This window comes from Oceanobacillus indicireducens (genome assembly GCF_014647195.1).
GTDB lineage: Bacteria > Bacillota > Bacilli > Bacillales > Amphibacillaceae > Oceanobacillus > Oceanobacillus indicireducens.
In genome coordinates this window covers 1-42,841 of sequence record NZ_BMOS01000028.1, presented here as the reverse complement: position 1 = coordinate 42,841, position 42,841 = coordinate 1, and the positions used below count along the sequence as shown (strand labels likewise).

At 40.1% G+C, this 42,841-nt stretch carries 37 protein-coding genes, 1 pseudogene and 3 riboswitches; of the genes and pseudogenes, 8 read left to right on the top strand and 30 right to left on the bottom strand.

Going from position 1 to position 42,841, the window contains the following annotated elements; genetic code table 11:
* Positions 1–309: 309 nt before the first annotated feature.
* Both uvrA and uvrB read right to left on the bottom strand, forming a co-directional pair.
* Positions 310–3,192, bottom strand: coding sequence for an excinuclease ABC subunit UvrA (uvrA, locus tag IEX94_RS15375; protein WP_156855721.1), 2,883 nt, complete (start codon positions 3,190–3,192; stop codon positions 310–312).
* An 8-nt stretch (positions 3,193–3,200) separates the two neighbouring features.
* Entirely contained in the window at positions 3,201–5,183 is a 1,983-nt protein-coding gene (gene uvrB / locus IEX94_RS15370; protein WP_188858687.1) for an excinuclease ABC subunit UvrB, read from the bottom strand.
* A gap of 333 nt (positions 5,184–5,516) precedes the next feature.
* Between uvrB and moaC the strand changes: the two genes are divergently transcribed.
* Positions 5,517–6,005 carry a cyclic pyranopterin monophosphate synthase MoaC gene (gene moaC / locus IEX94_RS15365; protein ID WP_188858685.1) on the top strand — a complete coding sequence of 163 codons (489 nt, stop codon included), beginning with the start codon at positions 5,517–5,519 and terminating at the stop codon, positions 6,003–6,005.
* 16 nt (positions 6,006–6,021) lie between these two features.
* Here moaC and IEX94_RS15360 read toward each other — a convergent pair whose 3' ends face one another.
* The 6 genes from IEX94_RS15360 to IEX94_RS15335 form a co-directional block, all read right to left on the bottom strand.
* Positions 6,022–6,534: a MogA/MoaB family molybdenum cofactor biosynthesis protein gene (locus IEX94_RS15360; RefSeq protein WP_373290846.1), complete on the bottom strand. Its 513-nt coding sequence runs from the start codon at positions 6,532–6,534 to the stop codon at positions 6,022–6,024.
* A gap of 18 nt (positions 6,535–6,552) precedes the next feature.
* Positions 6,553–7,131 (bottom strand): molybdenum cofactor guanylyltransferase, encoded by a 579-nt coding sequence (locus IEX94_RS15355; RefSeq protein ID WP_188858680.1) that lies wholly within the window; start codon positions 7,129–7,131, stop codon positions 6,553–6,555.
* A 6-nt stretch (positions 7,132–7,137) separates the two neighbouring features.
* Complete coding sequence (moaD, locus tag IEX94_RS15350) at positions 7,138–7,371, bottom strand: molybdopterin converting factor subunit 1 (protein ID WP_188858678.1); 234 nt, start codon at positions 7,369–7,371, stop codon at positions 7,138–7,140.
* A 50-nt stretch (positions 7,372–7,421) separates the two neighbouring features.
* On the bottom strand, positions 7,422–8,234 hold the full coding sequence (gene fdhD / locus IEX94_RS15345) for a formate dehydrogenase accessory sulfurtransferase FdhD (protein ID WP_188858676.1): 813 nt from the start codon (positions 8,232–8,234) through the stop codon (positions 7,422–7,424).
* A gap of 12 nt (positions 8,235–8,246) precedes the next feature.
* Positions 8,247–10,598: an FdhF/YdeP family oxidoreductase gene (locus IEX94_RS15340; protein WP_188858674.1), complete on the bottom strand. Its 2,352-nt coding sequence runs from the start codon at positions 10,596–10,598 to the stop codon at positions 8,247–8,249.
* Positions 10,599–10,858: 260 nt separating this feature from the next.
* A complete protein-coding gene (locus IEX94_RS15335; RefSeq protein WP_188858672.1) occupies positions 10,859–11,332 on the bottom strand; it encodes a hypothetical protein in 474 nt (157 codons plus the stop codon).
* A gap of 158 nt (positions 11,333–11,490) precedes the next feature.
* Here IEX94_RS15335 and IEX94_RS15330 point away from each other — a divergent pair, with 158 nt between their 5' ends.
* A complete protein-coding gene (locus IEX94_RS15330) occupies positions 11,491–11,781 on the top strand; it encodes a HesB/YadR/YfhF family protein (protein WP_156855712.1) in 291 nt (96 codons plus the stop codon).
* Between the two features lie 29 nt (positions 11,782–11,810).
* On the opposite strand, the gene IEX94_RS15325 is transcribed toward IEX94_RS15330, so the two are convergent.
* The 5 genes from IEX94_RS15325 to IEX94_RS15305 form a co-directional block, all read right to left on the bottom strand.
* Positions 11,811–12,983: a hydroxymethylglutaryl-CoA synthase gene (locus IEX94_RS15325; RefSeq protein ID WP_188858670.1), complete on the bottom strand. Its 1,173-nt coding sequence runs from the start codon at positions 12,981–12,983 to the stop codon at positions 11,811–11,813.
* A gap of 254 nt (positions 12,984–13,237) precedes the next feature.
* Positions 13,238–13,804: an NADPH-dependent FMN reductase gene (locus IEX94_RS15320; RefSeq protein WP_188858668.1), complete on the bottom strand. Its 567-nt coding sequence runs from the start codon at positions 13,802–13,804 to the stop codon at positions 13,238–13,240.
* A 172-nt stretch (positions 13,805–13,976) separates the two neighbouring features.
* The gene (locus IEX94_RS15315) at positions 13,977–14,417 is read right to left on the bottom strand and encodes a hypothetical protein (RefSeq protein WP_188858667.1); all 441 of its coding nucleotides are present in this window, start codon (positions 14,415–14,417) and stop codon (positions 13,977–13,979) included.
* On the bottom strand, positions 14,410–15,192 hold the full coding sequence (locus IEX94_RS15310) for a hypothetical protein (protein WP_156855708.1): 783 nt from the start codon (positions 15,190–15,192) through the stop codon (positions 14,410–14,412). Before IEX94_RS15310 ends, IEX94_RS15315 begins: the two co-directional genes overlap by 8 nt.
* Before the next feature lie 17 nt (positions 15,193–15,209).
* Positions 15,210–15,632 (bottom strand): hypothetical protein, encoded by a 423-nt coding sequence (locus IEX94_RS15305; RefSeq protein WP_156855707.1) that lies wholly within the window; start codon positions 15,630–15,632, stop codon positions 15,210–15,212.
* Between the two features lie 466 nt (positions 15,633–16,098).
* Between IEX94_RS15305 and IEX94_RS15300 the strand changes: the two genes are divergently transcribed.
* Both IEX94_RS15300 and IEX94_RS15295 read left to right on the top strand, forming a co-directional pair.
* Positions 16,099–16,497 (top strand): RDD family protein, encoded by a 399-nt coding sequence (locus IEX94_RS15300; protein ID WP_308425615.1) that lies wholly within the window; start codon positions 16,099–16,101, stop codon positions 16,495–16,497.
* A 205-nt stretch (positions 16,498–16,702) separates the two neighbouring features.
* Positions 16,703–17,740 carry a PTS sugar transporter subunit IIC gene (locus tag IEX94_RS15295; protein ID WP_188858665.1) on the top strand — a complete coding sequence of 346 codons (1,038 nt, stop codon included), beginning with the start codon at positions 16,703–16,705 and terminating at the stop codon, positions 17,738–17,740.
* 51 nt (positions 17,741–17,791) lie between these two features.
* Here the strand turns inward: IEX94_RS15295 and IEX94_RS15290 are convergent, their stop codons facing one another.
* The 3 genes from IEX94_RS15290 to IEX94_RS15280 all read right to left on the bottom strand — a co-directional run bounded on the left by IEX94_RS15290 (position 17,792) and on the right by IEX94_RS15280 (position 19,744).
* Positions 17,792–18,346, bottom strand: coding sequence for a hypothetical protein (locus IEX94_RS15290; protein WP_156855705.1), 555 nt, complete (start codon positions 18,344–18,346; stop codon positions 17,792–17,794).
* A 67-nt stretch (positions 18,347–18,413) separates the two neighbouring features.
* Positions 18,414–19,106, bottom strand: a complete 693-nt coding sequence (locus tag IEX94_RS15285; RefSeq protein WP_156855704.1) for a deoxynucleoside kinase — start codon at positions 19,104–19,106, stop codon at positions 18,414–18,416.
* Positions 19,103–19,744 carry a deoxynucleoside kinase gene (locus tag IEX94_RS15280; RefSeq protein ID WP_188858664.1) on the bottom strand — a complete coding sequence of 214 codons (642 nt, stop codon included), beginning with the start codon at positions 19,742–19,744 and terminating at the stop codon, positions 19,103–19,105. Before IEX94_RS15280 ends, IEX94_RS15285 begins: the two co-directional genes overlap by 4 nt.
* A gap of 519 nt (positions 19,745–20,263) precedes the next feature.
* Here IEX94_RS15280 and IEX94_RS15275 point away from each other — a divergent pair.
* Entirely contained in the window at positions 20,264–21,808 is a 1,545-nt protein-coding gene (locus IEX94_RS15275) for a multicopper oxidase family protein (RefSeq protein WP_188858663.1), read from the top strand.
* A gap of 169 nt (positions 21,809–21,977) precedes the next feature.
* Here the strand turns inward: IEX94_RS15275 and IEX94_RS15270 are convergent, their stop codons facing one another.
* Complete coding sequence (locus tag IEX94_RS15270; protein ID WP_188858662.1) at positions 21,978–23,177, bottom strand: phosphoglycerate dehydrogenase; 1,200 nt, start codon at positions 23,175–23,177, stop codon at positions 21,978–21,980.
* 127 nt (positions 23,178–23,304) lie between these two features.
* Positions 23,305–23,380, bottom strand: a riboswitch (glycine riboswitch).
* Positions 23,381–23,476: 96 nt separating this feature from the next.
* Positions 23,477–23,559, bottom strand: a riboswitch (ZMP/ZTP riboswitch).
* A gap of 331 nt (positions 23,560–23,890) precedes the next feature.
* Positions 23,891–25,351, bottom strand: coding sequence for a protein adenylyltransferase SelO (locus IEX94_RS15265; protein ID WP_156855700.1), 1,461 nt, complete (start codon positions 25,349–25,351; stop codon positions 23,891–23,893).
* A gap of 147 nt (positions 25,352–25,498) precedes the next feature.
* A riboswitch (guanidine-I (ykkC/yxkD leader) is annotated at positions 25,499–25,594 on the top strand.
* Positions 25,595–25,664: 70 nt separating this feature from the next.
* Here IEX94_RS15265 and IEX94_RS15260 point away from each other — a divergent pair.
* Both IEX94_RS15260 and IEX94_RS15255 read left to right on the top strand, forming a co-directional pair.
* The gene (locus tag IEX94_RS15260; RefSeq protein WP_156855699.1) at positions 25,665–26,006 is read left to right on the top strand and encodes a DMT family transporter; all 342 of its coding nucleotides are present in this window, start codon (positions 25,665–25,667) and stop codon (positions 26,004–26,006) included.
* Positions 26,006–26,320 carry a DMT family transporter gene (locus tag IEX94_RS15255; protein WP_156855698.1) on the top strand — a complete coding sequence of 105 codons (315 nt, stop codon included), beginning with the start codon at positions 26,006–26,008 and terminating at the stop codon, positions 26,318–26,320. Before IEX94_RS15260 ends, IEX94_RS15255 begins: the two co-directional genes overlap by 1 nt.
* Positions 26,321–27,048: 728 nt before the next feature.
* Here IEX94_RS15255 and IEX94_RS15250 read toward each other — a convergent pair.
* The 4 genes from IEX94_RS15250 to IEX94_RS15235 all read right to left on the bottom strand — a co-directional run bounded on the left by IEX94_RS15250 (position 27,049) and on the right by IEX94_RS15235 (position 30,888).
* The gene (locus tag IEX94_RS15250) at positions 27,049–27,519 is read right to left on the bottom strand and encodes a hypothetical protein (protein WP_156855697.1); all 471 of its coding nucleotides are present in this window, start codon (positions 27,517–27,519) and stop codon (positions 27,049–27,051) included.
* 37 nt (positions 27,520–27,556) lie between these two features.
* Positions 27,557–28,579, bottom strand: coding sequence for a DUF3231 family protein (locus IEX94_RS15245; protein WP_188858661.1), 1,023 nt, complete (start codon positions 28,577–28,579; stop codon positions 27,557–27,559).
* 120 nt (positions 28,580–28,699) lie between these two features.
* A complete protein-coding gene (locus tag IEX94_RS15240) occupies positions 28,700–28,969 on the bottom strand; it encodes a holin (RefSeq protein WP_156855695.1) in 270 nt (89 codons plus the stop codon).
* A gap of 452 nt (positions 28,970–29,421) precedes the next feature.
* The gene (locus IEX94_RS15235; protein WP_188858659.1) at positions 29,422–30,888 is read right to left on the bottom strand and encodes a sodium:solute symporter family protein; all 1,467 of its coding nucleotides are present in this window, start codon (positions 30,886–30,888) and stop codon (positions 29,422–29,424) included.
* A gap of 123 nt (positions 30,889–31,011) precedes the next feature.
* Here IEX94_RS15235 and IEX94_RS15230 point away from each other — a divergent pair, with 123 nt between their 5' ends.
* Positions 31,012–32,439, top strand: a complete 1,428-nt coding sequence (locus IEX94_RS15230; RefSeq protein WP_188858657.1) for an amidase — start codon at positions 31,012–31,014, stop codon at positions 32,437–32,439.
* A gap of 215 nt (positions 32,440–32,654) precedes the next feature.
* Here IEX94_RS15230 and IEX94_RS15225 read toward each other — a convergent pair whose 3' ends face one another.
* From IEX94_RS15225 to IEX94_RS15190, 8 genes and pseudogenes are all read right to left on the bottom strand, one after another.
* Complete coding sequence (locus tag IEX94_RS15225; RefSeq protein WP_188858655.1) at positions 32,655–33,257, bottom strand: DUF421 domain-containing protein; 603 nt, start codon at positions 33,255–33,257, stop codon at positions 32,655–32,657.
* 325 nt (positions 33,258–33,582) lie between these two features.
* Positions 33,583–34,998, bottom strand: coding sequence for a hypothetical protein (locus tag IEX94_RS15220; RefSeq protein WP_188858653.1), 1,416 nt, complete (start codon positions 34,996–34,998; stop codon positions 33,583–33,585).
* A 133-nt stretch (positions 34,999–35,131) separates the two neighbouring features.
* Complete coding sequence (locus IEX94_RS15215) at positions 35,132–35,803, bottom strand: YczE/YyaS/YitT family protein (RefSeq protein ID WP_188858651.1); 672 nt, start codon at positions 35,801–35,803, stop codon at positions 35,132–35,134.
* A 527-nt stretch (positions 35,804–36,330) separates the two neighbouring features.
* Positions 36,331–38,445, bottom strand: coding sequence for a tetratricopeptide repeat protein (locus IEX94_RS15210; protein ID WP_229782744.1), 2,115 nt, complete (start codon positions 38,443–38,445; stop codon positions 36,331–36,333).
* Positions 38,446–39,215: 770 nt separating this feature from the next.
* On the bottom strand, positions 39,216–39,629 hold the full coding sequence (locus IEX94_RS15205; protein WP_188858649.1) for a GlcG/HbpS family heme-binding protein: 414 nt from the start codon (positions 39,627–39,629) through the stop codon (positions 39,216–39,218).
* A 236-nt stretch (positions 39,630–39,865) separates the two neighbouring features.
* Positions 39,866–40,731 (bottom strand): annotated as a pseudogene (locus IEX94_RS15200) (LysR substrate-binding domain-containing protein).
* A gap of 271 nt (positions 40,732–41,002) precedes the next feature.
* Positions 41,003–41,857: a 3D domain-containing protein gene (locus tag IEX94_RS15195; protein ID WP_188858647.1), complete on the bottom strand. Its 855-nt coding sequence runs from the start codon at positions 41,855–41,857 to the stop codon at positions 41,003–41,005.
* Positions 41,858–42,336: 479 nt separating this feature from the next.
* Positions 42,337–42,771: a PH domain-containing protein gene (locus tag IEX94_RS15190; RefSeq protein ID WP_188858645.1), complete on the bottom strand. Its 435-nt coding sequence runs from the start codon at positions 42,769–42,771 to the stop codon at positions 42,337–42,339.
* Between the last annotated feature and the right edge of the window lie 70 nt (positions 42,772–42,841).

Sequence of the window (42,841 nt, the reverse complement as noted above, 5' to 3'; positions counted from 1 at the left end):
GTTTCCCGGAGGACGGTGACTCCTGCGGGAAAGCGGAGACGATGAGACCTCGCAGGAAGTGCTTTTCTTCCGAGACAGACTAAGAACGCTCTCGTATGTGGCAACGTCTGCATTAGCACATCCTGTGCGTCGAGGCTCAGCGCGGAGCCCTAGGATGCGCATCCGTCCTCCGGGAAACTGAACGGCGATTAGAGCGCCAAATTAAATGAATGCACAAAATACTTACGCTGAATGAAAGTGTGTAGTGTTTAGGATATAAAAACACCCCAAAACTGCTGAAAGCTAGGTGTCTGGGGTGTTTGTAATTGATTAATTGCTTAATGTTTCTTTTTCCTTCATTCTTTCATCCATCCGTTTCCGGTCACGCTCCAGGATGGGTTTCAAGTATTTTCCTGTGTAGGATTTATCCGATTTTCGGGCGATGTCCTCAGGTGTTCCAGTCGCAATAACCTTCCCGCCACCTGCTCCACCTTCAGGACCTAAGTCGATAATATGGTCGGCAGTTTTAATGACATCGAGATTATGTTCGATGATTAGTACAGTATCACCATTTTCAACAAGGCGATGAAGCACCGTCAATAATCGTTTAATGTCATCTGTGTGGAGACCTGTTGTCGGTTCGTCCAGAATATACAAGGATTTCCCGTTTGAACGTTTATGGAGTTCACTTGCAAGCTTCACGCGTTGAGCTTCCCCGCCAGATAAAGTCGTTGCAGGTTGACCCAGTCTTATATAACCAAGGCCGACGTCATAGATTGTCTCGATTTTACGCTTAATTTTAGGAATTGCGCTGAAGAATTCACGTGCTTCCTCTACTCGCATATCCAAAACATCAGCAATACTTTTACCTTTATATTTCACTTCTAGCGTCTCCCGGTTATAACGCTGTCCATGACAGACCTCGCACGGGACGTAAACATCCGGGAGAAAATGCATTTCAATTTTAATAATCCCGTCACCCTTACATGCTTCGCAACGGCCGCCTTTTACATTAAAGCTGAACCGTCCTTTTTTATAACCACGGATTTTCGCTTCGTTCGTCTGGGCAAATACATCACGGATATCATCGAATACACCCGTATAGGTTGCCGGATTTGAACGCGGGGTTCTACCAATCGGTGACTGATCGATTTCAATGATTTTATCTAGATATTCGATGCCTTTAATTTCTTTATGCTTACCCGGTTTCCGTAAACGAGCACGGTAAAGCTTTGTGGACAAGGCTTTATAGATTATTTCATTTACGAGGGTACTTTTGCCTGACCCTGAAACACCTGTCACTACATTGAATAATCCGATTGGAATTTTCGCGTTTACTTTTTTCAAGTTATTTTCTTCGGCCCCAATGACTTCTATATAACGATCATCCGGTTTCCGCCTTGTTGCCGGTAACGGAATGAATTCTTTACCAGCCAAATATCTGCCAGTTAGGGATTCATCATCATTCATCACATTTTCCGGAGTATCACTTGCGATAATCTTACCGCCATGTTCACCTGCACCTGGACCAATATCGATGAGCCAATCCGCTGCAAGCATTGTATCTTCATCATGCTCAACGACAATTAACGTATTATCAAGGTCACGCATTTTTTTCAATGATTCAATCAACTTATCATTATCACGCTGATGCAAGCCAATAGATGGTTCGTCCAACACATAAAGAACACCTGTTAAAGCGGAACCGATCTGAGTTGCGAGACGGATTCGCTGTGCTTCTCCGCCGGAAAGTGTTCCTGCTGAACGGGAAAGTGTTAAATAATCCAGCCCGACATTATTTAAAAAGCTTAGCCGATTCTCAATTTCTTTAAGGACGAGTTTAGCAATCTGTTGTTCTTTTTCAGAGAGCTTCAGATTTTTAATGAAATCCATTGCGTCCACAACAGAATACTCGGTGATCTTGCTAATATGTTTACCGTCAATGAGAACAGATAACGCTTCTTTTTTCAGGCGGTGTCCTTTACAAGTCTTACAATTGTTTACCGCCATATATTTCTCCAATGTCTCTCTTGTAAAGTCAGATGACGTTTCATGGTATCGGCGGTTGATGTTATTCATCACACCTTCAAAGATAATATCCACGTCACGGACTTTTCCGAAGTCATTTTTGAAATAAAAACGAATTTTCTCTTTGCCGCTCCCATATAAAATGATGTCCATTTGTTTTTTCGGGATATCTTTAACCGGAATATCCATTGGTATACCGTAATGGTCACACACACTCTTTAAAAGCTGAGGGTAGTATTGAGAGCTAATGGGCTTCCAAGGTACAATCGCATGCTCCTCAAGTGTTAAATCCCAGTCAGGGATCACAAGGTCTAGGTCAACTTCAAGTTTCGTACCAAGTCCATCACAAGTTGGACAAGCCCCGAACGGACTATTAAAAGAGAATAGCCTTGGCTCAATTTCTCCAATGGAAAATCCGCAAATCGGACACGAGTGATCCTCACTGAATATGAGTTCTTCCTCACCGATCACATCAACAATTATCCGCCCCTCACCTAACCGGAGCCCCGTTTCAATCGAGTCTGCAAGCCGGCCTTCAATGTCCGGTTTAACGACAATTCGGTCGATGACTACTTCAATCGAATGTTTCTTATTCTTCTCAAGACTAATATCTTCATGGATTTCCCGCATCTCGCCGTCAATTCGCAAGCGAACATAACCTTCTTGACGGAGCTTCTCTAATACCTTGACATGCTCCCCCTTTCTTCCAGAAACAACAGGAGCAAGAATCTGCATTCTCGTCCGTTCTGGATACTCCATCACGCGGTCGACCATCTGTTGAACCGTTTGTGAAGTGATTTCAATGCCGTGAATCGGACATGTTGGATGTCCTACTCGCGCATATAACAATCGTAAATAATCATAAATTTCCGTTACAGTTGCAACGGTTGATCTCGGGTTGTTACTTGTCGTTTTCTGGTCAATTGAAATCGCCGGTGATAAGCCTTCAATCACATCTACATCCGGTTTATTCGTTTGACCTAGAAACATTCTGGCATAGGCGGACAATGACTCAACATAACGTCTTTGTCCTTCTGCATAGATCGTATCAAAGGCGAGAGAGGATTTCCCTGAACCGGATAGACCTGTGACGACGACCAATTTATTTTTCGGTATCGTCACATCTATCCCTTTTAAGTTATGCTCTCTCGCTCCTTGTACTACAATTTGTTTTTTCTCTGGCATGTACATGCTCATCCTTCCGCTTTAAGTTCGAAAACAATATCACGAAGCTCTGCTGCTTTTTCAAAATCAAGCGCTTTTGCTGCTTCCCGCATTTCCTTCTCGAGTTGTTCGATAACTTGCGGGCGATTCTTCTTCGTAACTTGGGCAAAGCTAGTAATTTTCTTCTCTTCTGTTTCTTCGTCTGCTGCTTCAATCGTTGCTTTTATGACATCGCGAATATCTTTTTTGATTGTTTTTGGTGTAATTCCATGTTCTTCATTATAGGCAATCTGGATTTGCCGTCTACGATTTGTTTCATCTATTGCCTTCTGCATCGAATCCGTAATCTTGTCGGCATACATAATAACTTCCCCTTTTTCATTACGGGCAGCACGGCCGATCGTTTGAATAAGGGAACGTTCAGAGCGCAGGAAGCCCTCTTTATCCGCATCCAGAATAACGACAAGCGAAACTTCCGGTATATCTAATCCTTCCCGAAGTAGGTTGATTCCAATCAAAACATCATATTTTCCAACCCGTAAATCGCGAATAACTTCGATTCGTTCGAGGGTTTTAATTTCTGAATGTAAGTAGGCTACTTTTATACCAAGCTCCTTCAAATAGTCGGTCAAATCCTCTGACATTTTCTTCGTTAGTGTTGTGACCAGGACCCGTTCATTCCTTTCGGTCCGTTCATTGATTTCTTCAATCAGGTCATCAATTTGCCCTTCGATAGGACGTACTTCAATTTTCGGATCAAGTAATCCCGTCGGTCGGATAATTTGTTCCGTCATTTCCGGAGTATGCTCCAGTTCATAGGGACCTGGTGTTGCTGACACATAAATGAGCTGGTTCGTCTTCTCTTCGAATTCTTCAAAACGAAGTGGCCGGTTATCAAGTGCGGATGGCAGCCGGAAACCATGATCGACAAGCACTTGCTTTCTTGCCTGGTCTCCATTATACATCCCCCGAATTTGCGGTAATGTAACATGGGACTCATCAATAACGACTAAAAAGTCATCTGGGAAATAATCAAGCAATGTATACGGGGTCGCTCCAGCCTCTCTTAATGTAAGATGCCGGGAATAGTTCTCGATTCCGGAACAAAAGCCCATCTCACGCATCATCTCAAGATCATAATTCGTCCGCTGTTCAATCCGCTGCGCTTCCAGCAGTTTATTTTCTGAACGTAATACTTTCAAACGTTCTTCCAGCTCTTTTTCGATGTTCTGAATTGCTTTTTTCATAATATCTTCGCGGGTAACGAAGTGAGATGCCGGGAAAATTGCCACGTGTTCCCTATCACCGATAATTTCGCCGGTTAGGGCATCCACCTCACGAATTCGATCGATTTCATCACCAAAAAATTCAATCCGGATACAATGTTCTTCCCTGGATGCAGGGATAATTTCCACCGAATCACCACGAACGCGGAACGTCCCCCGCTGGAATTCGATATCATTTCTTGCATATTGTATATCTACTAGATCCCGTAATAACTGGTCACGGTCCTTCTCCATCCCCATTCGTAAGGAAAGGACTTGACTACCATACTCTTCTGGACTACCGAGACCGTAAATACAGGATACACTGGCAACAATAAGTACATCCTCGCGCTCAAACAGAGCCGAGGTTGCGGAGTGCCGGAGTTTATCTATTTCATCGTTAACACTTGCATCTTTTTCAATGAAAGTGTCTGTTGATGGTACATAAGCTTCTGGCTGATAATAGTCATAATAACTGACAAAATATTCTACTGCGTTATTTGGGAAAAACTCTTTAAACTCACTATATAGTTGACCCGCTAAGGTTTTATTATGAGCAATTACTAATGTCGGACGGTTGATTTCCTTTACCACGTTCGATACGGTAAATGTTTTCCCTGTTCCAGTTGCACCAAGTAGTGTTTGGTGTCTTTGACCTGCCAAAACCTTTTGCACAAGTTCGTCGATTGCTTGTGGCTGATCACCAGCCGGTTCGTAATTCGATACGAGTTCAAACTTATTATTCACGAGTTCTGCCTCCCTAAATATCTAGTAACTATTTTACCACAAACGGATGAAATAATTAAAGAAAAACGAACGTCTATTCGTTTGATATTTAAAAAACTAGTGACAAAAAGGCGTAATCACTTATTTTATTTGGGGTATAATTAAGAAACATGAACGGAAACCTTCTTTCCGGCTTTCACGACCGCGCCTTCCCACAGGCCGCTGGTGAGCCTTTTTTTAGAAATGGTTCAAGTATTTATTTAAAAGAAAGACTTTAGCACTGGGTTACGTTGATATTTGTCAACAAGAACGCAATTCATTAAACTGTAATAAACAGATATGAGGGGGATGAATATGCAGGAGTTTACGCATTTCGATGAGCAAGGACGGGCCAGGATGGTCGATATAACAGAAAAGCAGGCAACCAATCGTACAGCAACAGCAAGATCTAGTGTGAAGATGTCTCAGGAGATCTATAACAATATTGTGGAACAGAAGAATAAAAAAGGAGATGTCCTTGGGGTTGCAGAAGTTGCCGGCATCATGGGGACGAAGCAAACATCCAACTTGATTCCAATGTGTCATCCGATTCCAATCAGTGGTGTTTCTATTCAGTTTGAATGGAATCGATCGGATTCAGGAGACTATGAATTAATTATTCTAGCGGAAGTAAAAACAATCGGCAATACCGGCGTGGAAATGGAAGCACTAACTGCCGTTACGACAGCCGCCTTAACTATCTATGATATGTGTAAGGCAATTGATAAAGGAATTGTAATCGGAGAAACCTATCTGCTCCAAAAAAGCGGCGGAAAAAGCGGAGATTACAAGCGGAAGTCTTGATACTCCGCTTGTAATCTCAGCTTAAATCCTTTTTCAGTTCATGAACGCCATGAGCGATTTCTGGTAGGATAAGTTTCTCCATCGCTAGTCGGACGGCTCCTGTTGAACCAGGTATGATGAAGACGAGACGGTGATTAATGGATCCGCATGTCGCTCGGGACAACATACTTGCACTTCCAATATCCTCTTCGTAACTAATCATCCGGAACAATTCGCCAAATCCCGGCAATTCTTTTGCAAAAAGAGGCTGCACCGCTTCAATCGTCACATCCCTAGCAGCAATTCCAGTACCTCCATTTAGTATAATCGCATCTACCGACTGATTTTTAACTAGTAATTTCATTGTTGCTTTAATGACTTCCGCATCATCCGGGACAATTTCATAACAAGTAACCTCATGTTTATCGTTATTCAATAAATCAATAATCAGTTTTCCACTCTTGTCATTTTGCTTATTTCTTGTGTCACTAATCGTTAACACTGCGCAATTAATGAAATTTGGCGCAAGTGTTTTATGCTCCTCATGCATCACTAATCCCTCGATCCCTCATCGAATATGGCTGTTATAGTCCTCTAACCGATTTATGTTAATAAAAGGCAATTCATCAGAAAACGGCACATATTTCACGTCCGCTTCATCTAGCAGTGCACGCATATGCAATCTATCCGTTTCGAGCAATATCTTGATTCGTTGTTTAAGTGTATGATGATAAAGTCCAATCAATGGTTGCAGTCTTTCATTAACTACTGGAATTACCGCTTGTACTCCCTTTCTTTCCGTTAGTAATCGCTCGAAAACTTCCTTTGCCATAAACGGGACATCTGTTGGTATAACCGCATACCAACAAGCTTTTTTCTCTTGCATTGCAGTATATAGCCCAGCAAGCGGACCTTTCCCGGCAAACTTTTCCATATCGGTAACAATCTCCACTTCCAATTCTCGTGGAAACTTTCCTTCCAGGTCTTGATTTGTAATAAGAATCGTTTCATCAACAACTGGTGTAATCGCATCAAGCGACCACTGAAAAAATGCTTTGTTATCTTTCACCGCAAACGATTTGGGACTTCCGAATCTACGTGATTTCCCACCTGCTAGAATTACACCAACAATAGTTCCCATCACCATGCCAAATTAACCACCACTGACCGGAGGAATAAAAGCAACGGTATCACCTGACGTAATTGCGTCATCTTCTCTCGCATATTCTTCATTAATAGCTGTCATCACGTCATGTAAATTCAGCTGTGGATAATTTGTTTTAAGTTTTTCTTTCAATTGCTGGACAGTGATATTTTGTACTGGAATATCCAGATTCGACTTCCCAGTTGTTTCCTGTAATTCAGCAAATAGTAATACTTTAATCAAGTCACATCCTCCTTCACATCACAACTTATCACAAAAATGGTAGCACATGACTAATCGCGCTGCAAATAAGGGTCGATACCAAGCACACGGTCAGGACGTGTATAAATATTCATCCGGTCGCCCCGCAAAAATCCAATAACCGTTATTCCAAGTTCATCAGCTAGTTTCACAGCAAGATCTGTAACAGCGGATTTGGACAAAATAATCCCGATTCCCATTTTTGAAATTTTCAATAATACTTCTGACGAGACTCTCCCACTGAAGACAACAAGTTTTCCCCTTGCAGGAATGTTACCTTGGAGCATGGCCCCAAATACTTTATCAAGCGCATTATGCCTGCCAATATCTGTTCGGGTGAACAATAAATCAGTTGGTGTTGCAAGCGCCGCATTATGGACGCCTCCAGTCCGTTCAAATTCAGGTGAGCTATTCATCAACCTTTTCATCAATTGCATGCACTGATCAACCGTTACTTCAAGCTCGCTAGTTATCGTCTTCGCTACCCGGGCATCACTTTTAAAATAAAACTGGCGGCTTTTCCCGCAACAAGATCCAATCATACGGCTGGAGTGATCAAATTGATCCGGTTGCACTGGTTTATGGAGTGCGATATGGGAGAAACCTGTATACACATCAACTTGGATCTCTTTTATTTCAGCAGCTGTACGGATGACCCCTTCCGAAGCAAGAAATCCGACGACTAAATCTTCCAGTTGACCTGGAGAACAAACAATCGTCGCAAACTCATGACCATCCAGCATCAAGGTTAAGGGAAACTCTGCCGCTATTGCTTCCGACACATTTTCTTGATGGGTTCCCTTAATCTTAATCGTCTTCCACCCCGGTTCATCGACAATGCTCATCGGAATCCCTCCTTAGCTTGGCTCCATTTCCAGCTCCTCGATCCGCTTCTCTTTATATTTCATATCTTTATGCGCATAGAAACTATCAGCCTTTTCCACAATAACAAGGGTTGTATATTCCGGTATCCCCGCAAATTCTTCATATACGCCTTGCGGGATGACTACATTCCCCTCTGGCCAATGAAGTTCAATATTTCCGGCTTTAATATTTACGAACTTCGCTTGCCCTTTATACATGCCATATTGATTATAGACAACAATGGGATCTCCTTCCGCAACACCAAGTTCTGCTGCATCCAATTCATTCATCAGTACATCATCCCGGTCCGCTGCATTAAATGGATCTAGTTCGTCATATATCATTGAATTGAATTGTTTTCCTCTTCTCGTCGTTACATGGAAATGCCCTTCCGGCTTCCGGTGTTCGGGAATTTCCACCGCAATTAGATTACCTCTTCCGTCCGGTGTCGGGCATATTCCGTCTTCACAGAGCCAGGCTCCTCCCCACTGGAACAAATCGCCGCGATTCTTCAAATGCTGAATGCCGTCATAATTCGGCGCAGCTTTCGCAATTTCTTCTCGAATCTCAGCTGCGGATGTGAAATTGATTAAATCGCTCTCTTCCGGCTTAACGCGTTTCGCTAAGTCCACATAAACTTCCCACTCACATCTTGCTTCTTCAATCCGTGGTCCCTTAATCTCTGGTGAAAAATAAACCATCCGCTCTGTCGATGTTGAGGTTCCTCCCCCTTCTTGCTCATACCTTGTCATGGCTGGAAGAACAATGACCGCTTCTTTCGCATCGACTAAGGTAGATGTGTTGAAGATGATATCCTGATGCACTCGGAGATCGATATTCGCTAAGCAACGTTCCACAAAATCCGGATTCGGCATCGTTTCCAGGAAATTACCGCCAGATAAATAATAGAGAGAAAGATGACGTTCATGATTTTCAGGAAGCAAAGCATTTTCCAAGGATACGCCGACAATATCACCTTGCCATTTCGGAATCGGGAAACCCCAAATCTGTTCGACCCGTTCCCGGTTGTCCTTATCCATCCCGCCACCAGGCAAGACAAACGGATCTGCTCCCATTTCTCCAGACCCCTGTACACCGGAATGGCCACGAATTGGCATTAACCCACAATGTTCTCTCCCTAAAAAGCCACGAAGTAAAGCAAGATTCGCTACCTGGGACACATTATCCGTTCCAAAGCGGTGTTGAGTGAGACCCATCGACCAAACAAATACGGCGGATTTTGATTTGGCAAGCAGTTGGGCTAATTCTAGCATTCTTTCTTTCGTAATCCCGGAAGAAGCCTCCAATGTTTCCCAATCGTAAGCCACCACCTTTTGCTTGAGTTCTTCCAGACCGTTTACATGTTCCGCAATAAATTCATGGTCAAGCGCAGAACCAGGGACATTCTCTTCCATTTCAAACCAATGCTTCATAATGCCATGCATAAAGGCAATATCACCGCCAATATTCACTTGATACACGTCATCCGCAATTTTTGTCCCAAATAAAGCAGATTCCGGAATCGATGGCACCCAGTATTCATCCATTGCAGGTTCATAGTACGGATTGATGATAATGATTTTTGTCCCTTTTCGTTTAGCCGCATACATATATTTCGTTGATACCGGCTGATTGTTTGCTGCAACAGATCCCCAGAAGAGCAGGACATCTGTACCAATCCAGTCTTTATAGTTACAAGTCGATGCGCCGACACCAACTGATCTCGTAAGGGCTGTTTTGGAAGGTGAGTGGCAGATTCGTGATGCATTATCAATATTATTTGTACCGAGAAAACGGGAAACCTTTGCTAGTGTATAATACACTTCATTTGTAATCCCTCTCGAAGTCGTATAAAAACCATATCGTTTCGGATCAAGCGACCGCATTTTTTGCGCAATCCGGTCAAGCGCCGCGTCCCAGGATAATCTCCTGAAACGATCGTCTCCCGGTTCCCGAATGAGCGGATACGGAATCCGGCCCAGCTTCCTCAGTTCGGTGCTCGAAAGCTTCTTTAATTCTTCTATATCGGAATGCAAGATTTCCTCCTTAATTGCGGGCATCGTGTTCAGACGAAGCACATTGAGACGAGTCGTACAAAGGTGTGGGCCTTTCAGCGTCTGATCCTGCAGGCCGGAAACGCCGAGTGCGCAGCCATCACAGACACCCTGCGTAAGAATCCTTGTAGCATAAGGCAGATTATCTTTATTTTCCCAAACTACTTTCATCGTGTCGCGAATATGGTGCGGCTTCACCTTCCCAAGCCCAAAAGGCACTTTACTTACCCAGAGACTCGGATCTGGTCGCTTCGTTAATTTTACCGGACCAGTATGTTTCGTTTTCCCCAACTTAACCCCTCCTCATCAATAATAAACAGATTTTTGTTTTATTTTCCATATCACTTTTCAGTCTGAAACAGCTCGGTATCTCATTAAAAACTCGTAAATTGTTATATATTTCGTTGATTCTATGAGCTCAATATGATTAATCTGTTTCGATTTTTAGGTGCAATAATGTTGAGTTATAAATTAATTTACGAGTTTTCTATATTTTACAACAACAAAGCACATATGTAAACGCCTACAAACTCATGAAATCATACTGTATTTTAAAAAAGAACAGTATGAATGACGATAAAGTAAAATAATAAAAACCCGAAGATAATATGTGCCCGACGCTTCTTCACACTTGGAAAATATAATCGCAGCCATCCGGAAAGAACCATGCAGATAAGAATAATAATTGCACCAATTCCGCTCCACATTTTCATATTCGTCCATAAGAAACCAAACCGGTGTATAATGATGGTCGCATGGAGAATAATGAGAACAAGCGTCGTTGTACCAATCCAACGGTGAAACGGATAAATCCTTTTCGAGATAGTTGCAAGCTTAATTTTCTTCTTTCGATCAGAAGTATTCCGGATAGTTGAAAAAAATGCATGCCTTGTCCAATTGAATAAGATCAAAAATAGACCTGCTAGTCCGAGTATGATATGAATGGGGAGATGCGCGTAATTATAATCCAGTGTAAGAAGAACAATGATGAATAGTAGCAGATTTAGGTATAGCCATATACTCATTCGAAACAACCTTCCTGCCAATTTCTATCTCATATCCTACCATCTTAACGCGCTTTCTGGCTAAATCGTTATCTTTTCTTAAGAAACGGGAATATGATAGACTAAAGACAGGTCATACCTTTGAGAGGAGGATACAGAGATATCTCTGTACATACATCATGAAAATACAAGTATCAGATAAGGCACATCAGTGGTATATTGAAGAAATGGGCTTAGAAAAAGGAGACAGTGTCCGATTTTTTGGGAAGGTCTATGGAAAAACTGAAATCCACGATAATTTCTCCGTTGCAATTAATATTGACCGTCCGAATGATCCGCTAGTTACAGAAACAGTGGATGGTATTACGTATTTTATAGAAAAAAGCGACGACTGGTTTTTCAGCGGATATAACTTCCACGTAGAATATAATGAAGAACTCGATGAAGTAACCTACCATTTTGTGGAGTAAAAAAACTGAGACACGGAGTCTCAGCTTTTTTATTTAATACGGTTTACATAGATTCGTTTGTGATCTTCTATACCGGATAAATAGACTGGAGCGGGATCATTTGCACGGTCAAACTCGGTTGATGAGCCGTCTGCTGAAAGAGTTTCTTCAAATATCTCCTCATACTCTTCTATGCTTACTTCCTTACGTGCATTAAAGAGTTCTTCATGTTGATGAACATATAGGCGGTCTTGATAGTTTGGTTGCAAAATTCCAGTAAAGAACTCGCCGACAGCGCCGGAACCGTAACTATATAATCCAATTCGCTCGCCACCTTCCAATCTGTCATTCTGCTCTAAGAGTGAAAGTAAACTCAAGTACAAGGAACCTGTGTAAATATTACCGACTTTCCGGTTATATTGAATACTTGTCTCATAATTTGCTTTCAAACGTTCACTACCTGATTCGGTTGCTTCATCAAGAATCGTACGTAATGCTTTCAAGCCCATCTTCGTATATGGCACGTGAAAACAGAGAGCTGAAAAATCTTCTAAGCTACGTCCAGTTTGCTCTTTATACTTTTCCCACACCGTGTTGAAAAAGTGAATATATTGTTCGTTCGAGAATTTACCGTCGACATAAGCTATTTCTGAGTAAAGTGGGCGCCAGAAATCCATAATGTCATTCGTGAAATATGTACTTTCATTTTCTAGAGCAAGTAACTTCGGATCCTTGCTCACAACCATTGCGACCGCCCCTGCTCCTTGTGTTGATTCACCAGGAGTAGCTAAACCGTATCTTGCAATATCTGCACCAATAACCAACACTTTACTTTCCGGGTTTAAAGCGATATGACCTTTAGCCATTTGAATTCCTGCGGTTGCACTGTAGCAAGCTTGCTTTAATTCAACAGCGCGCGCATAAGGATTCAAGCCTAATAAGTGGTGAAGATAAACTGCTGCTGATTTGGAATGGTCAATTCCTGATTCCGTGCCGAACAGGACAAGGTCAATTTTCTCCCTATCTTCCTCATCGATAACCCGTAAAGCAGCATTGGCAGCGAGTGTTACCGCATCTTGTGTAACTGGGGCAAGCGCCATTTCATCCTGGCCAATTCCAATTGTAAACTTATCCGGGTCAATCCCTCTCGCTTCGGCAAGCTTAATCATATCCACATAATAATGTGGCGCATAAAAACCAATCTTATCAATTCCGATATTCACTGCAATTCCTCTTTTCCGTATATATTCCACATCTATAAAGTGATGTTTTTCACATTTTACTTTTCAGCAATATTTAAATTTTAATATAAATTACTAGGATAAAGCAAACGAAATAGCGAATTAAAAACAAAGGTACAGAGCAGACATGGCTAGCCCTGGAAATCTTAGTAAGCCACAGCATTTTTATTATAAAGTTTCCGATGCACGAAAAGAAACCGGCTAAAGAGCGATTGTTTCTCTTTAGCCGATTTCACTTAAAATCCGTATTCTGCTTCTTTCGCATCCCGGATATCTTTTAGCGCATCTGTTAATGAAACCATATCCTCGATCAGACGTTCAATTCGGAAATGAATATCATCATTAATGATTTCTTTCCGGTAGAAATCTTTTTCTCCAATAAATACATAGGACTGAGTGAGTTGCCCTTTCATATATGATATAATCGGCTTTATTTGCGTTTCTGGGATTAAATAATGCTTGGACGAGCCCGCTGTAACGACAATGCTAACGACTTTATCCTGCAACGCCTGCTCTGGAAGCATATCAAATATATTCTTCAGTGTGGCTGGAATCGAAGCTTGGAAAATGGGAGTTCCCACAACGATCGCATCAGCCTCCATCAAGGTCCTCGTTACAAAGCCCGCATCCCCTGTATACTCCAAATAATTTCTACCATCGCTAAACGGGATATCATAATCAGCCAAATCAAGCATCGTGACCTCGATGTTCGGATATTTATCTCTGAATACCGACTCCACATGCTGGAGGGCTGTTCTCGTCTTTGAGCCGACGATTGACCCTTGCAGTAATGCCACTTTCATTATTGTCCACTCCTTAAATGCTTCATACATATTTACAAATTACCAATTGAATACATAAGTTAGTTACCATTAATAAGTATTTTAAATAATATCGTTATGTAATACAATTGAAACGAACTGGGAATAGGAATCTTTCGTGGAACGCAAAAGAAGTGGAGCGTATGAAAACATTTCACTCCACTTCTTCTTCCATTTCAAGCATAATATTTTCCATTTCGTTGACCGCTTCTTGAAAAATGCGCTCCAATTCTTTTTCTACAGCTGCTTGCTTCTCCGGGTCCATCTCTGTAACTCCAATTCGTTCAGCGATATGCTTATCCGTATACTCCCTTAGGGCTGCCAACTGTTTTTGCTTCTCGGCTTCAATAAATGTCTCCCACTCTTTTTCTACTTCCTTGATTTCTTCAGCGAGAACTTCTTTCAGGCGTTCTGTCTGGATTGCTTGCTCTTCCTTAATTGCGCTGTCTATTTCTGCAATCGACTGTTCCGTTTTGTCATCGAGCCAGCTCGTCAGAATTCCTGAGAGGGAGGAATCTGCAACAGTAGCAGTAAGTCCTCTGCCAAACAGGAGCATGATAAGTAATGCGAGTGGGATCACTTGCTTCCTATTCATTAATACTCGATACAACGTCATCAAGCGCTGTTTTTGCTTCTTCTCCGAGTTGCTGGGCTGTTACAGTAATAAGCTCTTGTTGATTTGTAACGAGCGTTGTGACTACTTCGGTAACACTTTCACGAAGATCACGAATTGCCCAATCCACTTGATTGATTAGATTTCTAGTCGTAATTTCTTGGTTCTTAGACACTTCTGCTGCAAGAGTTTCCTGGGCCTGACGAATCGCTTCTTCCAGCTCTGCAACTGCTGCGTCCTTAGCCTGATGGATATCCGCTGCTAATTGTTTAATCGCAGCATTCCCACTGTCTGCTGTGAATGCAGTGAGATCATCTGTTGCAAAGTTTAGCGCATCATTCGCATTGCCTTGGATTTCTAAATATCCATCAAGGAACACATTATAAAACTCCAAGCCAATTCCAGCAAGAATCTCCTGTTGTTCTGCATCAATTTCTCCGATATGTTCAAGTTTCGCTCGGATAATTTCTTCCAATGTCTCTCCAGTTGCAAGCTCTCTGCTTAAATCAATATCAATGCCAGCCTGTGCTTTCAGTTGGTCATATTCAGCTTGCAGCCCCGGTAATCTGCTTTCCATATATGCTTCAGTATCAGCTTCCACTTCCGCAACAGACTGATTAAACAACCCATTGTACCAAGCACGAAGCTGCTCTCCCGCATGTGATGAAGCAAATACCGCTCCAGCACTCCAGACGACAACAACAGCAAGTCCAATCGAAATGATCTTCCCTTTGAATGATTTTAAAAATGATTTCACCTAATAACTCCCCCTTTTTATTTTTTTGATAATAATTCATCTAAAAATATTGCAATCTCTTCTTCCACTTCTACATGCATCTGCTCATTTCTCTCTGTTTCATAAGTAGCGTACACTTCTATTACCGATTGCTTTTCCAATAAATTATTTAATTGCGCTTCCAATCCCTTCCCGTAATTCCTTACTTCCGTGATAATCTGTGATTTTTCGCCATCCAACAACACCTCCAATTCCGCAACTTGCTCTTCTCTTTGCCCGTCCCATTCCTCTATTGGTTTAATAGATTGCTTATGGAAGTACGTCCGAATGGTCTGAACTATTTCTTGGGCTGAATCTTTATGTAATTTCCAAGGAGTGTAGTCACTTGCTGCTATAATAGATATATTAAAAGCAAAAAGAAATAGTAACCCCATGAGTCCAGTCCGAATCGTTTTCCTCATACCCCTCCCCCTCTATTTGTTACGATTGATGTTACGTCCCATCGTATCAGATGGAGTTATAAAAAGAATCGGATAATTAAACTATTTTTCTCATAGGAGGAAAGAGTCTTTACGAGAGATCTTTTAAAAGAGGAAGAAATGATCAGAGTCTTAAAGGATAGGATTTATCTCCCAAAACGGTTTCTTTTAATAGATATTTCTTTAAATCGGAAAAAAGATAATCCGTACCTTATCTTGCTTAAGAACTAGATAGTAGAAATATTATCCATAGTTCATGCCTTTTCGTCATAAAACGAGCGTTCATGCTAGATTTATTGAAAGAGCCTCTACCTTACGACAGCATTTCTTTCCCGCAGAACGAAAATCGACAACACAAACTCAAAAGATATTCTATTAAAAAATGAAACCTATTCTAATCAATTTCCGTATATGGTAGAGGTATGTAATGAGGACAAAGGGAGGAATTATGATGAAACCATTGACGAAAAAACGCTTAAAGGCCTCACTAATTGATGGCTGTATTAGCACGGCAGCTTCTCTAGCTGCAGAATATTTCTTACGGAAAAAAATAAAAAACGAAGCATTCCATATGATTGTGTTACCAATTCTGAGCCAGTACACATTAGAATATGTGCAACTCAAAAACAGTGGACAGACAATTGGTTACAAACTAATGGGAATCGAACTAAAAAGTGAAGACGGCAAGGAATTGACGAACGAACAGATCTTAAAAAGAATGCTGCACCGGGACACTACTAGCACCATCGCGTACATAAAGAATAGGGATAGCTTTGAAGGCCAAGCAGGAAAACTATTCCCTCATGACCGCAAAGTTGGAACAATTGTAATGGAAACAACTAAATAAATAATCTACAGCTCGTCCAAAAAGTGACAGAGCTGTTTTATTTTTGAGAAAAGCGAAACTGAATTGGCTTCTATTCCAACCTTTTTTGCCACTCATTCACTTTAATACATAAAAGCATTACTCCGCAAAAGAAAAATGGTTGACTATTAACGAAACTCATCTTATAATTTACTGCTATTACTTTGTTTGGGGGAGACGAGCGGGGATGAAGGATTTTTTCAGTAAGTTATTAAACGGAATGAGTATCGGGATTGTTGTCGCACTAATTCCAAATGCTTTATTAGGTGAAATTTTAAAAATATTAATTCCATATTTTCCAGCTTTGGAGCATTTATTTGATATAACCGTAATGGTCATGAGTTTACTGCCGATTTTAATTGGAGTAATGGTTGGAGTAACATTTAAGTTAACACCGATTCAAACAGCTTCTGTCGGCATTGCAGCGACGATCGGCAGCGGGGCTATTATGAAAACCGAAGAAGGGCTATTCGCATTAAACGGTATCGGGATCGTGATTAACACTGGTATTACGGCGGCACTTGCTGTCTTATTTGTTCTATGGATTGGAAATCGTTTGAAAGGCTATTCCATTCTATTAATACCGACTTTAAGTATTATTGTTCCAGGTATGATAGGTTATGCTTTACTTCCTTTCATCCGTCATTCAACCGGATTGTTAGGAGAATTGGTTGCTGCTGTTACAAATATGCAGCCGGTTTTGATGGGGGCAATGATTGCAGTGATTTTCTGTCTCATTATCCTCTCCCCTATCTCTACTGTTGGTGTTGCAACGGTAATTATGCTTTCCGGTATCGGCTCTGGAGTGGCAAATCTCGGGATTGTAGCAGCAGGTGTTGGGCTTGCGATTGCAAGCTATAAAGCAAACTCGCTCGGTACAGCTCTTGCCCATGTGCTTGGTTCCCCGAAGATTCAAATGCGGAACTTCATCATGAAACCGAAAATTGCGTTTCCTATGCTGATTACCGCAGCTTTCCTTGGAGGACTTGCGGGGGTATTAAATATTCAAGGGACGCCTTATAGTGCGGGTTTCGGTTTATCTGGACTAGTCGGGCCTTTAAATTATATTAATCTTGCTGAGGGCGGCTGGACGTTAAATAATATTACGATTATGCTTGGCACGTTCCTCATCTTGCCAATTATATTAAACTTAGGATTAATCTATGTGTTCTCCCGGAAATTAAAAATGATTAAAGCAGATGACTATAAATTGAACTTTGAATAGGGCTGGGGATAAATGTCCCCGCCCTATTTTCTTTCCAACTTATATCCCGACTCAACGTATCGCCTTTTCTTTTTCCTTTGTACTTGATGTGTATGGTTCATTTTTTAAAAACCGGATAATAGATGCTGTCGCTTCCTCAACCTTTTCAGCTAAATAGTTCGTGCGTTCATATAAGACACTGCGAAAATGATCCAGTTGCCGCACTACCTTTGCTGTCATTGCTTCCTGCTCCTCGACTCGCTTCTCCAGACCTTTCATCCTGTTCTTGTCAATGGCTAATTGGTTCGTGATCTCCTCCTGACGTTCCATATATGCTGTAACTTGTTTTGCAAGCCGTTCATTCTCCTCTGAAATAGCTGCTAATTTCGTTAACAGTCTTCTATATTCCGTCTCGAATTCCTGCCATTTCTGCATATTCAGCACATGTTGCCTGTCAGTTGATGATTTTATTTCCGCTACATGCTTCTCGACCGATTCATTGAATTGCGTTTGTTCTTTAAGCCTTTCAGTAGTACGGTTATGAAAATATATTACCTGATTATTATCATCAACCGTTTCATCCGTCTGATAAATATCTTCGTAATCGCCATTGATATATAATCCCATGGTTTCACCCCTTACTTGGTTACTCCCCTTATTTTATGCAAGAAATCGACCGTTAGGGAATTCTTCATTACAGCCGATAGTCCTCATTTATTGGAATCATGGATCTCATCTTACGCTTGCCAATCCGCCGGCCAACTTTCTCTAGAATCAGTTCAAGAGATTCCTCCTGTTTCAAATCATAATCTGCAATATTAATTCGTAAAACAGGACAGGCATTAAAGCTGTCAATCCACTTACTATACCGGTCATGCATTTCTTCCCAGTAACTAACCGGTGTCTTCCGCTCCATCTCTCGCCCCCGCTGGCGAATACGACCAATTATTTCATCTAAAGATCCTTCCAAATAAATCAATAAATCTGGGTGCGGGAAATATGGCGTCATGACCATCGCATCGAATAGGTTTTTATATGTTTCATAATCCGTAGGTGACATTGTTCCTTTTTCGTAATGCATTCTCGCAAAAATTCCAGTATCTTCATAAATCGAGCGATCTTGAACAAAACCACCACCGTATTCAAATATTTTCTTTTGTTCCTTAAAACGCTCCGCCAGGAAATAAATTTGTAAATGGAAACTCCAACGCTCAAAATCCTTATAAAAGCTTTCCAGATATGGATTATGATCCACTTTTTCAAAAGATGTTTTAAAATCGAGTGCCTCCGCCAAAGCTGTAGTCATCGTCGATTTCCCAACACCTACCGTACCGGCAATCGTAATTACTGCATCATTCGGTATACCGTATTTCTCTCTCCAATTCATTTGCTTGCTCCTTTAATTGTCAGCTGTTCGTTAACCATGTTTAAAATTTTTTCCAGATGATCCTGATTTTGCATGAAATCCATCTCATCCCCGTTAATCCGAATTAGCGGGATATCGGGATTTTCTTTTTCAAATTCGTTCATGAATTGTTTATAATCCCGCGACAGTTGCTGTAAGTACTCCGATTCAATATTTTTCTCGATTTTTCTTCCCCGCTTCCTAATTCGTTCCATAATCGTATCGAGACTACCGGTTATATAAATGACAAGATTAGGTTGCGGCATATCCTTCGTTAAAATCTCATAAATCTGCCTGTATTTATCAAACTGACCTTCATCTAAAGTCCGTTTTGCGAATATCATATTTTTCGCCATATGATAGTCCGCTACGACCGGATGACCATGCTTCAAATAGTCCTTATCTATATCTTCTAACTGTTTATATCGATTACACAGGAAAAACATTTCTGTTTGAAAACTCCACTCATTTATATCTTCATAAAATTTGTCAAGAAAAGGATTCTCACTTACAATCTCTTTCAACAAATGAAATTCAAAATGACTGGCGATCTTTTTTGCAAGTGAAGTCTTACCAATACCAATTGGACCTTCAACCGCAAGAAAAGGTACCTTCGTCATTATTATTCCTCCTTCAAATTAGATCCTTCATATTTTATCATACTTCATATGTTCCAACCATCACCATTAAAGTGAAACTCCATTTAATAAAAGGTACTTTTTATTCCCCACTGAATGGTATAGACGAATCGAGCTACTACTGGATGGTAGATCTCCCCATTTCGTATTAACGTGTTTCCGAAAACCCTGAAGCGTGATGCATCCAGCCTGTTACACTCGATAGTCGCGCCTACTTTCATAGCTATATAGTACATTCGCCTTTCCCAATTAAAAATTACTGCATTTACTATTATAAGCTCAACTTTCGTAACCTGAAACACAGGATACATCTTAAAAAAATTGAAAGAACTTCCATTCAGCGTAAGTGAAACTTTCATTTAGGCCCACAGTTTATTTAAGGAGAATGCCTTTTGTTGCAATACCATGCCTAACTATACACATCATCGACTATAAATCCCTGGTAAGATTGATTTTTTCAGGAGCGAGAGTTTAGTTATAAGGAAGATTTGAGGTGAAAGAATGCAACGACTGGAAAAATTTGTGGATCCTCTACCGCTTTTAAACACACTTCAACCAAGTAAAAAAACAAGGAATGGTGCACATTACGATATAACGATGGAAGAATTCCGGGCCAAATTACACCGTGACTTGCCGCGAACCACATTATGGGGATATAATAGGCAATTTCCTGGACCGCTGATTGAAGCATTCCGTGATGAACCGGTATCTGTAACATGGCATAATGAGCTGCCGAACAGACATATCCTGCCCGTTGATACTTCCATCCATGATTTGGATAAACTCCCTACCGTCCGTACAGTTGTCCATTTACACGGGATGGAAACAAAGCCAGAAAGCGATGGGCATCCTGATGCTTGGTATACAAGAAATTTCCAAGTTACAGGGCCAACATTTACACAACGGACGTTTCATTATCCAAACCATCAGCGCAGCAGCTTACTTTGGTATCACGATCATGCAATGGGACTGACAAGGCTCAATGTATATGCCGGGCTTGCCGGAATGTACATTTTACGGGATAAACATGAAGCATCCCTAAACCTCCCAAGTGGTGACTACGAAATTCCATTAATGATTGTCGATCGGAGCTTCCATCCAGACGGCTCCTTATCCTACCCAGCGCAACCAAATGACGCTGATCCCAATTTACCGAACCCTTCCATTGTGCCAGCATTTTTAGGAGATACAATTGTTGTAAACGGAAAAATTTGGCCATATTTGGAAGTAGAACCTCGGAAATACCGTTTCCGTATTTTAAATGGCTCCAACACGAGAGGTTACCGGCTGTCGCTTGATAATGGAGAGGTTTTACATCAAATCGGCTCAGATGGCGGGCTGCTTAGAAAACGCGTCGAAATGGAAGAAATCGGGCTGCAGCCTGCCGAGCGTATCGATGTCATCATCGATTTTTCGGAATTAGAAGGCCAAACGATTATACTAAAAAATAATCTTGGACCAGGTGCTGATCCAGCTGACGGAATGGGAGAAATTATGCAATTCCGGGTTACAGAAAAGCTAAAAAGTAAAGATACGAGTAATTTACCTGTTAACCTTTCCTATGTCCCTTCCTTAAAACAAGATGAAATTAAGACGGTCCGTTATTTAAAACTAGTTGGTTCCACTGATGAATATGATCGTCCTTTACTGCTTTTAAATAATCTGAAATGGCATGATCCAGTTACGGAAAATCCACAGTTAGATTCGACAGAGATTTGGGCATTCATAAACACAACCAACTTCTCCCATCCAATCCATATTCATCTTATTCAATTTCAAGTGCTGGATCATCAGACCTTTGATCTTGAACGATTCAATGAAGATGGGACCCTTTTGTTTACAGGAGCACCACAAGCTCCTCTTGCGAATAATCGCAGTTGGAAAGATACAATTGAAGTACCCGCTGGAACGATGACCCGCGTGATTGCAAATTTCGGTCCCTATACCGGTGAATACGTCTGGCATTGCCACATCCTCGAACATGAAGATTATGACATGATGCGCCCGTATCGCGTAATTACAGATGAAAGAAAGGACAAAAAATAATGAAACCGGCTGGAAAAACTAACACATTCCAGCTGGTTTTCATGCTTTCCATATTGATTTTGATTGATAAGAGTCAGAACGGACATAAGCGCTAGAATCTCTCACAACATCTTGTTTAAAATTTTCCTTTACAACGAAAAAATGGGACAGAGCCTCTGTCCCATTTGGATTAGATTGTGCGAATTCGGATTACATCCTCGATTGTATTAATTTCGGCTTCCATTCCTGGAATGACGTCCCCGTTCACTTTCTCGTCAATATCAATCATCGTATATGCCAAGTCACCACGGCTTTTGTTAATCATTGCCGCAATATTTAGGCCCCTTTTAGAAATAATCGCACTAATTTGGCCGAGCATATTCGGTACATTATGATGGAAAACCGTAACCCGGCGCTTTCCTGTATAAGGAAGAAACGCATTCGGGAAGTTCACCGCGTTTTTAATATTACCTGTCTCTAGGAAATCTCTCACCTGGCGAGTTGCCATTCGTGCACAATTTTCCTCTGATTCAATCGTTGACGCACCAAGATGGGGTAATGTTATCGCATTTTCCATATGAAGTAAGCGATCATTAGGGAAATCAGTAATGTATTTACCGACACGGCCCTTCTCCAGAGCCACTTCAAGCGCATCTTCATCGACAAGCCCGCCACGCGAGAAGTTCAGAATATGGACGCCTGGCTTCATCTGTTCAAAAGCTTCCCTATTTAGCATACCTGCTGTCTCATTTGTAAGGGGAACATGAATTGTGATAAAATCCGCCTGTTCAAATACATCTCCAAGAGACATCGCACGCTTAATATTCCGGGATAGTTCCCAAGCCGTATCAACAGAAATATACGGGTCAAACCCAATAACATCCATATCAAGATTCAGTGCATCATTAGCAACCATCGCTCCAATTGCACCAAGTCCAATGACGCCTAGCTTCTTCCCTTTCGCCTCACGTCCGACAAATTGCTTTTTCCCTTGTTCAACGAGCTGCGGTACTTCTTCCCCTTTGCCTTTTAAATCTTTCACCCAATCGACTCCGTTAAACAGGTTACGAGAGGATGCCATAATAGAAGTAAGCACGAGTTCTTTTACGGCATTCGCATTTGCCCCAGGAGTATTGAATACAACAATACCTTGATTGGAACAAGTATCAACGGGAATATTATTCACACCCGCGCCAGCACGTGCGATAGCTTTTAAATTTCCACCGAATGCCATGTTGTGCATCGGATAACTCCGGACAACAATTGCATCCGGATCATTTGCTTCATTATCAATCGTGTAATCTTCTTCATTAAATATTGCGAGGCCTACCTCAGCAATATGATTCAACGTTTTAATTCTTTTTGTTTTGTCTAAAGTTATTGTTGTCATCTCTCTACTCTTTCTCCTTTTTACTCTTACTTTTCTTTCTAATCTCCACAACGCAGCCTAGAAACATAAAAAGAGACTGGAAAAAACCCCAATCTCAGAAAGATCTAGAAAACAACAAATAAACCTTTGTTGTTCTTCTGTCCTTTTGCCTGAGATTTTGAACCCTTCGGCGATGCATATGCATTCTCTCCAGAAGCCGCTCCCGTTATAGTGTCACCCATAACATTCGTCGCTTTTGAATATTCTATTCATTCAAGTCGCCTCCTTAAACATAAAAAGGCAAGGAGTTAAAAATCCCTTACCTCTGCCCAGGCGATCGACATGATTTCATTATGTGCTCCCCCGCGGTGGTCTCCGCGTTTCGCCAGTTACACATAACGTTTCAATTGTTGATGTTATCTTATCAGAATTAAATTATTTTTTCAATGGATAAACAGGGATTTTTTAAAGTTTTTCAATAATGGTCTTTCCCATTATAGACCGTCTCTTATATAATGTATTCACATTATTGTAGTTGTTTCGAAAGGGTGGACTTTTTGAATATTATTATCGAACCAGATTCGTTTAAAGGAAGCTTATCAGCAATGGAAGCAGCTAAAGCGATAGTCTAATGGGACTCCTTTTATGGATGGAAGAAGAAATTATGCGTTGTAAGGAGAATGTGATAAAAAAGAGAAAGAAACGCGCTTCATTATTACGTTTCTTTCTCTTTTTTACGTCCCGCAAAATGTTTGATAAGAAGTTCCGGTGTCATAATTTCTTTTCGCAAATTCCTTCTGTTCATCTGTATGGGCAAAGGGATTTTTCAAGAGATGAATTAATTCTTCTGCTGGCGTATAATCTTCCTTTTGAACAGCCGCTTCGATGGCGTCCTCTACCCACTTATTTCTCGGAATCAATGCTGGATTATGCTCATACATAAGCTTGTTGCTTGCTTCCTGCGTCTCGCTTTGTATTTTGATCCTTTCCTGCCATTTGATTTTCCACTTTTTAAATTCATCCATACGTCCAAGCGGAAAATCTTCTTCTTTGCCATAAGTTAACGCTAAGAACGTATTCGTATAATCGGCATGATAATGTTGCATCAACGTGAGCAGTTCTTCAATGAGGGCTTCATCCCCTTCTCTTTCACCAAATATCCCGAGTTTCTGTCGCATCCCTTTCAGCCAATATTTCTTATATAAGGGACCAAATTCTGAAATAGCTTCTTGTGCATATTTCAAGGCTTCTTCCTTGCTCCTTCCGAGTAAAGGAAGCAGTGTCTCCGCAAAGCGCGCCAGATTCCATGCGGCAATGCTCGGCTGATTCCGGTAGGCATAACGCCCATTCACATCAATCGAACTGAATACAATATCCTGATGATACGCATCCATGAAAGCACATGGACCATAATCAATTGTTTCACCGCTGATCGTCATATTATCGGTATTCATCACGCCATGAATAAACCCGACGAGCTGCCATTTCGCGACTAATTGCGCCTGCCGATCCAACACGTTTCTCAAAAAAGCGAGGTACGGATTTTCCGCATGTTTTACTTCTGGATCATGCCGCTCAATTGTATAATCAGTAAGTTGCACAAGTTCATCTATTTCACAGAAGTGGGCTGCAAATTGAAATGTACCTACCCGAATATGACTGGAAGCCACCCTCGTCAAAATCGCACCCGGGAGTATCGTCTCCCGGCGAATCCCTTCCCCTGTCGTCACTACAGCAAGGCCCCTTGTAGTAGGGATATTTAAGCCATGCATCGCTTCACTAACCATGTACTCCCTAATCATTGGCCCAAGTGCAGCCCGGCCATCACCACCACGGGAATAGGCTGTCCTCCCTGCACCCTTCAGCTGGATATCGAAGCGTTTGGAGTCAGGTGTCACTTGTTCCCCAAGCAGTACCGCACGTCCATCACCGAGCATCGTGAAATGACCGAATTGGTGACCGGCATAACTTTGAGCTAGCGGTATCGCATTTGGCGGGAGAGCATTTCCCCCATAAATAGCGATTGCTTCATCACTTTGCATTTCTTCATTATTGAGACCAAGTGCTTTTCCAAGTTCCTCATTATAAAAAACAAGTTGAGGATTCGCCACCGGGTTCGGCCTCAATTTTTGATAAAAAGTTTCAGGGAGTTCCGCGTACGTGTTCTCCAAGTTGAAATTAAATAAATTCGTCATAAGCTCTCCTTTTATAGCTTGTCATTACCCTTTAGTATACTTGGTAAGGACTAGATTATTCCAATGTGAAAACTTGACTCAATAATTAAATCCCCTTCTCTTGAAAAATCGCTCCTACTCCTGTATAGTAAAAAGTAATTGCATAAGTTGAATGTTTTCTAGGGTTCCGCAACTTTGTTGGTCTGAGACCGAGAGAAAACTCGCAGCTTTGCTGTGCCACGGAAGGATAAAAGCCTGGGAGATACTGTATTTTCACAGTTTCTCCCAGGCTTTTTTGTTTTTCGGAAATTCTTATTTTGGAGGTGCAATACAATTGAATAAAGAATGGATGAAAGTGATTATTGCTGCTTTCTTTGAAGTTTTTTGGGTGATTGGTTTAAAACACGCACAAGATTTTTGGACTTGGGCTGGAACGGTTGTCGCCATCTATATCAGCTTCTATTTAATGATTATGGCTGGAAGGAAACTCCCGGTTGGTACGGTCTATGCGGTTTTTGTCGGTTTAGGAACAGCGGGAACCGTTTTTTCTGAGATAGTATTCTTTGGAGAACCATTCGGGTTAGAGAAAGTAATATTAATTCTTATTTTATTAGCAGGTGTCGTTGGTTTGAAATTAGTGACACCGGATAACGTTAGGGAAGGCGGTGAATCCTAATGGCATGGACTTCGTTAATTTTGGCAGGTATATTTGAAATGTTCGGTGTTGCTATGATCAATAAATTGCATATCGACCGAAACTTTAAAGCATTAGGTTTGTTGATTCTTGGATTTGGGGCTAGTTTTATTTTTCTTGCATATGCCATGAGGACGCTTCCGATGGGAACAGCTTATGCAGTTTGGACAGGGATCGGCGCTTCCGGGGGAGCAATTTTAGGTATGTTAATTTACGGAGAATCCAAGGACTGGAGAAGGATTGTTTTTATTAGTATGGTACTAGGTGGTGCAGTTGGTTTGAAGCTGATTTCATAAAACTTCATAAATCATAACTCAACATTTGCCGTCTGAAACAGTTATGTATTCCTTGGCTATCTAAAGGTCCGCAGTCCCGACACCTCTCGCTTTCCGCAGAGGGCTGTGAGCCTCGACGCATAGGATGTGCTCATGCAGACGTTGCCACATACAAGAGCGTTCTTAGACCGCCTCGGGCTGAGCACTAAAGGGGCTCACCTTACTCTAATGGGAAAACTACTGAGGTTTATTTTCCCATTCGCATGCTCACCTTACTTTAATGGGAAAATTACTGAGGTTTATTCTCCCATCAATCTGTTCAGCTTACTTTAATGGGAAAACAACTGGGTTTTTTCTCCCATCAGCATGTTCAGCTTACTTTAATTGGAAAACAACCTGGGGTTATTCTCCCATCAGCATATTCAGCTTACTTTAACGGGAAAACAACTGGGTTTTATTTTCCCATATGCATGATTAGCTTACTTAACTGGGAAAGTATCCGTCCACCGGGCAACTGAACGGTAATCAGGACACCAAAATAATGACAGCAAGATACTTACGTTGAATGAAAGCATTCATTCATTTTGAGAAGACTTTTTTAATTAATAACGGTTAGGGGCGCTTAATTAGGATGATTTGCTTTAATATTTTCAGGGTGCAAAAGTTGAGTCATAAAAAAAGCTGAAATGGCTAGGACATAACTATTCTAAATGAGTTAAATCCACACAAAGGCGCAAGCGCCCGTGTTGTTATGTCCCAGCCACTTTCCTCATCTGCTTGATGATCGATACAATAGCAAGTCCAACAAAGGTTCCGATACATAAGAATATAATCGGCAAGAAAACAGGACCAATTAACGCACCGAATATTCTCAAGGTGGAGGAGTAGATTAATCCAATTGTTCCGAAGTATGCGCTGAAAACAAATGGGAGAAAAGAGTAAGGAGACCTCGCTCCTCCTGCATCCCGATAAGCATCCCAAATGGCAAACATATATACACATGGATAGAACATAAGCCAAAGATAATTCGTCTCCGCAATGGCCGTTTGCATCTCTCCTCGGAAACTATAAATGATCACCTGATTCAAATTTGATTTCACATTAATCATGAATTCAGCTGTAATGAAGATAAGACCTTTCACGATTTTCCCATTCAACAATTGTCCAAAACCCGGCAGAGCAATACTCCAAAATATTTTTTCAAGCGGTGATTGCTTCATCCTTTCACATCCTACAGATTAAACGTTTGATAGCATATTAATTATGTTTGTTTTTGCTTTTCGCAAGCTTCTCTTTATCCACTGTACCTGGAGGTTGCTCCAACCATCCGTTTTCAATCATAATCTCTGCTCCATCTTTCGCATATTGTGCTACTTCAAGGGATAAACGTTCATAATTCACGATAAGATCATGCCGCTGACTTGCTCCAGCAGCCGTTGCATAATTTCCAATTCCTAACGCACACAACTCTGCGAACAAGAACATCCCTAACTTTTCCGAGAAAGGGGGAATCGTTGAATCCGTTATGGAAACATCTGATGAAAGAGGTGCTAGCAAATCATTGTCGGAAAGTATCTTAGCAAAGATTCCAATATGTTTTTTCGTAATATCTCTCCCTCTAAGCATCCAGTTCTGCACCTTCTCAACGGCAGAGACTTGCGCAAAGCTTATTGCAAGCTTCCCTCCAATCATATTAGTCCGTACGTTCATATGAAGATAAGATATTTCCACTGCATTTAGTGGTCGCTTATTACTGAATGGATTCATTCCACTAAAATATTTCTTGCTGTCAATCATGTCTGCTTTTGTTGGATAAGGAATATATGGAGGCCGCACAAATAAACCTTTATCTACGGAAATATCCGTTGCCCTATCATACAACTCCAATACTCCCGTGATTCCTTCCTTAAAAATAGTTTTAATATCTTTCCTGGCACTTGTGGTGATAAAACCACTGTACGCAACTAATCCAACCCTAGTCAAATGCCCAATATATTCAAGCATAAACCCGTCGGTATATAAGCGCGGTGCATTCAGATTGACATCTTCCTTACCAAAGCCAGCTGGCAGCGGGAGCTTCTCCATAATAAAAAGTTGGTCTAATTTATTAACATGTGTACTTATAAAATCATAAGTCTGTTGGACAAGTGATCGGATTTCCGAATCCTCAACGTCTTTTAAAAAATATTCTAATATACATTGATTCATACTGTCATTCATGTAGGATGTCCAAATTGCTGCGATTTCAGATGATGTTAGTTGTGTATTAGAGTTAGTCATAACATTACCTCCAGCGAATAATTACAAGCACCTTTATTCTTCACATATAATGTAAAATGATACATAAAAGAGCGCGCATTTTAATTAGCGCGCTCTTTAGCAAAGTAAGTATGAATGAGTTTACTCCTCTTCCTCTGGATCGTTTATATCTCTTCCATTCTTACTCAATTCAAACAATCCTGTGGCGGCAAGTCCACTAATTCCTCCAGCCCAGCTGCGGACAAGAAGATCCGCTCCAAGAAATGTTGCAGACGCTCCAAGCGCAACACCAATAAAAATGGATGCTAAAGGTAAATACCGCTTAGGCACTATTTTGGAAACTTTTAATGCCTGAACAATGCCTGTTGTAACAGGAGCGATTATTGTCCCCATCATAAGAATCTCTACCATGGCTAACCACCTCACCATCATTATATGAAAAGCAAAATAAAGATGTCTCTGCATTTGACATAGATGATAGTTAATTGCTCGCTGATATACTAAAAAGGTGTGTCTCCTAATCATAAGAGAATACACCTTTTATTAAACTTCTGTCATTCCTATCTTCCTAATCTTCCGGTCCATAAAACTTCCATAAAATGATCCCTTGTACAATCAAGCCACCTATAGCCATATACAACCAAATCGATAACATTGGGTTAATCCACATTGATTATTATTCTCCCTTCCGAATCAGTATCCTACGATTAAATAAAGTGAAACTTCATTCAGTGAGGGTCTCCACTGAATGTTAGTCGAACAGGATCGGGATTTACGGACTGTATATCTCCTCCACCTTCACATGTTGGGCTTCCTTCATGTTTAGAGGTGGGGGTATTACAGACCGTCAATGCGTGATAAAATTACGCAGTCTGATCATCTGGGCGCTTTAATACATTAGCCAAAATGATCATTACAGCAATCCCCACACAAGTTGCCCACCCTCCAGCTGCGAGTGGACTGGATTCAATTCCTGTGAATACGATCATTAAATAAGATACAAGCCCAATAACCATAGACGCTTCTGCTGCACGTGGAGAGGCTTTTTTCCGGCTGAAAACAGCGTACATAATTGGACCAAGCGTGCCCGCAGAAACTCCGGAAATCCCAATCCACATCAAGTCGCCAAGAAATGGAGGCGGACTTAATACGAGAAAGCAGGCAAGTATTCCAATAACAATAACAGCCCAGCGACTAATACTCATAGCCGTCTTTTGCATCTGTTCATCGGTTACTTTAACAATTCCTCGTTTAACTAAAAATTTTCTATAAATGTCATTCGCAAATACAGTAGACATGACGACGAATAATCCGTCTGTTGTTGATAGGGCAGCAGCCAAAATCGTAACTACAACTAATGCTCCTAAAAACGCCGGCATGCTCCACTCTACATAAGCAAGTAAACCTAGGTCAGCATTTTGCAACTCTGGTACAGCAACACGACTATAGAAACCACCGAATAAAACAAGTAAGCAAAGCACCGTAGCAATAATATAAACAATAAACATTTTTCGTAAATCACTAGGTTTTTTAAGTGATAAGACTTTGTTGAATAGTTGTGGCTGAGATGCAAAAGCAAATTGAATGATAAATAAACCTAGCACTGCTGAAAAGGCATAGTAATTCGATTCTGGATTGAAAACCTTTAATAAATTCCCGTCTTGTTCTTTGAAGTTCTCGGTAATGTTAGAAAAAGCCGCATTAATATTTCCGTCACCGAATATAACAATACCGGAAATAAATACAATTACAGCAACTATAATCATTAACATCGCTTGGATGGCATCCGTATAAACGTCGGCATAGGAACCCCCTACGAACACATACGCTATAACAATAACAGCAATAATAACTAGTCCGATGCCATAACTAGTCCCCACAATTTTCTCGAAAATTTGTGCACCTGCGGAGAATTGAGCAGCGATATAAAATAGATTAAATAACATGATAAGTCCGGAGCCAACCCTTAGAAAGTCACTGTTATAATAGTCTCCAAGCCAGTCGGGAAGGGATAAGGAACGTTGCTTTGTATTAACTTTTCTGACCATTTTTCCAACTGTAAGAAAGCCGATGGGAGTTGCTACAGATAACGATAAATAAAGCCATAAATTACTGAAACCCCAGGCATGCGAATATCCTGGATACCCCATAAATGTCGCAGCACTCATTACCGTTGCAGCGAAGGATAAGCCTAATACAACAGGCCCTAAATTTGCTCCACTTATGGCAAAGTCATCAATTGTTTTCGTCCTTTTCGTCGCAACGACGATAACTATAGCCATAACTAAAATAAAAATAATTAATTGAATCCAGAACCATGTTGATAACATCGTTTCACTCCTACTGACCATAATATTTCCGAAATAATTTTTAATTGACTTTAATAGGCAATAATACAATTCCTAGAGCATAAAGTGTTTGTACTATCAACATATCAAAAGGGGGAAGGTTTTATGAATGATTTTTTATCTAAGGAGATCCACAGTCTGGCAAAACAAATAAAGAAGGGTGAAATCTCTCCAGTACAACTCGTTAAAAGCACAATTGACCGAATTAAAAAAACAGACCCTTCATTAAATGCTTATATTACAGTGAATGAGGACAAGGCTCTTAAAGATGCAAATGAGATGGAAAAAGAAATCAAGCAAGGCAACTATAAAGGACCTCTGCATGGCATACCTATTGGGATTAAAGATAATATCTTTACAAAAGGGATTAAAACAACGATGGGTTCCGAAATATATAGGAATTTCTCACCAAAAGAAAATGCTTTCGTAATTAATAGATTAATCAAAGCAGGTGCCATTATAATCGGTAAAAATAATACACATCAATTTGCCTTTGGTCCGACTGGAGACCGTTCTCATGTTGGACCGGCACACAATCCTTATAATATAAAGAAAATGACAGGCGGATCCAGTGGGGGATCAGCTGCTGCCGTGTCAGCATATCTATGTTTCGGCGCCTTAGGAACCGATACAGGTGGTTCCGTCCGGGTTCCAGCATCTTTTTGCGGAATTGTAGGCATGAAACCGACATTTGGAAGTATTAGTAATCGGGGTGTCTATCCCCTTTCTTGGTCACTTGATCATGTTGGACCACTGACAAGATCTGTAATTGATAATGCTTTGCTATTAAATGAGATGGTTGCGTACGACCGAGAGGATCCCAAGTCTATTCGACGGAAAAAAGAAGATTACACTCGCCTATTAGGGAAAGATATGAAAGGAAAAATAATCGGTATCCCCACAGCTTATTATTACGAAGATATTGATGAAGAAATTCAATCTGCCATCAAAAACGTGATTCACACATTTGAAATGTTAGGAGCGGAAATAAGACAAATTAAACTTTCCATCAGTGAGAGAAGTTTAGAGGCACAACGGATAATTCTGCGAACGGAAGCCTACACTGTTCATGAGAATAACCTTAAGGAATATCCGGACCTTTGGGATGAGGAAGTCAAAGAAAGATTACAAACAGGCCTTCTAACAAAAGGCTTTGAATTCGCCCGTGCACTCCAAAATAGAGAATTAGCGAAAAAGGAATTCAACGAGGCACTAGACGATTGTGATATTTTACTCACGCCTACCATGTCTATTTTACCACCCGATATTGGAAGTAGAGATGTAACAATTACGAACAGGTATGGGAATCATATCCGCTCAACTATTACGAAACTCACGTCCCCGACTAATTTGAATGGGTTCCCTAGCTTAACTGTTCCATGCGGCTTTTCAAAAGACAGCCTTCCTATCGGAGTACAGCTTATAGGAAAAGAATTTGACGAAGCAACTTTGTATCAATTCGGCTTTGCGTTGGAGCAGGAAATCTCCCAAGAAATCAATAAAAAACGTCATTCTATTATGTTGTCTTTATAAACAGTCGTCCCCATTCCTGATCCAATTTTTAAGCCCTGAAGATACAAAAGCATGGATCCGATAAACTACTAACCGCCGTATTTTCCACACGTAATGTGTCATCTTTTCCATTCATGAAATTTAAAAACACAAAAAGCAGTGAGTATATCGCTTTGCTCACTGCTTTCATAATTACTTTTAACAAATAGATTCTTTTTTCATGTTAATACATTAGTTTATTTTAATTCTCGACGATCCAGGCTTAAGTCTTTTTGATTTTTATTTTCCTGTTGAATCACTTCATTGAAAAGATTATCATTTGGATTGTTCGGGCGATGAAGAAGTGGCGGCAATTGTTGTTGCGCTGCTAAGGATTGCAGGTCCCTAAATGTAACAGGCTTTGCTTCATCCACTAATTCATAGCCTAATTGACCACTAATTTCTATTGTACAAGTTTTCACATCGGTTATGGAAGATATCCCCTGTTCTCTTAATTTAGATTCTAATTGGTCAACGGACATACGCAGCTTTTTTAAATTCCTACTTAAAACTTGTCCGTTTTGTATAACTAGTATTGCTTTACCCATTATCCACTTTTCTGCAAAATCAAATTTTACCGAAAGAAATTGGACAGTGATCAATAGAGCAATGAATAAACATAAAACCAAAATTGTTTTCCATAATCCATCCTCCCCCACCCCATGTCCAATCATAGAAGCCATTGCCAAAAGCGTAATAATTTCAATACCAGTCATTTCACTTGCCGTCTTCTTACCAACGAATCTCATTAAAAAATATCCGACAATCAAAATGATAAAAGCTCTTAACAAGAAACTCATATCACAGGGTGACCTCCTTTACGAATTTCCAAGGGTAAAATGGCTGTTTATTATTGCCTCAGTAGTCATTCGGAAACGCAACAATGTTTATTAAAGTTTCGTCAACCTTTCTCCATCTTCATTTTGCCCGAACATGACCAAATCATCCGTTTAAATTATAATAGTTGTCCTTATTGTTCAGGTCCGCACCGGACTGTTAAATATTTAAGATAATACTACCCTTGTATTTTATATTCTCCTATACCATAAGAAAAAGCACCAATCCCCTGATAATCAAAAGATTGATGCTTTCTTAAATTCGTTATTCCGATTGTTTAATAAGCAATTATAGAAAAAATACTGCAATAAAAGTCATCACAATTAAACCAATAATGACAGGGAAAAAGTTTTTACGAACGAGATCCATGACAGACACTCCACAGAAGCCTGCAATTGCAATCAAGGACGACCATGCGATAATCGTTCCTCCACCTGTCCATATTGCACCCATTTGTCCAATTGCCGCTAATGTTGACACGTCAATCGAACTTGTTTCCAGTGAAGCTGCAAGAGCTCCCGTAAGTGGCAAGCCAGAGAAACCTGAGCCATCGAGTCCTGTGATGATCCCAATAATCAACATACTTAATCCTGCGAGCAGTGCACTCTGCGGTAAGTATTCCTGTGTAGAAGTAACAAGGTCAAACAATAATGCAGGCCCTTCTTCTACGCCTAAAATATTACCAGAAAAGTCAGGGCTGCCTAAAAAGAAAAAGCCTGCAATTGGAATAACCGGGCCCATTGCTTTAAAAGCAAATACAAAGCCTTCCGTAATATGATTACTAATATAGTCCAGGGCATGATGCTTTCCAAAAGCAACGGTCGATAACAATAAAAGTATTACCGCAACGCCACCAATAAATGCAGCGCCATCTCCCCCGACCAATTCACTGCTTCTTGAAAAAAGCTTATTGTACATCATATATATAACAACAATAAGAAGGGATAAAGGGACTAAAATTGCAAAAATCTTGCTCCAAGTAGTCAAATGAGTTGTTCTTACTTTATTTGTAGAGGTTTCGGAGGTTTGTAATGTTTGTAAGTCCACTTCGTTTAGCGGATCATCTTTGGAACGGATGGATTTCCGGTAAAATAGATAGGCTAAAAGAATTGCTACACCACCAGCAATCAATGACATGACAAGCGCTTTATCGGCTACAGACTCAGCATCGATGCCAGCAGATGCTGCCGATAGACCCGGCGCCACTTGCACAACATAATCTGATGATAATGCCATTCCCTGCCCAGCAAGCGCAATCGCAACTGCAGCTATCATAGCTGGTAATCCCGCCCGCACAGCAGCTGGTACAAGTAACGCACATATTAATGGTACAGCAGGTGTCGGCCAAAAGAACAAGGATATAATATACGTAACTCCTACCAATACGAAAAAAGAAATATGTCCGTTCACCATAAATCTCTGGATGGGCTGGATCATTCGCTTATCCGCACCTAAATCACGTAAAGAATGAAGGAGCGCCAACATAAACGTAATAATTAAAAATATACTAAATAACTCCTGTGCAGCAACTAAATTCGCATTGAAAATGGAAGTAAATCCGCTGATAATATCCCCTTTATACACCCATGCAATGACAAATGTTCCGAGTAAGGTTAGTAACACAACACCTTTGCGGAAAATCATCGTCATAATAATCAAAAGCGTAAACAAGCCGTATAATAAATGAGAAATGGTCAATTCCAAATGCACACATCCTCTCATATAACATGCAATAGCCTATGCAAGAATATGAGGAAATGCTCCTGGAAACTTCCTTGTATTCATCACGTTCAATATGTGTATAGAATTGACATGTCTTCTAGGGAGAGACGATGATTTAAACAGCATTATCGTTAGATGTTAAGCCATCTCTGCTTCTTGAATAATTAGAAACCTGCTTCTCCGCAATCAAATTGTCTAATATTTTTTTACTGTTTCCTAATGCCACCTGCATCACCGGGCCAAGTGCAAAGACCATAACTACAGTACCGACACCAATCGGTCCGCCTAATAAAAATCCAGCGACCGCAACACTGACTTCCATCATCGTACGTGCAACTCGTATACTTAATTTAAACTTTTTAACAATGAGCAGCATCAGACTATCTCGCGGACCTGCTCCTAAATTTGCTGAAATATAAATACCCGAACCACTACCTAATAATAAAATGCCGAGAATAAAACTGACCAGTTGCAGCGTAAATGTATGTGGATCGGGAATCAGCCAATTAAAAAAATCGATAAATAAACCGACCGAAACCATATTTAAAAAGGTACCTAGTTTTGGAAATTCACGTAAACCAATAGAAGCAATCGTAATTACGATAATCCCTGCGATAATGGACCACATGCCAATCGATAACCCGAGATTTTGAAATAGACCAATATGCAACACATCCCAAGAGCCCACACCAAACCGCTGACCTTTGATGGTTAACGATACTCCGAGACCTAGCAGCATAATTCCGATAAAAAAGAAAACCCAGCGGTAAACAAAAGCTTTTTTCATCTACATCCTTCTTTCTATTTAGATACGGCAAAAATCTGCATTAATATTTATTCAACTAATCTATTATAGCTAATAAAGCTTTTTACGAGAAATTAGTTGCTTGGTAAGTGGTTAATTGAACCGTAAACATCCAGCTTTCCTATTTTGGGAAAATTACAATTTTATTTGTTTTTCTTAAATTATTAAGCTACAATCTTATTGAACTATGTGTAGTTATCAATTAAAGTGGTTAAAAAAGTTCCTTCCTAAAAATAAGTTACTTTACGAGGGGGAGTAAATTGAAAATAGCAAAAGTGTTAATTATACTTATAAAACATTTGATTTGATGATTATTGCAGTGAAGAAAGATGAAATAAACAGATATGATGGTACGGTTTGCGTACACTGAGCCTGCAATTGCATCATTTAAAACCACTAGCAGTGAAAAGCAAATAGCTATTGGAAGTTAGCTTCCAATAGCTATTGTCTGTTCTAGCTTAGCGCTTTTTCCACTACATAAGAGAAACTCAAACCCGCTTAAAGCCCCCCTAATAACCCCCAATATAACTCATCGTATCTATCCCATTCATTAAATCATAATGCCGCAGTTTTAACTCGAACAAGAAAAGAGGATCTTGATAGATTTCAGGTTGTTCACGCATCTCATTTAAAGAACCGTTCTTTTCTTCAATAGCTGCTTGTACTTCCTCTATTATACGATGGAGCTCTTCCTGTGGATTGAAGAAAAACTTGTTTACATCCCATCCGATGGATTCCTCAAAAAACTGTAATTGCTGGGTAAATGTTTTTGTCATTTCCTCCGCGACTTCACTGTAATCAGCATTCTCGATATAGTCCCTATACCTCCCGAGGAGCATCTCTTTATTTTTTGACAGGGGAGCTAACAGTTTTCCAGCTCCTTTTAATAACAACTGGGAAGGATTATTCCGCAACAAAATATTTACTTCTTCAAAGCGTAATAATCCCCTTGATATCCGCTCGATATCCCGCTTCCAGTCATCCAATATTTTAAAGTCACCTGACAATACAACTTTCTCTTGTTTAAATTGCTGGTTTATATTTTCACTCACTTCATCAAATAGCATCTGGCTTTCTTGAAACTCTCTTTCGCAAGTATCTAACCATTCCTCTGTCACAGATTTAAATTCGGCTAAGACTTCCTTTTCCATGTACTGTGCCATCCGGTTATTCATTTCTTCATTCAATACAAGATGAAGTTTGGAAAAGTCGCTGTCCTCTTTCACTAAATCGGAACAGTTCTTGAGTAACTCAGGTAGTTTAACTTGCGCTTTCTCCATTAATTTATTCTTTAAATCACGGAACGAACTTATCATGATGTTGGCCTTATCTTTCTCCACATCAAGTATCTCTTGATGGAAATCATGCAGTTCTGTTAAGACCTCCTCACTCCAATCAATTTCCCGCAAAATAACATTCTCGAGCTCTGCCTGCTGGTCTGAAATGTATGCTAATGCATCTTTAATAACTTCTCGAATCCTTGTTGGGCCTACCTCTTCTATTTTATATTCATCTAGCCTAGATCCCATAAATTCTGTTAACCCTTCTAGTAAACCTTCTTTCTCCGCCCACACTTTAATAGAATCCAAAAGCTTTATTCCTTCTTCTTTGCCACTTTGATCCGGACTTGCATTTTTAAACGCTTGTTCTGCTTCCTGAATCAATGATGTATCCATCGCTGAAGGGAAAAGCTCATTCCAGGCTAGTATTGCGGCCGAAGAGATGAGACGATCGGAAGTCGAAGATACCGCTAACCAATTCGTTAAATGATCTTGCACTAAATTTGAAACATCATCTATTAAAAATCTACCACTAATTAAATAATAGTACCCTTCTTTAAATAGACTTGGTAGTTTCCTCCAGTTGTAAGAGGCTTCCATGTTTTGGTACAAGAGAAGCTGGTTCACCTCTTCTAGCCAACGAAAATAATACTCGCTTTGCTTAAAGCTCCTCCATAATCCATCCGTCAAACGTTCAAAATGATATTTATCAATAGAGTATAATGTAACTAACACGTTATTGAAATAAGCAGGATCATGGTTAGATGTGACGCCAAGGTTGGCATACCCTTCTAATACCTCAAACCAGGACAGAGATTCCGTCCGGATTGCTTCATTAACTGCAAGTTCGATTGCACTATCCCAATCTTTGATACTCTCAAAATAACGCTTTGCTATTTCTGTTACATCAGCATAATCTGGATTCAATTGAACCGCTTTTTTAATGATATCAACGGACTTTTCCATTTGGTCTTGTTGGATATACAGCGAGAAAAGTTGCAGCATGACTTCTGTTTTTAATGTAACGGAATCCGTCTCCACTTCCTTATAAAACTTCTCTGCGTACTCCAATAACCCCATTTCCATGTGCGCATCTGCTATATTTTTCTGTCCCCATGGTATTAAGGATTTGTCTAAAGGGTGCTGCCACTTATAAATCGCAGCTTCATAATCTTGATTCAAGAAATAAACTTCTCCTTGAGCAAAACGGATTGCAGACAGTTCAGGCTGTTCCTTCTTCATTTCTTCCATATACATCTCACCCAGTATCTTGATTGGGTGCTCATTTTCATTTTCATCTATAATCGTTTGATAATAGGATTTCATAATTAATTTATTCTCCATCGTTACGATCATTCCTTTCTTCGGATACATAACTTATACTATTCATCCATTCACGTATCAATCACCAAAGTTTACTATAGGATGATAAAGGGCACAAATCTTATCCTCATTAAAGAATAATTACCCCCATCTGGTCCGCTTCTAACAGCGCAAAAATTATGACTAGAGCGCCATTCCTATCGCTCTAGAAATAGCGCTCCATAATTACGATAAAATAAAACCTCATTCAGTGGGAGTTTTTGCTCTTTTCCCACGGAGTGTTAATTGAATAAATTAGGTTGTTAGCGCTCCTTATCTACCCCCCTAAATTGTTTTAATTTATCTACCCATTTTCAGCATAAAAAAGAATAGCCAACGGTAAATATATGCCTTGGTCATCTATATCATTCTTTTAATATACAGCAGAAAAAACTTATCCTTCATCTTTAATATTTGTTCAATTAATTTATTATAGCAGATAAAGCTTTTTCAAGAAATTAGTTTCCTAGCGGTTTCTTTGGATTAGTGGAAACCCAGCCACCAACAGCACGCTTCTTAGGGTCACCTTAATAACTTACGGCTTGAGGTTCCATACCTGCACTGTTACGCTATTCCTGGAAAAACGTATCGTTCGGTGTTATTTTGACTGCTCTGCATTAAGGTTGAAACTTCGGTTTGAACAATAAAAAAGGATCAGTCCCCTCCCATGCTAAGACTTTAGCAACAGCAAGGAACTAATCCCATAACTTCAAAGCCTCGCTTGGATAAGACAAGTGCTCTGACCGCTCATCTTACTTCAAGTTTTCAAAAACATCAACTGCTGCTTGTGCAACTTGGATATCATGCTCAACAGCACTTCCACTTGCACCAACAGCCCCAATCACTTTATCATTTTCAACTAAGGGGATGCCTCCGCCAAAGAGAACTAACCGCCCATTATTTGTCGTGTTTAATCCATAGAGTTCAGCGTGCGGAACAGTCGCTTCAGCTAAATTGGATGTTGGCATTTTTAAAGCAACAGAAGTCCACACTTTATTTTGTGCGATGTCAACGCTAGCCAACCAGGCATCATCCATACGATGTACTGCGATAAGATTTCCACCCTCATCCACAACAGAGATAACCATTTGTATTCCAAGTTCTGCTGCTTTTTTCTCGGCACCTTCGATAAGTTGCTTTGCTAACTCAAGATTCATTTTCGTCATGTACTACACTCCTCCCGCCCCTTATTGTAGGAATTTTATAAAAATCATCTCCATCCTTAGTATAAAAGTTACTTTCCCTTCCGTAAAATAGCTAATATTGATATTCCTTCATCTGTAAAACTGATATCATTCTTTTAAATTAGAAATAGGACTGTAAAAAGTTATAAAAAAAACAGTGGGTATGAAAACACCCACTGATGTATGTTTTTTATATGATAAAAAGAACAAAGTTGCCTTCAAACGGAATATTCTTTAATTGCCGAGATATCTACATTTGGATTAACGAACGGACGGGGAATTTCATTTTCTAATATATGAATGGTATCAATAAACTTTTGCAGCGTTTTTGTTAAATACGTATCTGCCTGTCTAATGAAGACAGTTGATATCTCACTATATTTTTTAGGTACTGGGTAACACCGAACATCCCCAGCTACTTTAAATAACGAACAGTGGATTTGGGTACAAGACTGATCCCAAGCCCAGCTATCACACTTTCCAGAATCGTTTCCAATGTTCCAAATTCCATTACTTTAGCATTCACAATTCCGCTATCATGTAACCAATTCTCCAGCCGCGCTCGATAACTGCATCCCTTACTAAAAACAAGCATTGGCCTATTTTTCAAACTGCTATAACTAACTTCTTTGTTATCTGCTATTAAAACGAGTTCTTCCTTAAAAACTTCAATCTGCTCAATATCGGGGTGCCTCCCAAATCCTGTAACAAAGGCACCGTCTAATTTGCGATTCAAAATATCATTTATTAAATCATTGTTAACACCCGTTTTTAGTGTTAACTCCACATTGGGATAATTTTTATGAAAGTTGGATAAAATCATCGGTAGCTTCGTGACGGTCTCAACAGTCCCAATCTCGAGAGTACCTGAGGGATTGCTACATTCTTGAAATTCTTTCTTCATCTCTTCTATCATGTGTAAAATCTTCTCTGAATGGACTAAAAGCCTCTTTCCTTCCGAATTTAATGTCGTTCCTTTACTATGACGATCAAATAGTCGTGTTTTCAAACTTAATTCTAATGACTTAATTCGAGAAGTGATATGAGATTGTACATAATTAAGTTCATCTGCAGCTTTACTAATACTTCCATTACGAGCAACACTTTAAAAAATTAGCAAGTCTTTAATTTCCATTCTTTCCCTCCTTGTCTACTCTACCGCTCAGTATTTGTGATGGCATCTGTCATTATAAATCGTTATACATGATTTACTTCCATTTTATAGCACTTCCTAGTTTTAGACAAATTACAATTATCAGACATAGGAGATAAGAAAGAATGAAGAACCTGAGACAAGGAACTTATAAACTATATAATAAAGACAGATTAAGTTCTTATAAAAATAAGCTTCCTTATCACTCTATAAGCGTGATGTTTACTGTTTTTCTTCCCCAGTTGTATGCTTCTTCTTTTGTTGGGAGATGTACATCTATTTTATTTCCTTTGATGGCTCCACCTGTATCACCTGCCACAGCATATCCATAGCCTTCTACATAGACTTGTGTACCTAGCGGAATAACATTAGGATCTACAGCAATAACTTTTGCATAAGGGTCGTTATTCAGATTAATTCCAGTTGCAGTAACACCAGAACAGCCGGAACAGCCTGCAGTATAGGCGGTTGCTTCAACAGCAAATGTTTCTCCTCTAACTTCCCCGGTTGTTGTTTCCTCAACCTTGTTGGCCGATTCAACTTGCTCTTCTACAGCCTCTTGACTCTCTTCCGCTGAATCCTGACTCTCTTCCACTGCCTCTTGATGCTCTTCATTTGCGTCAGTACCTGTCTCAACTTCCGGTTCATCTGCTGTTTGCTCCGACTCTTCACTTACTGTTGGTTCAACTCCCACACCATTCACATTTAAACGCTGTCCCGTTATAATTAGGTCGGAGGTTAGATTATTCCATTCCCTCAGTTTATCGACCGTTACATCATCACTATAGGAATTACTAATATGTGTCAGGGTATCTCCCTCTTGTACAATATAAAACTCCGCCTCCGTCTCTACTCCGAGTTTCAATACTTGTTTCGGATGAATTAATGACGATTTGAGTCCATTTATTTCCATCAATATTTCAACAGTTGTATTATTTTCATTCGCTATTTTCCAAAGACTGTCTCCCTTTTGTACCTCATAATCAGCTGCTGACACTGAAGTCGCAGCAATCCCTATAATAACCAGCCCTATCAATACGGATACTAACTTTTTCATTAGTAGTCCCCCTTTTGTTATTGATTAAGTCTAATCCTAGCACAGGGGGACACGTCTGTGGTTACAGCTCGTTTAAGAGGTTATTACAAATAGTCACAATATATTAAAAATTGGATAAATATTTATCAATTAGTTCTATTTTCTTTTTTTAAACATATAAGAACCATCTCTATCCTTCACTCTTAGGATATGTCACGCATTTAATCGTAGTTTACCACTAACGGCGAACTATGGGTATATCAAAACGCATATCTATGGGGAGGAAACTCAGTTTCTTCACAGCTTTAGAGAGAGGCATACATTATCGAAATTACAGAATCATTGAATTAAACAGACAAATACTATTGCTAGCCGACCTTACCAAAAAAAGATTAAGCCGCATGAAATAATTGCGGCTTAACCTTTTCATAGTGTTCCTTCACCGTGGAATCATCTATTCGGAAATACAGGTCTAATCACTGGAAATGAATGTACACATTCTATTTCAGAAACTCTACCGGTTCGTCCTTTCGTTCATTGATCACTTGTATAAACTGGTCCATATTTTCTGGAGTGATGATTGTAAAATCACTGGAACCATAGTATACGTAATAACGTTCTTTGGAAAGAGCAGCTGAGGCTAATTGAGTATTAGTTTTTTCGATTTTTTTAATGGTTTCGAGCTCAATTCGGCGTTTAAATGAGCCAATATGAATAATTAAATAATCATTTGTTACAAAGTAAAATGTTCGGTACCAAAACCATAAAATAACAATGGCGAAAATCCCAAATATCAAAGAAAAGATTAAACTTGCGGCGAGTCCTGCTTTATGGTAAATCGGTATGAATAGTCCAAGTGATAGTCCTAAGAATAACAGTGCTGATCCCCAAATTATTATTCGATAAGCTAAGTCTTTGTTTGCTTTGAACTTCAAAAGTTATACCCTCCGATCTAATTGATGCTAGTATAGTTTCATGGACACATCTAAGTTAAATTTTATACAA

Bases quoted from the DNA above. Each gene is read 5' to 3' on its own strand.
- uvrA (WP_156855721.1), bottom strand. From the start codon at position 3,192: ATGCCAGAGAAAAAACAAATTGTAGTACAAGGAGCGAGAGAGCATAAC.
- moaC (WP_188858685.1), top strand. From the start codon at position 5,517: ATGCAGGAGTTTACGCATTTCGATGAGCAAGGACGGGCCAGGATGGTC.
- IEX94_RS15360 (WP_373290846.1), bottom strand. From the start codon at position 6,534: ATGCATGAGGAGCATAAAACACTTGCGCCAAATTTCATTAATTGCGCA.
- IEX94_RS15355 (WP_188858680.1), bottom strand. From the start codon at position 7,131: ATGGTGATGGGAACTATTGTTGGTGTAATTCTAGCAGGTGGGAAATCA.
- fdhD (WP_188858676.1), bottom strand. From the start codon at position 8,234: ATGAGCATTGTCGATGAACCGGGGTGGAAGACGATTAAGATTAAGGGA.
- IEX94_RS15335 (WP_188858672.1), bottom strand. From the start codon at position 11,332: ATGAGTATATGGCTATACCTAAATCTGCTACTATTCATCATTGTTCTT.
- IEX94_RS15330 (WP_156855712.1), top strand. From the start codon at position 11,491: ATGAAAATACAAGTATCAGATAAGGCACATCAGTGGTATATTGAAGAA.
- IEX94_RS15320 (WP_188858668.1), bottom strand. From the start codon at position 13,804: ATGAAAGTGGCATTACTGCAAGGGTCAATCGTCGGCTCAAAGACGAGA.
- IEX94_RS15315 (WP_188858667.1), bottom strand. From the start codon at position 14,417: ATGAATAGGAAGCAAGTGATCCCACTCGCATTACTTATCATGCTCCTG.
- IEX94_RS15305 (WP_156855707.1), bottom strand. From the start codon at position 15,632: ATGAGGAAAACGATTCGGACTGGACTCATGGGGTTACTATTTCTTTTT.
- IEX94_RS15300 (WP_308425615.1), top strand. From the start codon at position 16,099: ATGATGAAACCATTGACGAAAAAACGCTTAAAGGCCTCACTAATTGAT.
- IEX94_RS15295 (WP_188858665.1), top strand. From the start codon at position 16,703: ATGAAGGATTTTTTCAGTAAGTTATTAAACGGAATGAGTATCGGGATT.
- IEX94_RS15290 (WP_156855705.1), bottom strand. From the start codon at position 18,346: ATGGGATTATATATCAATGGCGATTACGAAGATATTTATCAGACGGAT.
- IEX94_RS15285 (WP_156855704.1), bottom strand. From the start codon at position 19,106: ATGAATTGGAGAGAGAAATACGGTATACCGAATGATGCAGTAATTACG.
- IEX94_RS15280 (WP_188858664.1), bottom strand. From the start codon at position 19,744: ATGACGAAGGTACCTTTTCTTGCGGTTGAAGGTCCAATTGGTATTGGT.
- IEX94_RS15275 (WP_188858663.1), top strand. From the start codon at position 20,264: ATGCAACGACTGGAAAAATTTGTGGATCCTCTACCGCTTTTAAACACA.
- IEX94_RS15270 (WP_188858662.1), bottom strand. From the start codon at position 23,177: ATGACAACAATAACTTTAGACAAAACAAAAAGAATTAAAACGTTGAAT.
- IEX94_RS15265 (WP_156855700.1), bottom strand. From the start codon at position 25,351: ATGACGAATTTATTTAATTTCAACTTGGAGAACACGTACGCGGAACTC.
- IEX94_RS15255 (WP_156855698.1), top strand. From the start codon at position 26,006: ATGGCATGGACTTCGTTAATTTTGGCAGGTATATTTGAAATGTTCGGT.
- IEX94_RS15250 (WP_156855697.1), bottom strand. From the start codon at position 27,519: ATGAAGCAATCACCGCTTGAAAAAATATTTTGGAGTATTGCTCTGCCG.
- IEX94_RS15245 (WP_188858661.1), bottom strand. From the start codon at position 28,579: ATGACTAACTCTAATACACAACTAACATCATCTGAAATCGCAGCAATT.
- IEX94_RS15240 (WP_156855695.1), bottom strand. From the start codon at position 28,969: ATGGTAGAGATTCTTATGATGGGGACAATAATCGCTCCTGTTACAACA.
- IEX94_RS15235 (WP_188858659.1), bottom strand. From the start codon at position 30,888: ATGTTATCAACATGGTTCTGGATTCAATTAATTATTTTTATTTTAGTT.
- IEX94_RS15230 (WP_188858657.1), top strand. From the start codon at position 31,012: ATGAATGATTTTTTATCTAAGGAGATCCACAGTCTGGCAAAACAAATA.
- IEX94_RS15225 (WP_188858655.1), bottom strand. From the start codon at position 33,257: ATGAGTTTCTTGTTAAGAGCTTTTATCATTTTGATTGTCGGATATTTT.
- IEX94_RS15215 (WP_188858651.1), bottom strand. From the start codon at position 35,803: ATGAAAAAAGCTTTTGTTTACCGCTGGGTTTTCTTTTTTATCGGAATT.
- IEX94_RS15210 (WP_229782744.1), bottom strand. From the start codon at position 38,445: ATGGAGAATAAATTAATTATGAAATCCTATTATCAAACGATTATAGAT.
- IEX94_RS15205 (WP_188858649.1), bottom strand. From the start codon at position 39,629: ATGACGAAAATGAATCTTGAGTTAGCAAAGCAACTTATCGAAGGTGCC.
- IEX94_RS15195 (WP_188858647.1), bottom strand. From the start codon at position 41,857: ATGAAAAAGTTAGTATCCGTATTGATAGGGCTGGTTATTATAGGGATT.